Here is a 57,671-nt window from a genome sequence, read left to right on the forward strand (position 1 = left end):
GGAATTAACCTGGATCCTGCCAATTTAATCATGTACGGCAAAGCCAACCCGGCAGACGCCCTGGAAGTATTCGGGGTATACGTGATGGGGATTCACGGAAAGGATGGAAAATATCCTACGGACGGTCATATGCTCGGTGAAGAGGTTCCACTTGGAGAGGGAAAAGTGAATTACCCCGCCTTTGTGGCAAAGCTGAAAGAAATCGGATATGCCGGAGATATCACCATAGAACGGGAAATATCCGGCGAAGAACAAAAAAAGGATATTCTCATGGCTAAAAATCTTCTGGAACAACTGATAAATGAAGAATAGGTTTTCATGAAAAGAGCTGCCCGATGTCTGATTAAAATCAGCCGTGGGCAGCCCTTTTTTATGGGTTCCTGTACCTCTCTGAACACTTCAAAATTACTGGATAACAATTGCCTGGGACAAATGTCTTGGCTGATCCGCGTCAATGCCTTTTTTCTCAGCAATGTAATAACCGATAAACTGTCCGATAAATCCGATTAACGCAGTATTCTGCAAGTCATTATACCCATATGAAAGATCCAGGCAATAATCTGCCTCTTTCATATCCACAGAAGCAGTATTTCCGATTGCCGCCGTTACCGCACCATATCCCTTCATCTGGGCCAAAAGCTTTGCATCCTCTTCCACGGTTTCCGAATGGCTTAAGAAAAGAACCAGGGTATTCTCATCCGCCAGGCTCATGGGACCATGGCGGTACTCAAGGCTGTAATAGGCCTCTGAATTCGAGATTCCCATTTCCTTTATCTTGTTCATGCACTCATTGGCAACCCCGTAGTAAATGCCCTGCCCCAGGGTAATGAACAGGTTTAAATGTTCATTTTCACCGATGATTTTCTTTGCCAGGGCATCCATTTTCCCAAGGGCATCCCTTGCATTGTTCCCATAGCCTGCCATTGCAGCCACTTCATCCTTTTTCCCTCCCACATACATGGCCATGACCACTGATAAATAAACCATGCTGGTAAAGGAACGGGTCATGATTACGCTCTCCTCGGCAGTATCCGGAGACAGGATCATAAAATCATTATAGGCCGCACTGTCCTTATCACAGGTGATGGCCAGGGTTCTTACCCCTGGAAAGCTTCTCACCTTGTCAATCGCCATACGTACCTCAGTGGTATAGCTTTTCCTGGTAATGGGAAGAACCAGAACCCTTCTGTTTTTAACAAAGGTCTCCGGGAAGTAGTAAAGCTCGGAACAGCACATGGCCTTAGCCGGAATGGCATTATAAGTGGAAAAGGCATGGGCTGCAGCCTGGGCCAGATAAAAGCTGGTGCCGCAGCCGGTAAAGATCAGTTCGTCATATTCCTCTGCAAACGCCTGATCCAAGACTCTGTAAATATCCTCCAATGACTTATTGACCGCTTCAAAGGACTCGGGCTGTTTATATACCTCGCTGTAAGTTAACTGGCTGTTTTTCTTTTCCATGTCAAGACTCCTCTCATACTGTTCTTTTATTCTAAAGTGAATCAGGCTTTTCCTTCTGCCCCTGCCAGGCGGATGATGTCCTTAATATCCTCTGTCAGCCTGTTATTGGCATATTGGGAAAGCTTCCAGGAATGCCCCTGATGATCCATATTTTTTAAACCTTCCTCATAGTGGTTTACGTATTGATAGCGGATTTCCGTGCCGAAATTAATTTTCGCCACTCCCAGCTTAATGGCCTCTCTGATGGTATCTTCTTTCATTCCGGTGCATCCATGAAGAACCAGAGGGATATCCGTAAACTTCCTCACTGCCTCTAAAACCTCCAGATGGATGTCCGGTTCTCCCTTATAATATCCGTGGGCATTGCCGATGCCGATTGCCAGGGAATCGGGCCGGCACAGCTCTAAAAATGCCTTTACTTCTTCAGGATTCACAATATTCTTATTTTCCAACACTTCTCCCAGGTTATCAAGGCGTAAAAGCTCTCCGATTTCGGCTTCCACCGGCACTCCAAAACACTTAGCTACCTTTAATACCTCGTTGGTCATAACCGCATTTTCCTTTACAGGCTTTTCAGAGCCGTCGATCATCAAGGATGTAAAGCCCAGCTTCAGTGCCTCCATGCAGATATCAAAATCCCCGCCATGATCCAGATGAATGGATACCGGAACAGAAACCTTGCCCGCACACCACTTACAGACTTCTACAAACCAGTCGTGGCCGGAATAGGCCCCTGTGGATACGTAGTGGGCAAGTATGACAGGAGATCTCATTTCCTCCGCAGCCCGGCAGGCAGCCCAGATGATATCATAATTTCCTCCCTGGGTATTAAGAGCCGGGATGGCATACCCTGACTTTGCTGCCTTCATTAAATTCTCTTTGTTTGTTACAAGCATGGTTTTTTCTCCTTTTTTATCCTTTTACTGCACCCGCTACCAGGCCCTTGACCATATATTTCTGGAAGAAGAAAAATATCACCACCATTGGGATGGTGCCCACAATGGAAATGGTGTTGATCAGGGACCAGTCATAGGAAGGTTTTTTATACACTCGTATGTACATCGTCCGGATAAGCCTGTCGTTTCTCCTTCATAATAAAACCTTATGTACTTTCTCTTACAATCAGCTTTGTTTCAAACTTTGCATTCTCCGGATGCTTTCCGCCGATCATCTGGACCATCATATCAATGGCTGCCCTGCTTATGGCCTCCCGCTGCATTTCCAGTGTCGTTAGCCTGGGAAAACAAAACTGGCTTATGCTGGAATTATCAAATCCCACCACGCCCATATCCTGAGGCACCCTCTTTCCCCAGCCTACAGCTGTGTACATGGCAATACAGGCCACCATATCATTCCGCCCTACGATTCCGTCTGTTTCCTTATGATCCTTTAAATATTTTACAACTTCCTCTCCCAGCTCCTCTTCCGAATGACAGCCTGCAATGATCGTATCTTCACCGGCACTAAGTCCGTTCTCCCTCATCTCGTCAAGATATCCACCAAGACGCAGATCCGTTGGTCCGCTCATATTTCCTTTTTTGCTGATACGGTCAATGTAAATAATATGCTTCCTTCCACTGCCAATCAGATGTCTAACCGCCATTCTGGCTCCCGGATACAGACCGGAAGCAATGGTCGCCACATTCTCAGGACGCTTGTCATGGGTACTGTGCTCAAACATCAAAACCGGTATTCCTGCCTTGCTGAAGGACTCTACATACTCCATAGGAAAGCTGATGGAGCTGATGATGATGCCGTCATACTGGCGGCTGATGATCTGGGAAACAAATTCAGGCGTATTCCGGTTTGCGCACAGAGAAATGAGAAATCCGGCCTCATAGGCGTATTTATCCATCTCACTGACGATCCGGCTGAAATACTCGTTGGTGATCTGATCCGCAATAAATAGAAGCTGATTACTGCGTTTTCCCTTCAAAGCCCGTGCAACGTTATTGGGCCTGTAGTGAAGAGCAGCAATGGCCTCTTCTACCCTCTGCCTTTTTTCCTTTGCCACATAGCGGTTGTTATTCATCACATAGGATACGATCGTCTCGCTGACTCCTGCCGCTTTTGCCACATCCGACCTTGTTACCCGCTCGCCGTTCTGACCCATAATCCTGTCTCCTCACTATAAACTCGTGTGTATATTATGTATTTAACACATTTTTATTGTTATGTCAAACACTCTTTCCATTTTTTATGTTTCCTACAACATAGCTACTATCCCGGCGATTGCCATGAGCGCATATACGCACATGCTCATAGTCTTTCGGTCGATCCGCGCCACCAGTTTGCTGCCCCAGACACTTCCTGCCAATATTGCCACAATTCCAATGGCCATATAAGGAACCAGATCCGCTGTTAAGAATCCATTGGAGACCCTGGCGATGATGTTAAATACCACGGTAATAGAAAAAAATGCATTTAATGTCCCTAAATACTCCTCTTTCGTCTCCATGGCCGCCAGATAATAAAGGCTCATAGGCGGTCCGCTGATCCCAAAAAAGCCGCCGCATATGCCGGCCGCCAGCCCGCAGGCCGCTCCCATTGACATCGACGGCTTTACTCTGGCTTTCCCTGAAAAAAGGAAAAAGTAAACTGCCAGCCCTATGAGAAACATGCCAAAAATCCCTTTTCGCTTACCTGCATCAAAATAAGCGGACCAGTGAATGACAATGGTACTGGCCACCAGATAGATTCCTGCGGGAAGGAGAATGGGCTTTATCCTTACCGACTTCCGGTACCGCCAGAACATAGAAAAGGACAGTATCATGGTAATCACATCACTTAAGGCGGGAGCTGCATTCATGGACAGGATGAGGGGAAGAAAAATCATGATGATGATCGCCCCTCCAAAGCCTGTTACCGCCTGGACAATACCTCCAAGTAAGGATGAAAAGGCCACAACCAATATTCCTGTCATAAAGTCTCCTTTCCTGATTCAGTGAAACAAAAAGAGCTGAAACGAACCGTATCCGCAACAGCCCTGATGGTTTACATAAATTGATAAATATTATACAAATTGATTCCAATGATGGCTACCATCAAAAAAAGGAACAGCTTATCCACCACCTTCACGTCGATCCTTTTATTGATCACCCGGCCGCTCATCCCGCCTAAGATCCCTCCTATCACCATGAGCACCAATAGCCAGATGGAGAATTCCGGGACCGTTCCTGTTACCAGGGAATTCAAAGTTCCTGTGATCTGGGAAAACAGGATGATGTATAAGGAATTCTGGGCGGCTGCCTTCGTATCCATGGAAAAAAAGTAAAACAGCACCACCAGATTGATGGGACCTCCTCCAATTCCCAAAAATGAAGAAAGGATCCCTAGCACCAGTCCGATCAGCACGCAAATCAACGGTTGGGTCACATGATGAGTATGGATCTTGTCCTTTTTCATGGTATAGATCAGCGTTCCCAGAGTAATCACAAGGAGACAGGCCGCCTGAACAGCCCCCACCATGTCCTTGTCTGCAAACAGGGAAGAAACTGCCTGGAACATGGACTTTCCCACAACTCCGCCAATGGCCGCACCTATGGCAAGAGGTGTTCCCGTCTTCATATCCACCAGTGACTCTCCGCTCATTTTCCCATTGATTACAGAATAACAGGTCATTGCAAGCACAGTACAACCTGACAGAAAGCTTATGGCAGATACGCTTAACACCCCAAATGCATCCAATGTGGGCTTTATGATAACGCCTCCGCCGATTCCGCAGATAGCGCCTGCAATGGATGCGCCAAAACTGATCAATAGAAACAATCCATACAAATAACCGTTCATTTTATCAAAATCCTTCCTCGCCGGTATTAGCGGCATTCTCTTCCATGTACATATGTCTTAAGAACATTGCATGTTTCATCAAGTACCACCAGGTTCGCTTCTTTTCCCTCCTCAATGGAACCCATCCTGTCATAAACTCCTATCAGCCTTGCCGGATTTTCCGTTAGAAGCCGGAGGACTTCCCTAAGAGGCCTTCCCGTATATTCCAGGAGATTCTTTAAAGCGCCTTCCATGGTCAAAGTGCTTCCTGCCCGGCTTCCACCGCAAGCCAGTCTGGCATCTCCGTTTTCCACAACCACCTCATTCACTCCCAGCTTATAATTCCCATCCGGAAGCCCTGCCGCCATAATGGAATCCGTCACAGCTACCACCTGATCCAGTCCCTTGGTCTTGATAATCAGCCGGACCGTTCCGGGATGGAGATGACGTCCGTCACAGATGATTTCACAAAATACCTTGTCAGACTCCAGCACAGCTCCCCAGATCGCCGGAAAATGCTGGTGCAGAAGCTTCATGGCATTTCCCGTGTGGGTGGCTCCTCTGGCTCCCGCCTCAATAGCCGCACACGCCGTATCGTAATCTGCTCCGGAATGGCCGATGGCCACCTGGATTCCAAGCTTCTTTAATTCCGGGATCATGGGGATATTACCCTCTGTCTCAGGTGACAATGTGATATATTTGACATCACCCTCCGCCGCTTTCTGGTATTCCTTTACGAGCTCTAAATCCCCTTTCCGAAGCAGGTGCTCTGGCATGGCTCCCTTATATTCCGGTGACAGGAAAGGGCCTTCTAAGTGGATTCCTAAAAGTTCCGCTCCCTGATGCTCCCGGTTTTTCCATTTTTTATACTCTTCTATGCACCAAAGGGTCTGCTCCCTTGTATCCGTAAGCACCGAACCCAGCCAGGCAGTTGTCCCCTGAGCGGCAAAAAAGCGGCAGATTGTTTCATAATCCTCCGCTGTTGCCGTGTTCACATCGACCCCTGCGGCTCCGTGGGTATGTATATCTATAAATCCCGGAACCACCAGCTTTCCTTCCATATCATAAACAACGGCCACATCCCCGTTGTGAACTTCTGTTATTTCCCGTATTACTCCATCCTCTGCCAGCAAGTCTCCCAAAACAAAGCTGCCGTTTATATAAAACCGCCCGTTTCTGAATAACGTTTTCATCAAAATTCCCCTTTCTCATTCTTCGGACCGCCGCTTTTTTCATACGCTATGCTTTTATCATATCATAATTCGACAAAAGATTCCATTTTATTTAACCAAACGTTTGCTCCTCAAACAAGTGGGATAAATTTAATTCCCTGATAATGGAGACGATCTCCTTTGACCTGCTGCAGCCAAATTTTCTCAAAAGGCTTTTTATCTGGGTCTTGACGGTTATGACTTCCACACAGCGGATCCCTGCAATTTCCTTTATTTTTCTGTCCTCCAAAAGAAGTTTCACCAACTCCCTTTCCGCGGCAGTCAGCTGGGAAACATTATTAATGAAATACAGGAGGCTCCGCTCCGAACGCTGCAGCCTTTTGTATTCGTTCATAATGGTTTTCTGCACTCTTGCTTCCATCACCGGTTTTCCCATGTGGGCATTTTTAACATGTTCTATCAGATTTTCTATTGCTCCGCCTTTCACAACATAATCCACAGCCCCGGTTCCCATAGCAGTAATAATGATGTCCTCGGTCTCGTGAACGGTCAGATAGATGATCTTCTGGTCATGCTTTATATCCCGGATGCGCTCGGATGCCAGAATCCCGGCATTCATGGTTTCCATCTCAATATCCATTAAAATCACATCTGCATCCATTTCCAGGGCCATTTCCACGATTTCCTTTCCAGTGGAAGCGCAGCCTATTACCTTTATCTCTTCATCCCTCTCCAGCTGCTTTTTTAAATCATCACAAAGTATGGTAAAATCCTCTGCGATCAGCACCTTTATCATCTTATTCTCCCTTCCTTACTCATCCTGGTTTTTACATTTCGGTATTGCGACAAAAAAGGTTGTCCCTTCTCCCTCCGTACTTTCCAGCTTCAGCATTCCAAAGTGGTACTTTATGATCTGTCTCACATAATATAGCCCAAGTCCCCAGTTATTATTGGTATTCTTGCTGGTATAGAACGGATCAAATATTTTCTTCTGTACCTGTCTGGACATGCCCCTTCCATTATCCTGGATTTCAAAGGTCACATACAGCCGTTCATGATGTGCCTTTATGCTTAAATGCTTTTCCTGCTTACCGGATTCCAGAATGCTTTCATAGCCATTGATCGCCAGGTTATACAGGGCTTCGCTCAAATGCACGGCGTCCGCCAGGATCAATGTTCTGGCTTCTATCACCGTTTCCACCGCTGCATCCGGATATTTCTCATGAAAGCGGTCCAGAACCTTACGGACCACTTCTGATGTTTCCGTTGGCACCAGAGTCATGTAATTGGATTTAATGCTCCTATATAATTCTTCCATCCTGATTATCATATTCTGATTGATTGTTTCAAGCATACGGGAATATTCCAGGAGCTTCTCCTTATCAGGATCGGACTTTTCCAGTTCCTCTCTGATCCTTTCCTGGATGACCCGGTTGGACAACAACTGATTCTTCATGCCATGGACAAACACGGAAAGGCCTTTGCTTGCCATGTCCATCTTCTTTTGGATGATAACATCTCCCCTGGTCTCCTCATGCTCCATAACCGTATAGGATTTAAGGCTTAAAAATCCCAGAATTCCAAACAGCGTGGTAAACACCGACAGTACCATCCACCGGCTGACGGCTCCGCTTGCCGTTGTAGAATAAAGAAGCCCGCCATAGCGCATATACTCTGCGGAATACATCTGATATACCTGAATCGGATCCTGGCGGAAATAAAAACAGTACATGAATCCCATACAGATCAGAAACACCATAATATAACGAAACTGTCTTTTGCAGTAGGGGATGGTAATGCTTTTGTATTCATGAATCAGAAGCCACAGAGCCGCCGCCAGATAACAGGCGATCCACAAAATTGTGAAATTAATAACTAGGAACTGAAGCCATTTTCCCATTTTGGCAAGCCCTAAAAATAGGGAGGGATAGTAGAGAATCAGTGTCATACAGGGCAGCACCATAATCAGGATATGCCTGGATTTGCTCCGCAGGATCCAGGGAATCATGGAATAATCAAAGGCCAGCATAAGCAGAAATCCCGGAAACAGGGTTCTTCCCATAGCGATCATATACCCCAGCTTCCTTAATGGAAATATCATATAAGACAATTTTCTTTGAATTCTGAGATCAAAAAATAAGAAGAACTTCTGCCCTGTCTGCAGCCCGCCTGTCTTTGACAAGTAAATGATAATTCCGATAAACATGCAGACCAAGCTGACGCAAAGTCCCAACATCAGCTTGGTCTGTTTATCTCTTCTAAGGAAAAAAATCGCTATAGAGGAGGATAAAATAAAGAACAATACAACAAACAGCATAACTTTCCTCCTGAATCATTTGAAATCTCAGTACGCAGCAAATGGAGGTGTCCTGTTATTCCCGGATACCTCCATGTCAATCGGATATTACCGATTATTTGTGGTTTTCATCATATGCTTCCTGCATGATATCAAAGAGAACATAATTGTTTACATCTACCGGCTTCTCCAGGCGGCCTGCGTCTAAGAACACCTTCTGCTGGTTCTCATAATAGGATTTGATGGTTCCGTCCGCCAGGGCTTTTCCTACAAATTCTCCGGTCAGCCAGTTTCCTTCCTCGGTGGTTGCCAGCATGGTGGCTTCATCAACCTCACACTGCTTTGCTACCAGCTTTGCGATCTCATCGATATGCTCCGCCCGGTAATCCCCGGCTTTTTGAAGAGCTCTGGCAAAGCGCACCAAAACATCATGGTTGGAATCGGCATATTTCTGAGTAGTAATAAAGCTGGAAGGAAATGTGACCTGGTCTAAATAATCCTGATTATTGGCTAACATAATTCCGTTGTCTCCAAGGGCTTTCATGATGGTTCCGGTGCCCGGTGACCAGGTGGCACATGCATCCACATTGCCGCTGATTACGGCAGATACGGTGCCGTTGGCATCCATTTCCACCAGTTCAACATCATCTGTCGTCATTCCCTTAGACTTAAGAGCCAGGTTCAGAATGATTTCCGCAGATGTTCCGCTGGTAACGGCCACCTTCTTGCCCTTTAAGTCTTCAATGGTATTGATCCCTTTCGCCTTATTGCCGATGACGGCATCGGCCAGGCTGGTGCAGTCAATCTGGAAGATCACTGCTTCCCCCGATGCGCAAAGAGCGTGGGCCCCGTGTCCGATCTGGGAAATATCAATATCACCGGAAGCCATGGCTGCAATTTCGGCAGGCCCTCCCTGAAATTCCACCATCTCCACTTCCAGACCCATTTCCTTAAAATAGCCTTTTTCCCTTGCCGTAACGGCCAGAGAAGCGCTTCCCATATTGGGCATATAGGCGATACGGAGCTTTTTGATCTCCTGAGCTTTTGTTTCCTCTGCCTTGGTTTCTTCTGCTTTTGTTTCCTCTGCTTTCGTCTCCTCTGTTTTTGTCTGCGCTGCCGTAGTTGCAGGCGTCTTTGCTCCGCCAGTGCATGCGGTTAAAGCCGCTGCCGTCATTACCATCCCCATAAGTAACGAAATTCTTTTTTTCATTCCTTTCTCCTCCTATTTCCTGATCTCTAAATATTCCTGATACACCTGGGACCATATATAATTTTTTAATTCTAAAAACTCCTGTGTCATCTTTGTTTCCTGGGTTCTGGGATATGGGATTCCGATCTCCACAATCTCCTTAATCCGCCCAGGCCTGGCGCTCATAATGATAACCTTTTGAGCCAGTATAATGGCCTCGTCCACATCATGTGTGATAAAAAAACAGGTTTTACGCTCTTTCTGCCAGGTGGCTAAAAGCTCTGACTGAAGCTGGGTCCTGGTCTGGGCATCCAGTGCTCCAAAAGGCTCATCCATGAGAAGCACCTGGGGATTCACCGCATAGGCTCTGGCTATGGCGACCCTCTGCTTCATTCCGCCTGACAGTTCCTTGGGATAGGCTCCCGCAAAAGGTTCTAAATCCACCATTTTTAAATATTTCATGGCTTCTTCCCTGGCCTGCTCCCCTTTAACCCCTTTAAGCTTTAAGCCGAATTCCACATTTTTAAGTACCGTGAGCCATGGAAACAAGGCATACTGCTGGAACACTACCCCCCGCTCCGGTCCCGGGCCCTCCACCCCTTTGCCATCCACGTACACGCTTCCTGATGTTGGCTCCAAAAGTCCGGCGATAATATTGAGCAGAGTTGACTTTCCGCAGCCCGATGGGCCTACCACACAGATAAACTCATTCTCTTTTATGTCAAGGCTGACTCCGTTTAAGGCTGTCATCTCTCCCTTGCGTGTATTATATGTTTTCACCACATGATCGATTTTTACTTTTACTGCTGCATTGTCTCCTGCCATCCGGTCAACTTCCTTTCCAAGTATCGTACTATCTGTTCAAAGGTAAGGCCAATCACGCCGATAATCAGGATTCCCATAAGTACGGTCGCCATATCGTAATAGCCCTGTGCCTTTTGGATCATCATTCCAAGCCCCTTAGACGCTCCTGTCAGCTCTGCCGCCACCAGGGTGGTTAAAGAAGCAGAAAGCCCAAGCCTGGCCCCCACCAGGATAAAGGGCGTGGAAGCCGGTATGACTACCTGAAAGAATATATCCCGGTCAGTAGCCCCAAGTACTTTTGCCGCCTTAATCAAGGTCACATCCACATTGCAGACGCCCTGGTAAATGGTGACCACCAGTACAAGGAAAGAAGCGATAAATATCACGATGATCTTTGCCTTTTCCCCCACTCCTGCTCCCGCAATGACAAGGGGAATATAGGCCAGCGGAGGAATATTTCTCACGAACTGGATCCAGGGCGCCACCAGGTTCCGAAACGGCGTGTACCAGCCCATAAGAAATGCAATGGGAACCGATGCGATGAAGCCGCAGAGAAAACCTGCGATTACCCGGAACAGGCTGATATAAATATGGGGCCACAAGGTTCCGTCCTGAAGCTTTCCCGCCAGTTTGGATATTACTTCCCACGGCTTTGCAAAGATGACTCCGCCTGCATCCGTAGACGCTATGAAGATCCATAGCAGAAATGCTGCCAGGATGGACAGCAGCATCCATAGCTTTGCAGGAATGCGGTTTAACATACTTTTCTTTTTTTTACTGCTCATGCTTACCATTTCCCTCTCTGTCTTTCCTTAATGTTTTATCATCTGTAGTTTACACCCAAAAAAGAGGTCTGGGGAGGGGGATTTTTTATCATACCTTTTTTCCCAGAGCGGCAAACATGCTCCTCTTATATTCCTCCACTCCTTCCTGGTCAAAGGGGTTTATGTTCATCATGGTTCCTGAAATCCCGCATGCCATCATAAAATAATAAAACAGTTCTCCAAAGGTTTCCTCTGAAATATCTTTTGTCAGAATACGGAGGCAGGGCACCCCTCCCCTCCAATGGGCGTTCAGGGTAGCCTCCTCAGCCGCCTTGTTCATCTGGTGAAAATCCATGCCATCCAGATAGTCAAATCCGTCCCCAAATTCCGGATCAGGCTCAATCACCGCCTCTGCGCCGGGATTATCTGCTGAGACAAAGGTCTCTATCAGGCTGCGTCTTCCCTCCTGCATATACTGGCCGATGGAATGTAAGTCCTCCGAATAAATTGCTGAGGAAGGAAAGATTCCCCTTTTTTCCTTTCCTTCACTCTCTCCAAAAAGCTGCACCCACCATTTTGTTAAATAAGAATACCGCGGTTCAAAGGACACCAGCATCTCAATATCATATCCCTTTCCATATAACAGGTTTCTGGCCGCCCCGTAAAGTACCGCCGGATTGGAAGATGGATTGGCCCGGCAGTTCTCTGCGGCCCTCTTCATCCCGGCAAGATACTTGTCCGGATCAAGCCCTGCCGCCGCAATGGGAAGCAGACAGACCGGAGAAAATGCAGAGTACCGCCCTCCCACCGTTGAGGGAAAGGAAAGAAACAGGTAACCGTTTTCTTTTGCTATCTCCTCCAGCCGGGAACCTTTTGAACCAGTCACAATGATCCGCTTTGCCATCTCCTCTCTGTCATACCTCTTCTTCATCCACTGGCGCAGGATGCGGAAATGGCTTCCCGGTTCCAGAGTCTCAAAATTCTTGGCAATGACATTGATATAGACGTTCCGTCCCTCCAGCCGCTTCAGCATTTTGCTGACAGAATAAGAGGACAGCGTATTTCCCATATAAAGGATATCCGGCCCCTCCCCGTCTGCCAGGGCCGTGGTCATAGCCCTGGCAGCCTGGTTGGACCCCCCTACTCCCACAAGGACAAAAAGGTCTCCCTCTTTTTTGATCTCCTCTGCTTTTGCCTTTATTGCCTCCAGCTCTTCCTCCGGTATGGACGGGGAAACCCAGCCCAGAACTTTATCATGGTCCTCCATGGTGAGCAGCCTGCTCAAAGCCAATCCTGCCTTTTCCCGGCTGACCTTAAAATATTCTTCCTCAAAATATGTTTCTGCTTTTTTCAAATCAATCGTAACATTCATGTCTTCCCTCCATTTCAAAAAGGCCGATCCAGATCTATCTCTGAACCGGCTTTTCTTTACAGCCATTTATCAATTTTCTTGTAACGCTCTGCCATCTCATCAAGGGTCACACACTCAACCAGCGGGGCCCTACCATAGGAACCGAACTTTACGATCAGGGTCCCTACCACTTCCTTTGCTCCCCGCTCCACGCAGTCCACAATGGCAGCTACATCTTCATCGGGGATGGTGCCGTACATCACCGTATTCATGATTGGAGGTAAAAATACCCTGGGATCAAAAGCTTCCTTCATTGTCTCCAGCCGCTCATAGATGGCGCCGATTGACCCGCTGCTCCTCTTTTCCGGATACTTTTCAAAGAATTCCTTCATGTTCCTGGTAACAGCAAGACGGATATCCGTATCCACGTTAATCTTATTGATCCCTGCTCCAATGGCTGCCGTAAGCTGTTCCATGGATATGCCTTCGGTGTTGGACAGCTTTCCTCCAAGGCCATTGATCTCATCTACTATGTATTTCGGCACGGTGGAGGAGCCATGGGAAACCAGAGCGCCGAAAATCCCCAGATGATTCATGCATTCCCTGATGGCAATAACAATCTCCTTACGCAGCTTTACATCCTTTCCCTTAGATGCCCCGTGCATGGTGCCATAGGAAACTGCAAGGGCGTCAACACCTGTTTTCTGGAAGAATTCCACTGCATCCAATGGATTGGTATAAGTAGAAGAATCAGAAAATACGTGATCCTCCACGCCGGCAAGCACTCCCAGTTCCCCTTCTACACTGACTCCTCTGCCATGGGCATACTTCACTACTTCCCTGGTAAGTTCAATGTTCTCTTTAAAAGGCAGAGAAGAACCGTCAATCATTACGGAAGTATAACCTCCTTCAATCGCAGCCACACAGGAATCAAAGTCTCTGCCGTGATCTAAATGGAGGACAATAGGGATTTCAGAATCCAGGCCATATTTTTTTACTGCATTTCCTATATTTTTTGCCCCGGCCTTTTTATCCTCCAGAGTTGCATTGAGAAAATCAATGCGTCCTCCCATGAATCCATTTGCCAGATCCGCCCCCTGTAAAATGGCAGGGGAACGGAACATTTCATGTACTTCGATTACTGCTTTGGCCTGGGCGACCGCATTCACGTTAAAGCCGCCCTGACCAAAGCCATATTTTATGGAGGCCTCCATAAGAGGTCTCAATGGTATTAAGCTCATCTGTTTCTCCTGTCTTCAAAGATGATCAGTCAGTTAAGGCTGCTACGAATTCCGTAAACGTAAGGGTGATATCCGGATGGTCTTGTAAAAGACTTACAGGAAATTCCGGGGTTGGCTCACCGTATCCGGCCCTCCGTACCACGGCTCTGTGCCAGTTTCGAAAGCAGCCCAAACGGATTTTTCCCGCATGTGCAATCTCATGGATGCCGACTGTGACGCAGTAAGAAGGCATATCCTCCAACGCCCCGTTAAAATCACCGATGGCATTGGCCGCCCTGGTTTCCGGACTTATTTTTAAGACCCTTGTCTTCTGGGCCAGAAATTCCTCTTCACTTAAGGTCCCATCCGCCTCGTTAAACGCCACATGGCCGTTAATGCCGATGCCTCCAAAGACCATGTCCACACCTCCAAGCCTTTCAATAAGCTCCGGAATATAAGAGAGGTTATCAGGGTCCGGGAAAATTCTCTGTTCTTGCGGCATGATAAGCTCCGGCATGATTCTGGAATAAACGTTTCTGTCCATAAATCCCCGAAAGCTTAAGGGGTGATCTGCTAAGATCCACCTTTTTTCTTCATCCAGATATTCGTCCATATTTATAAACCAAACATTCTTTAAGCTTATATTTTCCTCATTCACCATTTCCACAAAATAAGGATACTGGCCAACCGGTCCTACCGGGCAGATGAATACGGTCTTTTCTCCCCTGGCATTATGGCTTTTTATCTCTTCCCCCATCTGCTCAGCCATCTGCCGGAACACCTCACTATTATCCTTCATACAAAACAATCTCATTTTTGGATTCTTTAAAAGGGCTTCCTTTTCATATCCGTAATATTCATGCCTCATGTGAATTCCTCCCTTATTTATGATGATGGGCCATACATCCGCAGTCTTCATGCCCTTTTCCGCCAGGAGTTTCCTCCTTCATCATCAGATGGACGGCACTCAGCTTGAAGGTCTGGGGCAGCACCAGGATGTTAGGATTTGCTCCCACAAATTTCTTCTTTGCATCTTCCAGGGCCTCTTCCACCGTAGCTCTGGTCTTTAATCCCATGCCCCTGGCATAACCAGGCTCCTGGGCTCCGCATAAGTAAATGGCGGAGGTATTCATCTCAGCAACATGGGCGCAGCTGATCATGGAGAACCCGTGGAAGGGATGAAAAGCGTTACAGTAACGGTATTTCCTGATATACTCTTCATCGGTGGCAAAATACTCTCCGTAACGGTTCATATCCGGCAGAGTATTCATCTGATCATGCTGGAACATCTCATACATTTCTTTTAAATACGGCCAAAGCTCATCATGGAAATATCCGTTGCAGGTGGAGGTGAAGATGATGACGCAGTTATCGCTCATGATCCTCTTATGGCGGATCACTTGGGCGGAAATGGCCTGCATCAGCATGATGGGGTTGGTCCCCATCCCATCCCCGTAATGGAAAAACTGGGGCATGCCAAAAATCATTACATCGTATTTCTTTTCTGCCCATGGCACGTACGTTCGTTTATCAGCCGTAATCCAGGAGTGGGGCTGCATCACAGCCGCATACCCGCTGTTAATCTCGATCTGGCGGGACTTTGTATCCAGAACCGCATCACAGCAGAAAAATTTCTTTCCCATGCATTTTTCCATATGCTGCCCGATCTCGTCAAACTTTGTCCTCATAAGGGATTTTCCGCTTACAGGAGTGAAGTCCGCCCGGTGCATGACCTCCGGCACGTGATGGGAGGCAATGGAGCGCCAGTGGGTGATTCCTGTCGAACAGTGCTTATAGCCGCCTGAATAACCGCCGTATGGGTTTCCCTGGGTGTGCCCGATGAGGATCGCCACATCACTGTCGTACACGTATTTGTTCATCAGAACCGGATCGCCCCGGTCCGTTGTCCCAAGATCCACCAGATGATCGTAATCCTCGCTGTCATGGTTGATGATCTGATGGGTGTACCAGAACTCATGGAACAGCTCGCTCCCAAGCACAGCCCTGATCTCCTTTTCCGTATTCTTCCTGTGGAGACCGTTGGAGCATATCAAAAGGATGTCCTTCTTTTCCACGCCCGCATCATATAGTTCTTTTAAAATCAGTCTTATGGAAATTTTCCTGTGAGAGGTGGACTGTTCTCCTCCCTTTACCCGGTCGGGAAATACAATGGTTACTTTAGAGCCCTTGTGAGCCAGTTTTGAAAGCGGCTCCATGCCCATGGGGTTTCGTAAGGATTCAAGGGTCTTCTCCTCCAGCTGATCCTCCGGAATATAAGGCGGATCCGGAACAGTCTCCCCCGGAATAAATATATCCGCAGTATCCGGCAATGTGACGTTTACAGTTCCCTGTCCATACTCTAATGCTACATTCATCTTACACTTCTCCTTTTCGCCAATTCTGTATACGAATGATTCATACCCTATTTTCCTAAATAGGCTCCTATAATCTCTAAATATTCCTCAGGATAAAAGCCGATTTCCCCCTGGAATCTGGTCAGGGCGATCAGTCCTCCGTCAATGACTGGAATGGAAGCCAGCATCTGTGCATTATCAGCCTTTAATCCACCACCGTAGACTACCGGAAGTCCTCCAGTCACTTCTTTAATATACGAGCCGGTCTTAGCTATGTACTCCTTATCCGGCGGAGTTTTCCCCGGTCCAATGGCCCATACCGGTTCATAGGCGATGACCACTCTCGAAGTGTCCACACCAAATAATCCGGTCTCAAGCTGCTCCTTTAATACCTCCTGCCAGCGGGGCTGCTCCTCTGCAGTTTCCCCAACGCAGTAAAGCACGGACAGTCCTGCCTTAAGAGCCTGTCCAACCTCCTGATTCAGCAGGCGGTTGACCGCATGGGGATCGGTCACTCCAGCTTCCGAAAGAATCCCGGCCTTGTCCCTTCTTTCCTCGCAATGGCCGATGATCGTGGTGGTACAGCCAATGGCTTTTGCCGCGTTTGCTGTGCGGTTTGTTGTAAAAGCTCCAAAATTTCCGCCGGCTGCGGTATCCTCACGGTAGACACCCTGGCATCCGATGTTCACCGGGCTGTTTTCCCCTAAGGCACCTGCCGCCGGGATCAAATGGGCTTCAGGAAAATACATGGAAAACTCCACATCATCATTCTCATATCTTTTTAAGGCTTCCTGGGTGTTTGATACAATATAGCTTCCCCACTCCCGGATAGGAGCTATGGAATTCACGCCGCCCTTTTCCCGTGGAATATCAAACCGCTTTAAATTTAAAAAAATATGCTTCATTTTCATTATCCTCCCTTTTTTATTTGTATTTCACCAATTTTATATATTTTCATGAAAATCTATGAAATCCCTTAGTTCCGGGCCGATCAGAGGACGGCACCATTTTATAAACTCATCGGTCACGTCGTTTCCCCGCCAATTAATAAAGCTTTCCGGAATGGCTCTTTCATGGAGCATGACCTTTTCAATGGGGATCCGTTCCATATGGATGCAGTATTCTCCATCCAACCTGTCCTCCCGGATAAAGCCGATCATCACTCCGCCCTGGCCTTCCATGGCAGCTTTTAAGGCTTCCCGCCCTGCAAGAACCGCTTCTTCCCGGTCAACCGGGGACTGCCATGCAATGGAAGAACGTCCGCAGATTCCAGGTTTTTCGCTTCTGGCCTTAATATCCAGCTTCTGAATCACCAGATTGGCAAGATAGGCGCTTACATCTCCGTAATAGGTTGCCCGCCCGGTCTTGTAGATAGGGGGAACCACTGGCTTTCCATCTTCCCCCTTTAAGCCTTCGCTAGCAACCACAACCACTCCGCCCTTTTCTTCATAAAGCTTCTTCACATCCGCTAAAAATTCCTCTTCCTTAAACGGACGCTCAGGCAGATAAATCAGATGGGGCGCATCTCCCGGCTTTTTGCGGGCAAGGGCTGAGGCCGCAGTGACCCAGCCTGCATTTCTTCCCATGGCCTCAATCACACATACGTGGATGGGCAGAGACTTTACATCCATTCCCACCTCCGCAGTGGTAGCCGCTATGTATCTGGCAGCGCTGCCAAATCCCGGGGTATGATCGGTAATTGCAATATCATTGTCAATGGTCTTGGGGATCCCAACCACCGTAACTCCTGATTTTTTACAGGCTTCATGAATCTTTCCGCAGGTATCCATGGTTCCATTGCCCCCATTAAGAAGCACATACCTGATATGATATTTCTCAAATATGGCGGGCATGGCCTCATAATCCGCCTTCTCCAGCGCGTACCTGGAGGAACCAATGGCCGTGGCAGGGGTTTCCAAAAGCAGCCTAAGCCTTTCCTCCGGAAACTCCATGAGATCCAGAAAATTCTCTTTTAAAATCCCTTCGCTGCCTCCCAAGGCGGCATATACTTTATCAACCTTTTTGCTTTCCTTGGCCTCTTTGATCACGCCGTAAAGAGATGAATTGATTACCGCAGTAGGGCCGCCTCCATGTACCACCAGAACATTGCCATTCATATATTTGGTCCACTCTCCTTATTAAAAGTCATTTCACTGTGTCATAATTTAATCCGCCGGTCTCCCGTTCCTATGTTATCAGCGTACCATATTCTTTCCTGGATTTGTGTAAATTTTACCCAAACGTTTGGGTTTTATGGTATACTGTTTTTATTCATCATGGTTTATAATAACATTCAAGAAAATATCTTTTTCCGGAGGTAACCTATGACATTAAAGGAAATAGCGGAAGAAGCCGGCGTGTCCATTTCCACCGTATCCAGAGTCGTGAACAATAACACTCCCGGAGCCGCCAGCAAAGAAGTCCAGGATCGGATATGGGAAATCGTCCGCCGGACCGGATACACCCCCAATCCCACAGCCCGCACCTTAAAGCTTGGAGAAAAAAAAGCGGCATCAGCCTCCTCCCGTTCCATTGCCTGTCTGTTTGCCCGGACCACGGATACGGTAACTGACTTGTTTTTCTCTTCCCTTGCCCGGAGCATTGAGCAGGAGGCCTTTAAACGAAACTATGTACTAAAGTATTCCTTTTCTTCCTTTGATATCAGCCATCCTGGCACCTTCCGGCTGATTACCGACAACCACGTAGACGGCGTGGTCATATTAGGACGCTGTGATAAACAGCTTCTTAGCCTTTTAAAAAAGTATTTCAACTGCCTGGCCTATACGGGTTTAAACAATCTAGAGGCAAAATATGACCAGATCATTTGTGACGGGCATCAGGCCGCCCTTGCTGCCACCAGCTATTTAACCGGCCTGGGGCACCAGAAAATCGCATACATCGGAGAAACCAAAGCTGAAAACCGCTACACCGGATACTGCGCCGGATTAAAGGCAGGCAGGCTTCCCCTGCGAAAGGAATATATTGCCAACGTGGCCCTCTCCTCTGAGGGAGGATATCAGGGAGCAAAGCGCCTTTTAGAAGCAGGCTGTGACGCTACCGCTTATTTCTGCAGCAACGATATCACGGCCATCGGAGCCATGAAAGCCTTTCACGAATCAGGACTTCATATTCCCGGGGATATCTCGGTCATCAGTATCGATGATATCGATACTGCCCAGTACTTAACTCCCATGCTCACCACGGTTCATATTCCTGTGGAAGAGATGGGGCAGATGACGGCGAAAATCCTGATTGACCGCATTGAGGGAGGCCACCGTCTCCCATTTAAAATCGACTTACCATTTTACATTGCCATCCGTGACAGCTGCGCCGCCCCCAAACGGGTAAACAAACAAAAGGGGACTGCTGCTCCATAGATGATTTCTCATCTATTTTGCAACAGTCCCTTAATTCCTGTATATCCCTTATCTTCCATTCAAATACTCCATTACCCCCATGTGGATCGTCCAGGCCAGCCGGTCCTGGTAATCGGGGGAATTTAAAAGAGCAGATTCTTTCCAATTGGTTAAAAAACCGCATTCCACGATTACGATCGGGGTCCGCACATGTAAAAGCAGATAGTAGTTATCGTTGGGCTTTGCCAGTCTGGTATTCTTCTCTCCCAGCACATAATCAAACCGGCTCTGTAAAATCTCTGCCAGTTCTTTTCCCTTATCGGACTTTTTATAGTAAAATACCTGTCCTCCGAAAACGTTCTCCTGATGATAGCTGTTCTGATGGATGCTGACGGTAAGTGCCGGGCTTACATCATTGATGATCTCACAGCGTTTGCTCATGTCCGCCATCTTTTTTCTGCTGTCCCTTTCGGAATACAATCCGTTGTCATTTTCTCTGGTCAGAACCACTTTCACATCAGAAGCTTCCAGGTATTTCTTTAACCGGTTCGCAATCTGCAAATTTATATCCTTTTCCAGGGTTCCGTCAATGCCGATCTTTCCCGGATCATTTCCTCCATGTCCCGCATCAATGACGACCACAGGTTTTTCTTTACCGGCTTTTGCATTGACCCCTGCCGCCATCTTTCCTGCTTGACTTGATATCACATATACCAGCACCAGCAAAACCAACGCCATGAGGGGTTCCCACTTCTTTAATTTCACATTTTCTACCTGATTCATCTTCTTAATGAATTATATCTTTCAGTGAAATAAAAAAGAACTGCTCCCTGCTACTTTCCTGTCATTCTGAACTCAATACATTATAGTCCTTTGTCCCATCCGCAGTGATCCATTCCAGATATTGAGCTAAGATGCTTGGATACCCTTCTTCCTCCCACATCTTGTAACCGGCCTTAGCTTTAGCTTTATCCCTGATGTCCGTAACCTTTCCTGCATAGCAGGCGGCGTTAAGCTCTGCATAAACCTTTGCCATCTGATCCTTCTGTGATTTGGTCAGTCCATTCAGTGTATCAAGCCTCTTAAATTCATCCTGAGCCTGATTGTAAAACACCTTGCTTAAAAATTTCTTTCCAAACTCATCAAAATTCAAGAGATTTTTGTCAGTGCTTTCCGTCTTTTTAGCCCAATCCTTCATATCCAGGGACTTTGTATGGTAACGGAAGCTTCCGTCGTCACCATAATATAAGATTCCATACTGGCAGGGCGGCGTGGATAAGGAGCTGGTCACGATCTCATAGATCCCGGAATCGCTGCGTGATCTCATATAGTGCTGCACATGAAGATGTCCGCTTAAAAACAAGGGAACATCCCAGCTTTCCAGCTGGTCAATGAGCTGTTCACTGTGTTCAATGGTGCAGTCCTGTAAGTATACTTCACTTTCATCAAGAAGGTTATGGTGGCCTACAGGGATCACATTCATCCCCAGATTCCAGGCCTCCTCCATCTGTTCCTCAATCCAGTCATATGTATCATCCTGTATCATGCCCCCAACCAGATTCTTCGGTTTGTACTGGCATGTATCAAGCATTAAGGCCCTGGTATAATCATTTACCTGATATACATAGCTTAAGGAAGCAGGATCGCGGCTGACTGCCTCATTATATCCAAAATCCTGGTATATCTCTTCAAATTCATCGGGAGTTATATTTTCCGCTCCCAAAAAAGTATCTCCCACAAACTGAGCTGCCTGGGAGTTATTGATATCATGGTTTCCCGGAATAACAATCACGGGAATTCCGGCTTCTTCAATCTCTCCAAGCTTTGCGGCCAGCTCTTCATGGCTTTCCTTTTCTCCCTCATAGGTCAAGTCCCCGCTTAAAATCACCAGGTCGGGCTGCTCCTTCTTCACCTCTTCCACAAAAGCATCCGTAATCTCCCAAATGTATTGCATCACCTTACCGTCACCATGGTCCACACTGTATTGAAAACCCTTCTGAAAATCCGTCAAATCCTTAGCTAAGTAATGGATATCCGTAGCGACAATGATCTTGCAGCCGTTTAGCGCTTCATCCGGAGGCTGTGAAGCCGGGTCCTCCGAAGTCTGGGGGATTTCTTCTGTAGTGGGCGGTTCTGTCTTTGCTGTCTCTGTCTCCGGTGGTGAAGTGCTCTCTGCACTGGTACTTTCCGGCACTGTTCCTTTCAAAGAACACCCTGCCATCATGCACATCGCGGCCAGCAATGCTGCCAATACGATCCTGTTTCTCATAACCTGACCTTCCTGTCTATTCCACGTCATTTGTTTATTTTTTATCAAGCCGGATTTCATCCCACAAGTCTGACGGTTCAAATCCCAGCTTCCAGCAGGCCACACCTGCCAGGCCATACTGCTTTATTAAATCCATCTTTAAGCCTATGGAGCGCTCTTCTTCCAGCCACAGCTTTTTAAGCCCTTCTTCTGTCTGCAGTTCTCCGTAATACTGGCCCAGTTCCCCCTGCCAGTATAATTCCACTTGATTTTCGCTGGCCCATTCCTTTGCACGGGCAATGCCCATGGCGGAAGAGGCAACCTTTCCATCTGGTCCCTCGGTCCACACCCTTGTATAAAGGGGAATCCCATTGATCACTTTTTCCTTAGGAACCTGGGCCAGGGTATCCTTGATACCGTTCTCCACATAATTAATGGATGCCACGGAACCGGCGTCCCCGCCTGCATAATGTTCATCATATCCCATTATAATCACGTAGTCAGCCACGATCCCCTGCTCTTTCCGGTTATAAAAGTGATTGCCGGGAGCCGGAACATAATTATCCACGGATAAGACGATTCCCTTCTTGCGGCAAGGGATGGAAAGCTCCCGTATAAACTGAATATAATGGACCCCTGCTTCTTCCTTGATCCCCTCAAAGTCCAGGTTAATCCCGTCAAGACCGTACCTGTCCACCTCCGACATAAGGGCTTCAATCAACTTCCGCCTGGTGGAGGTCTTTGACATCAGGACCTCCGTATTCACATCAGAGCTGAAATTATTGATGAGGGCCCAGACCTTCAGTCCCTTGTCATGGGCTTTCTTTACATAATCCTCCTGGGCCAGGGACCGGAAGTTTCCTTCATTATCCGTAAGCTCATACCAGGTTGGGGAAATGACATTGACTCCTTTTGTATTGGCGATCAGATTGTCAAAAGTACCATTTCCTTCAAGGTTAGTCATCTGATGCCAGGCAAGACAAACCGGTTCATTCATGGAAACACTGGTGTAAACCGGCTTTACAAAAGTACTTACAGGAACTTCGCTGGTCACATCACCCAGCTGCTTGCGTTCCACATAGCCTACAAATCCGTCTTCCGTCCGCACCTTATCCCACCTTTTCATGGATTCCAGGACAGTAACCTGGCTTCCGGGAGAAACCCACGTTACAATGGGGCTTTTCACTCCACCCTTTACCCTCACATTGCCCTTCTCGGAAACCAGTGCCTTTTGCTGGGCATCCCAGCTGTTATTTATAAAAACCCGTTTATTCTGAACGCTGTCATAGGCCGTTACGCGGATATCCGTATAATTAGCCACAAGACCGATGGATAAATAAACTCCCTTCTCATCCACCCATATCAGGGGCTTCCCTGAATCCCCGACCGTGGAATGATCCGCATAGACAATGGAGTCCGGCAGGGCATACACAAGAAGATTTTCATTGCTGTCCCAGTAAAACCGCTCATTCAGCATATCATTCACCAGCTCAATAGGGAGATAGGTTTGTCCCTGCAGGTAAAGGCCCTTTGCCTCCTGCAGATCCTCATTGAGATAAAGGGCCACTTCATCTCCCTTTACTCCCAGCAGTTCGGCTATATCTGCCTGTTCCTTTGACGGAATATACCGTTCCAGTAACTGCACCCCGAAAAATCCGGCGGTCACTAACATAATTAATCCTAGCGCCGCAAGAACCGGCACTGATTTCTTCTTCATCTGCATTCCTCCTGATAATGGATCATATCATCTTTTGCTTGCACTATCTTTTAGATTAGATCATGAACATACGGTTCATGATCGGCATCCGGCATTCGCCGTTCGCGCCGATGAGCAAGCTCATCTTCGCTCATTATATCACAATTCTTATTTTTTGGAATTTACATTTTCATTACATTACAAATCCCCTGTTCCCGCCCTGACGCACTAAAACTGCCTTCTTAAGGCTGAAGATGGCATCCCATGCGTCCCTTTTGGTACTTACTAAAATTCACCGATTGTAAACCCGGTCAAATCTTATTTCCCGCAGCTTTCCGGTCTTTCCGTCAGGAATATAATCGGCCATATAAAAACTATTGTCCTCTCTTATTTCAAAGATTTTATTCCAGTCATCCTCCGGCAGTTCTTCCCCATCTATAAGAATGGCAATTCCCTGATCACGGTATTTTTTAAGCCCTGCCAGATACTGACCTCTATCTGTTTGCCGGTTCCTTTCCCTGGCATCTTCTGTTCTCATCCACATATCCCCTTATATTTCTCTTTTGTATTGCATAGGCCCGGGGGGAGGACCACAAGGATTTTGCCGTGACACAATTCCTCCCCCAGTGTCTAAAAAAACTGCTGATAAAAGCCTATGGTATCACCAGTGACAGCAAACACGTCTACTGAAACCGGAATTCGGGCGATGGGTATATTAAGCCTCTTTTCTCCATTCCTTCTGGCTTCCTCGCTGCCGAACGACACGAGCGTCTTCCAGCTTTTTTCCGCTTTTTTCCCCTTTCTCTCAAATTCCAGAAACGCTTCCAGCTGCCACTCGCTTAAACTCCCGAGAACAAATTGCCTGTCGCATCTTAAAAATTCTTCCAGATTCCCTTCCTTTACGGTTCCGTAATCCACAATCACTGCCTGATAGCCGGATTTTTTACACAATAACAGCGTATCAATCCCCGCTCTTTCATAATAATCCGCTTCCAGTACTTTAAAACATCCGGCCTGTGCTTTTTCCTTTGCGCACAGCTTTCTTAAATTCCGGAAATCCCCATGGCTGTTCCATTCCAAAACCGCGCACCGCTTTCTAAGAACTCCTCCAAGGTATCCTGCTGTCATAACCGTAAAATGGGTCACTCCCACTCCTCTACCGGTTCCAATGATCCCAATGGTCTCCTGGCTGACCGGCTTTTTACCGGAATGTATAAGCTTCCATACCGTTTTTACCTTTCCATTCATAAAGCGTCTACCCTTTCCAAGGGATATGGCCTTTGCCTGGAATCATCCGGGAAATCCGCTCCCTGATCCGCCCTCCAAATCCACTTCCTCCTCTTTTCTTCCTGCCTTTTATTTCTAAAACTGCTTTTAGAAGAGTGTTGTAAAAATCTTCTGTTTCCGCATTCATCTCAAAAGGGTCCGGATAATAAGGGGCCTTTAAGCACCGGGAAGGAACTGCCCCTTCAGGCAGCCTGATCCCGGTTCCTCTGGTTACGTGATTATATACGATCCCATAGGAAATATGGCCTTTCATCACATATTCCGCGGAGAAAAAGGCACTAATTCTGCTCCAGCTGCTGCCATCGCATACCAGTATCACCGCATCGGGGCTTCCCATCAGCGCCTCTTCAACATTTTTTCCATAATCCAGAACGCGGTTCTTATAAGGCGGTTCTTTTAACTTCACTCCCGGGCCATAAAAGGGTCTCCAAATAAAGCCCTGATACCTCAGTAAGCCAAACTGATCCCTCTTTGCGGCTGCATAGTCACCAAGTCCGGAGCCCATGCCGGAGTCATTCTTTTCTTCAAATAAATTGGGGTATCCATGATTTCTAAGATAAACAGACAGGCCGATTCCAATATGAGTCGTTCCGGCCCCTGATTTGCTCCCTGCAAGAGCAATTGTAAGAGATGATGATTGTAGACGGTCTTTTGCAGCCGTTCCCATGTTTTTAAGCTGTCCGAGCCTCGTCCCCAGCTCCTGTGCGGATGAAAACCGTTCTTCTTTTTCCTTTTTTATACACCCTTTCATGACGGCAGCCAGATCGGCATCCATTGATGAAGCCGGTTTATAGGGCAGTTTTGGAAATTCTCCTGTAAATAGATAATGGATGATAGCACCAATGGCATATATATCTGTTCTTTCATCCAGTACTCCATCCTTTGAATACTGCTCCGGCGCCGCACATCCTACGGTTCCGTACCGCTCTCCTGGCATATTTGCATCATCCACGGACGAGGCAAGTCCAAAGTCAATCAATTTAACGGTGTCATGGCACAATAACAGGTTCTTCGGCTGTAAATCCAAATGTAATATGGGGTTTGGTCCTGCGAGATGCAGGTAACTGATGATGCTGGTCAACTGGATTCCATATGATATGGCCAGTTCCCGCGATAGATGGCCCTGCTTTTTCACAAGGTCATATAAAGATTCTCCTTCCAGATACTCTTCGATTAAATAACTATAAAATTCGTCTTCCTCTACGTCAAAAATAATGGGAATTCCAGGATGGCGCAACTCCTTAAGAACAAGTGCTTCACGCCTTAGATGTTCATATTTCAGAAAGCTTTTAGGTACCCGCTTGATCGCCCGGTACTCTTCAAGCCCAAGATGAACCGCCAGAAAAACTGTTCCTGCCCGTCCGGTTCCCAAGATGCCGTATAGCTGATATTTGCCAAACAGAACGGCACTTACTAAAACCACCTCCTTTTGTCTGTCCAATATCATCTCTTGGGGTATATTCTAATATATTCCATTTGTTTTTTCAACTATTTTTTATGGAATCCTCAAAATTGTCTATAAATCACATTTGTTTTTAACTATAGCTGCCGTTAAAACCTAGTTTTACATAGAAATGAACGATAATCAGAACAAGCGGCACGTTTGTCATAACCATGCCGCATGTACTTGTTTCATCATAATAATATTTATTGATTTTGTCTTACTAAACATCTTTTCTTTCCATGTGGGCAATGTATAAATCTCCCCATTTTTCTAAGCTGTCCAATACCGGCTTAAATTGACTGCCCAGTTCGCTCAAGGAGTATTCCACTTTGGGCGGGATGGTATTGTAAACGGTTCGGGTGATTAAGCCATGTTCTTCCAAATTACGTAACTGTTTTGTAAGTGTTGCCTGGGTGATGGGAGCCAATTCACGCTCCAGCTCCTTAAACCGCAGTGTCTGCTCACTTAAATGGTGAAGAATCAGCAACGCCCATTTTCCGCTCAATACCTTTTGAGAGGTAAAATAGGGGCAGATACCAAACAAGTCTTTTTTTTCACTTTCATTTTTCATGATAAATCCTCCATTACTATCCAATTAGATACTTACTATACTAAAAAATCGTACTTGTACTTTGATCTGTGCGTACTATAATTGTAGCATAAAGCAAGGCAAAATACAATTTGCCAATAAGAGAATGGAGGATCAGTCATGATTGATTATGCAGCTGTTTTAAAGGAGAATCCCAACGGTGTCCTGGCGACACAAGATGGAAGCAAGGTGAAAACCCGGGTGTTCCAGTACCTGTTTACAGACGGCAATCAGGTATATTTTTGTACCAGCAACGAAAAGCCGGTCTACGACCAGATCAAAGCCAGCCCCTATGTTTCTTTCTGTACCTACCCCGCCAACTTTACGCCGGTGGTATCTGTCAACGGTAAGGCTGTCTTTGTCAACGATATTTCCTTAAAAACCCGTGCGCTGGACGAGAATCCCGGCATAAAGGGCCTGTACAGAACACCCGATAATCCTGTTTTTGAGCTTTTCTACATTGATGTTGAAGAGGTGGAAACTTTCAGTTTTACGGAGGGACCCAGAACCTATACCATTTAACCAAGCAGTAATGAACCACCTTTTATACATGGTAAAATTCCTTTCACCAATAGTGTTTTTCTGCTATAATCGAATCAAGCACAGAGATAATACACGAATTTGTGAGGTGGTGCAAATATGGTCAAGGATTATATGATAGCCCGAATGAATATAGACTCCATAAAGAAATATGGTGCATTGGACTTGATTTGGCAAGTTTTTCTGGAATTTGAAGCCCCGGATTATTCAGATGAAGGCATTCAGGAGTTTAAGAAATTTATTGATTTGAATTCTATTGGACAAAAGATCTCTGATAATGAAATGCGTTTTTGGGGATGCTTCTCCGGTGAGGATATTGTGGGAGTGGCTGCAACCAGACAACCGTGCCATATTTCACTTTTGTTTGTGGATAAAAAGCATCACCGACAAGGAATCGGGCGAGAATTGTTCAACACCATAACATCTTTCTACAAGGCAGCTGGTCTTTATCGGGAAATGACGGTTAATTCATCACCTTATGCAGTTGAGGTATACCATAAATTGGGATTTGCGGATACAGACACCGAACAACTTGTAAATGGAATACGGTTCATCCCAATGAAATATTTATTCACCTGATTCTTCCAGGCTACGGCAGACATAATAGATGTATCATATTATTTAACATTCTAAGCCCTGTGTAAATTTTTATTCTTTGTAAAACACCTCCGTTATAGCCGAATCATAAAAGGTATGGTTTTTACTTTGGAAATAAAACAAAAATAAGAACAAACCTAAAACTCTCCATAATATGTGGGTTTTGGGATTTGTTCTTTTAATATTAATATGACAAATATTGTGTATAATTGTTTCCTTCCAAATCACCAATCGAATATACCGAAGAAGCAACATAAAAAATATAAAAATATCATTATACCAAAAATGAAACCGGGAAATTCCAATAATCAAATAGGATTCCCGGTTATTAACATACAAACCTTAAAATTATATAAATTTTTTCACATAGTAATTGCTTTTTCGCTATATTATATAGTATAGTTATGTTGAGGAAGTATGTAAATATTCATTCACCATTTTAAAAAGAACAGGAAGTGATCCTATGAAGATAGAACGTATTAACGAAAATCAAATTCGCTGTACGCTTACCAGCTTTGATTTAAGCGTCAGAAACTTAAATTTAGGCGAGCTTGCCTATGGCAGTGAAAAAGCCCGCAACCTGTTCCGCGAGATGATTCAGAAAGCCTCTAACGAAGTGGGATTCGAAGCAGAAGACATTCCTCTCATGGTAGAAGCAATTCCATTGTCCAACGAAAGTGTGATGTTAGTAATCACAAAAATTGAAGATCCGGAAGAATTAGATACAAGATTTGCCAAATTTTCACCGTCATCCGACGAAGACTTGGATTCCATGCCTGGAGACTTAGCAAGCGAACTTTTAGAAGGCGCCGATGGATTGTTAAACCTGTTAGGGATTGACAAGAAAGAAGAACCGGAAGAAGAAGAGTCAAAAGAGCAATCAAGTGCTTCCTCTATACGAATCTATTGTTTTCAGAGCCTGGATCAGATTTCTGATGCTGCAAGGACCATCGGACAGGTTTACGATGGCGAGAATACATTATATAAAAAACCTGATACCAGACAGTATTATCTGGTGATCAGGAACACCCCTGACAAATCTTTAGATTTCAGCCGTGTATGCAACCTGCTTGCAGAATATGGTTCCAAGATTCATCAGGACTACGCCTCCGAAGCGTACTACAGGGAACATTACGAGGTGCTGATTGAAGGCCACGCCCTTCAGTCTCTGGCAAAACTTTAATCCGTTCCTTTGTTCATAGTACTTCATCACAAACCAAAATGAGGTTCGGCCCAGATTAAGGGCCGAACCTCATTTTTAAAATCCCAAAGCTTCTTCCAGAAAAAATGCAAAAATCAACTCAAAAGTGGCATCAGTTTCCTTGGACGGGATCAAAATCCAGTCATGAATCATCTTAGCCCCTTTTTTATAAATGATTTTTGTTCCCTGCAATTTTCCTGCTTTTTCCGCCAAAAGCTCGCAATCCGGCGTAAGAATCTCTTCTGTTCCGGAAAATACCAGAATCTGCCCCAGATGATCCCAGTCCCCATAAAGAGGAGAGACAAAGGGATGATCCGGTTCCAAAGAACCGCAGTAGCGGGCACCGGCTTCTTTTAACTCTTCCACGGGAAGGATGGGATCTGTTTTTTTCACGATCTTTATCTTCGGATTATTAAGAGCAATATCCAGCCATGGGGAAACCACGGCGGTTCTTACCGGCATAGGAAGGTTCCCTATGTCCCGCAGCTCCTGTAAAAACGAAAGAGCCAGACCTCCGCCGGAAAAATCCCCGAACAGGAAAAATTCATCTTCCGGATACTCCAGCCTAAGCCAGCTGTAGACCCGGACTAAATACCGGTGGACATCTAAGGCCGTATACTCCGGCGCCAAAGGGCAGTAAGGTATGGTAACCTTCACCTGCTTTTCTATGGCAAAACGCTCTGCCATTTCCCTGTATCGCTCTGACGGCTCCAGGGTATAGGCGCCTCCAGGCAGCATAAGGATATGGGCAGCCTTTGCATAGCTTCCGTTTATGGTGACTCCGGGAAAACCATCCATGTTCCAGGCTTTTACACGCACCCTTTTTGTAAACCGTTCCTGGGCCAGCGCCGGCCTGCCTCTGGACGGCTCTTCCAGCTCAAGCGCCATTTTCTTATCCGCTTTTTTAAGTCCTGCAAAAATCCTTGCCATCTCCGTTTTCATACTCATGGCTTCCATCTCTCCTTTCCCTGTATTCCATGTGTTACGATTCTTTACATAATCTGTTTAATTTTTTAAGTTCATACAGAACAAACTGGCTTACGATGATCATTGAGGTAATATCCGCCACAGGCCCTGCATACAGAATTCCTTCCAGCCCAAAGGAAAGGGGAAGGATAAGGATCAGCGGGATCAATAACAAAAGCTGACGCAGCATAGATAAAACGGAAGCCTTTAAAGGTTGTCCCGTTGACTGGAAATAGCTGGTGGTCACAACCTGGAAACCGGCCGAAAAGATTCCCAGCATATACACCTTCAGGCAGCGGATGGCAAACTGGGTGAACTGCACATCCTCCGTCCCAAACAGACTTAAAATCTGCCTTGGGAACAGCTGGCAGGCCAGCCAGCCTGTAAAGGCAACTATGGTTGCTGCCGTAGCCGCTGAAAGAAAGGTCTTTCTCACACGCTTTGGCTGATTCGCCCCCTTATTAAACCCAAGAATGGGCTGTGAGCCGATGCCGATCCCAATACAGATGGAAATAAGGATCATTCCGATCTTATTTACAACACCCATGGCGCTTAAAGCCACATCGCCGCCAATGGCCGTCTTGTTTCCATAATACACCAGGGAATTGTTCATGACAACCTGCAAAATGGTAGACGCCGCCTGGGTGATGCCGCTTGAGATCCCAAGAGGCAGGGCCAGCATGCAGATATTCCTATCAATGCGTAAACTGTTTTTATGAAGGCGCATATGCTTTCCTCTGTATACAAAATACAGCACCAGCACAACTGCGGAAATGATCTGGGAAGTAATGGTGGCAATGGCCGCTCCGGTCACGCCCCAATGAAATACGAAAATATAAATTGGATCCAGAATAGTATTTAAAGCAGCGCCGATTAAAATGGCATACATGGATAAGGCAGGACTCCCGTCTGTCCTGGCCATATTGCTCAGCACCACAGAGAGCATGTTAAAGGGTGTGCCCAGTAATATGATAGAAGTGTACTGTCTTGCATACTCCATGGTATTGGCGGTCGCCCCAAAAATCCTTAACATAGGTGTCATAAGCGGGAATCCCACAGCCATAACTGCTATGCTGGCTGCCAGGGTCAACAGGAAAACGGTTCCAAGAGTCTTGTCCGCCTCTTCCTCATTTTTTTCCCCCAGCTTAATGGCTGCATAGGCGCTTCCCCCCGCTCCCAGGAGAGTCGATATGGCTAAAACGATGGTGACAATCGGAAATGCAATGGTGGTCGCCGCATTTCCCAGATACCCAACGCCCTGACCGATAAAGATCTGGTCAACAATGTTGTAAATCGAGTTTACCAGCATGGCGACAATTGCTGGAAGTGCAAACTGCAGCAGCAAATGCCCGACTGGCTTATATCCCAGGGGATTTTCCCCCTGTTTTATCCTGTTTTGTTCCATAAAATGTTCTATTCCTTTCCTTTCTGTTCCACGATGTGATCGAGAGCGTTGCAAGCCATGCGGATGAGCATTTGCTCCGCTGCATCACGTTCCTCTTTGGTAAACCCTTTTAATATAATATCCGCCCATTCATTAACACTCTCCAAGGTCTTCTCCACAACAGCAGCTGCCTTGTCCGTAACGTAAATCCTCCGGATGCGTTTATCCTCCTGTGCCATTTCCGTCACAACATATCCCTCTTCTTCCAGTTTCTTTACCGCACGGGTGGCGGTGGCCTTATCGTAATGGCCAAAAGAAGCCAGCTCGTGCAGGCTCATGCCCGGTTTTTTAAAAATCTGCAATAAAAAAAACTGTTGTCCACAGCCTATCTGATAAGAAGATAATTGATTTGCAAAATACATATTGTTCAGTCTCTGGATAATCGAGAAATATTTCCCGATTTCCTTGTGCTCGTACATGTTTTCCACCTCCAAGCCTTAAGGACGGCATTTCATCTTTTTTAAAGATGATAATCAGCATAACATAAAGTGGTTGCATTCGCAACTTTTTTTTATCGATGCAATAAAAAGCGATACCGATTTTGCAAAACCGGTACCGCTTATCATATAATTTTTTATTTTGTTTTAAAAATCTCACAGGTTTTCTTACAAGCGGCCTCAGTAGCCGCGCATCCGCCAAGGGAAGTTTCCCTTAATTCAAATGGGATCGAACGTCCCACCATCATCATGGTGTCCACCGTCTGATCAAATGGTATGAACTGCTCTACTCCTGATAATGCCATTTCTGCACATACCAGTGCATTGGAAGCTCCCAGAACATTACGGCTCTGGCAGGGGTACTCCACCAGACCGGCTACCGGATCACAGACCAGCCCTAAGAGATTCACGATTGCTGAGGAAGCCGCATCCATGCACTGCTTTGGCGTTCCGCCCATGATTTCCGTTGCTGCCGCTGCAGCCATTGCGGAAGCAGCGCCAACCTCAGCCTGACAGCCGGCTTGTGCTCCGGCCACGGTAGCATTCCGCATAATCAGATAGCCCACCGCACTTGCTGTAAAAAGGCCATCAATGATCTGTTCGTGATCTAAGGAAAATTCTTCTTCCAAAGCAAGCAGCAGTCCAGGCAGCACTCCGGAACTTCCGGCTGTAGGCGCGGCCACTATAAGGCCCATGGAAGCATTTACTTCCAGAACGGCCAGAGAATAGGTTATCGCCTTGGACAGCATGCTTCCGCATATGGATTTTCCCGATCTCCTTCTGTTCCGTACCTTTGCAGCTTCTCCCCCGATCAATCCGCCGATGGAAGCCACAGGCTCATCCAATGGCTTGTGACAGGCTTCCTTCATAATCCGGTAAGCTTCCTTCATCCGGCTTATGGTCTCCTCCGGATCGGCACCGAACTCACTGGCTTCACGTTCCCGCATCACTTCTGAAATCCGGCAGTGATTTTCCTCACATAATTTCAACAATTCACTTCCTGATATAAAGTCCATAAAAGCCTCCTAAACCTGAATAAGCATAACATCTTCCACTTTCGGATGTTCCCGCAGCTTTTCCAGCAATTCCTGCGGGATTTCCTCATCAGATTCCACAACAGAGTAAGCCGTCGCCCCTTTCTGTTCCCGGAACAGGCGCATGAAAGCAATATTTACATTGCGCTCACTTAAACTGGTGGCAATATAGGCCACCATGCCGGGATAGTCCAGGTGGCGTATAACCAGTGTGGAATATTCCCCAGTAAAGTCTACATCAATGCCGTTGATCCTGATAATTTTAACTTTACCGCCTCCTAAGGAGACACCGCGGACCGATATCGTTCCGCCCTTTTCTCCAGACACATGGATCTCTACTGTGTTTGGATGAACTTCTGTTTCTTTTTCATCCACTCGGAAGGAATACTTTATCCCGCATTCATCAGCCAGTTGGAAGGAATTTTTAATTCTTAAATCATAAGTTTCAAACCCCAGGATGCCGCCAAGAAGCGCACGGTCGGTTCCATGGCCTTTGTAGGTCTTTGCAAAAGAACCATACAAAACAAACTCCACTTCGCTAATGGGCTCGTTGAACATTTTTTTAACCAGAAGAGCAATTGCCACAGCACCCGCAGTGTGGGAACTGGATGGCCCTACCATATTAGGGCCGATTACCTCGAAAATACTGATAGATGGCATAAACAGCCTTCTCCTTTCGCAATCACCTTAGCCTTTGTTATCTTTCTTAATATATTTGTGGTAGTACATATCAACCAGCGCACTGATCGCATTATCTCCGGATACGTTACATGCAGTTCCGAAGCTGTCCTGTGCTATGTACATTGCCTGAAGAAGGCTGGCAATATCTCCTACTGCAGGGATTCCAACGATCGGGAAGAATGGAGTCGCCGTAAAAATAGAACCACCCGGAGCTCCCGGAGATGCAACTAAGGCTACTCCCAGCACACAGATAAATGGGAACAGGGTAAGGAATCCATGAGGCATGCCGTAAATGAGCAGGGTAGCGGTCACACAGCAGGTAATTGTAATCATGGAACCTGCCATATGAATGTTAGCGCACAGCGGAATTACGAAATTACGGATTTCTTCTGAAATACCATTGCTTTCCGCACATTTTATATTAACCGGAATGGTAGCCGCAGAAGACTGGGTACCAATCGCAGTTAAATAGCCTGGTAACTGGTTCTTTAACATGGTAAACGGATTTCTTTTTGTCAATATACCTGCTAAGGTAAAAGCTGCAAGCAGATAGATTAAATGAAGCAGTATCACGATCACGAATACCTTCCAAAGCACTGACATAATCGCAAAGGTAGTTCCCTGATACGTCATCTTGGCAAAGGTTCCGCAGATATACAAAGGAAGAATTGGAATGATCACCCGGTTCAGTACCTTTGTAATGATCTCAGAAAACTCTTTGAACACATTATACAGGGCATCTCCGATCTCTTTGCCACGCATGGTGCTGATGCATACTCCCAGTACAAAGGCCAGTACAACAGCAGCTGTTGTTTCAAGTAACGGTGTGATTTCCAGGGAAAAATATCCGCTGATCGCCTTGTCACTTGCAGAAGCAACTTTTGCAACGACCTCTTCATTCACAAAAGAGGGGAAAAACGTACTGGCTACAGCATAAGATGCACTACCTGCCAGCAGCGTGGAAGCATAGGAAATCGCTGCGGTAAATGCCAGCAGCTTTCCGGCTCCCTGAGATAAGTCCGCAATTCCCATAGTAACAAAAGCCACTACCATAAGCGGGATGATAAACATTAAAAACTGTTTAAATAAATCTGATACTGTAATCAATATCGAAGTTACAAAACTGGGACAGTACATACCAATTAGAATACCAATGATAATTGCAATGATCAGCCTTGGTACCAGTCCCAGCTTCTTTCTCTTTTTACTTTCCTCCATATCAATACCTTCCTTTCATACGAATAAAATAAATTTTATTGTATTCATTTATCTGATGTAATTTATTTTATCATAGATACTTCTTAATTGCAATATTATTATGTTTTTCTAACAATTAAACAAAAAAATCTGCAGGTTCTTTGTCATTTTTCACAAAAACCTGCAGGACTTTTCATTATCAACCGATTTCACTGTATTAATGTTTATTCGTTCTTTTTTTCTGTAGTTACTCCCACATTCCGAATATGCATATATACGGTGTTTTTAGATATTCCAAGATAGTCAGCTACTTTTACAACCGCATCTTTCATGGTAAAAACCCCCTGTTGATGCAGGGAATTTATGATTTCCTTATTTTTAAGAGACGGAAGTATCCCGTCATCTGCCAATACCGTTTTCCGAACCTCCTGGACTTTGCTGAAAATTAATTCATCCATATTTTTAGCAAAAGTTTCTGTTTTAACCAGGGAATGAGTAGATATTGCGGGGATATAGCTGGTCAGGATCTCAGAAAAACCTGTATTCAAATAAAAATTGATACATAAAAGACCGATAATCCGTTTTTCCTCTCCCCGCACCACAATGGTGGAGGATTTTAATGGTTCTCCTTTTTTGTTCTTGGTAAAATAGGAGATGTAACTTTTTTCGCCATCCTTTTCAATTTCTTCCAGCATCTGAAGGGCCAGGTCCGTAATCGGCATTCCTTCCGTACGTCCTGTATGGTGTCCATTGATGATCTTAATGACGGAATGTTCCGTATCCTCCAGACTATGAAGCACCATCTCATAGCCTCCCCCCAGATAATCTGCAAGCCCTTCCATCATGATCTTATAGGAATCCAGTATAATTCGGTCAATCAGTGTTAAGTGTACATTATGATCCTTCATTGTATTCATCCCCTACATTCATTTTTTAAGGAATAATGCATTATTTTTAGGAATTATAGCATGCTATAAAATATTTTTCAATAAAAAGATAGATTACTTAACAGTAATGTAATTTATTACATTAATTAAGTCCAGGCAATGCCTGCCTGGACTTTTTTTCTTATTCTGGTTTTTTCTTAATAAAGATGAGGAAAGAAGCAAAGTCCCCTGACTCTTTAAAGAGACGGCTTCTGTCAATGGGAATACCCGCGTACATAAGCTCGCTTCCATAATATTCACCGGTCTCTCCCGGCAGGGAAACTTGATACACCATATCCTCGCAAAGGCCCTGGAGTTTCAGCCGCAGCCAGCCTGCATTGGCCGGATTCAAAACCTGGTAATAGGCGGCGACTGCCTGTTCTAAATCTTCAGACACCACCATCCATGCCGTGTCATTTCCTTCAAATGGACTTTTCAGCCTATAAAACGTTCCCTGGTGTATAAGCTTACGGTACTTCTTATAGCATGCGATCTGCTGCTTTACCAGCTCTATTTCCCCGGGAGTAAGATGGTTTAAATCCAGTTCATATCCAAACGCTCCGAAAATCGCTGCATTTCCCCTGGAATCCAAAGGAGTTATCCTGTGAACCTGATGGTTAGGAACCGCGGAGACATGGGCTCCGATGCTGGATATGGGATAAACCATGGTAGTCCCGTACTGGATCTTTAACCGGTCCATGGCATCCGTATTGTCACTGCACCATGCCTGGGGAGCAAAGTAAAGCATTCCAGGGTCAAACCTGGCCCCTCCGCTGGCACAGGATTCAAACAGGATCTCCGGGAATTCCCTGGTGAGCCGGGTATATAAGTCATAGACTCCCAGTATAAATTTATGCATTACCATTCCCTGCCCGTCAGGGGCGGTTCCTCTGGAATAGCATTCCGTCAGATACCGGTTCATATCCCACTTGATATAGGAGATTTTTGCATTGGCAATGATATCCTTCAGCATACCGTAAACAGCATCAACAATTTCCTTTCTTGAAAAATCAAGGACATGCTGATTCCTGCTGGGTGTATCATAGCGGCCGGGTACGGATAGGATCCAATCTGGATGAGCCTCATAAAAATGGCTGTCTTTATTGACCATTTCCGGCTCGATCCACAAACCGAATTTTAAACCCAGGGCCTCCACCTTCTCCGACAATCCGGAAATCCCTTCCGGAAGCTTTTCCTTGTTCACATACCAGTCTCCTAAACCCCTGTGGTCGTCATTGCGTTCACCAAACCAGCCGTCGTCAAGAACAAACAGCTCAACGCCCGTTTCTTTTGCCTTTTTGGCAATGTCGAGAATCTTCTCTTCATTGAAATCCATGTAGGTTGCTTCCCAGTTGTTCAAAAGCACCGGCCTTTCCCTGTCTCTCCAATATCCTCTCGCAAGCCGGGTCCTGTATAAGCGGTGGAAAATCTGGCTCATAAAGGAAAGCCCCTGTTCCGAATATACCATCACAAGCTCCGGAGTCTGGAAGGATTCCCCTGTTTTCAAAGGCCATTCAAAAGTATCCGGATGGATCCCTAAGAGCACCCGGGTGGTATCATGGGTGCAGACCTCCACCTGGCCTAAGAAGCTTCCGCTGTACACAAGGCTGAAACCATATACCTGGCCGCTTTTTTCCGTAGTCTCTTTTCTAGCCAGGGCCAGGAATGGGTTATGCTCCGCGCTGCTGATCCCTCTCATGCTGTAGATGGACTGAATACCCTGTTCCACAGGACGCCTTTTCAAATACCTCTCCCTGGACCATGCCCCGGAAAGCTGAATCATCTCATAATCGCAATCCGGCAGGTCAACAGCTCCGCTCATTGCCGTCATGAGGATGATCTCCTCCTTGCCGTGGTGATCAAACCGGGCATGCCTTGTAAGAACCGGCATCTCTTCATAGATGGTATAGGAAAGGATCAGATCCGTATCCATCACATCATCATGAAGGGTGATCTCCAGGGTGGAAGCCTCCTTTTCTCCCTCTACATAGGTGGCTGGAAGAGGCTCTATGGAGCGTTTTCCCTCAAAAATACAGTGGGACACATAGGTAAAGTTTGTGATCCTGCTGCCATTCTTCTGTCTGACGGTGCAGGCACCGTACCGGTAATCTCCAGTTCCATATGCCGGATATTCCTGCCTGGTATACTGAAGACATAAGCTGACCGGCTCCGGACAGCTTATGGCAGCATGAGCACGCTCTCCTGTCTCAAGGAGATAGGCGTAAGACTCCCTGTCCGTGATGTGTTTCCCATAGTACAGATTTCCCAGCTGTCCATTCGCCATGATCTGAATAATATAACTCACGGACTGGTTGTACAGGTGAAATTCTTTCGCTTGTTCATGATAAATGATAGGCATAATTAGACTCCTTTTATAATTTTCCTCCTGATGTAGCAATTCCTTCTATAAACTGCTTCTGGAATATAAGATATATGATAATCATGGGGATACAGGCCAGCAAGGATGCCGCCATAAGCTCCGGATAGTTTGTTTCAAACTGTCCTTGCAGCTTTGCAAGAGCGGCAGACAAGGGCATGGTATTCTGCTCCGTATTGACCACCAAAGGCCACATCAGCTCTTTAAATCCAAACAGCGCGGTAAAGATACCAAGAGCCACCATGGAGGATTTTGTAAGGGGGGCCATCACATAGAGAAAGGTCTGGCCGATATTGCAGCCGTCAAGCCTGGCCGCTTCCTCTAAGGAAGAGGGAAGCCCCATGTAGGCCTGCCTTAACAGGAAGGTTCCAAAGGCCGTCACAAGCCCCGGGAAAAGCAGACCAAAGGAAGTATTTAGCATTCCCAGCTTACTCACCATTAAGTACTGTGGAATGATAAAGATCTGGGATGGCACCATCATCTGAAACAGAACCAGAGAAAAGGCCAGATTTTTTCCCTTAAAGTTAAGGCGTCCAAAGGCATATCCCGCCATGGTTGCAGTAAGAACCGCACAAATGACACGTTCCACAATGAGCACGAGCGTGTTCCAGTACAGCCGTAAAAAATTCATCTTGCTCACCACCGAAAGAAATGCTTCCTTCCTCCATACAGTTGGAAAGATGATGAATGGATTCATCTGGGTGGCCTCTGATGTGCTTTTAAAGGCTGTTAAGAACATCCATAAAAAGGGCACCAGCATAATGGCGGACCCTACGACAAGGATGAAGTAAACGATACCTGATCTGATTTTTCTATTCTTATCCATAGTTCTCCTTTCCTAGCTATAGTTCACCCATTTTTTCTGGCAAAACATCTGGATCACCGTTATTAAAAGAATCACCAAAAGAAGCAGCATGACAATGGAAGAGCCGTATCCCTTGTTTCCTTCAATAAAGGAATATTTATAGAAAAGATATACCAGGGACTGGGTCTTTCCCAGCGCCGGATTGTTTCTTCCCATCATCATATAGATACTGTCAAACACCTGCATGGCCCCTATGACTCTTGTCACGGTCACAAAAAACATGGTAGGCGATATTAAGGGCAATGTAATCGTAAAAAACTGGCTGATACCATCCGCCCCGTCAATCTGCGCCGCTTCATAGTAGTCCCGGGGTATTTCCTGAAGACCTGCAAAAAACAGCACCATATTATAACCAATCACGGACCAGATTCCTACAACGGCAACTGAGATGAAAGCAATATTGGGATTGGAGATCCAGTTCACTCCGGAAAAGCCCATTCCCCGCAGGATATGGTTAAGCAGTCCGAACTCCGAATTATAAAGCCATCTCCAGACCATGGCCACCGCGGCAGGAGCTGCTACCATGGGCAGGAAATAAATGGTCCGCCATATAGAGCGCCCACGGATCTTTCCATTTAAAAAGACCGCTATCACAAGGGCGATGGCAATGGAAAAGGGGACCTCCACCAATGCATATTTACATGTATTCCACAAAGCCTGCCATACGGTCCCATCACTGAAAAGCTTCCGGTAATTGTCAAGGCCAATAAATATATTGCCTTTTCCAAAAGCTCCTGTCTTGAAAAAGCTTTGATAAATGGTCTGGAAAATGGGGATGATGTTTAAAATGATTAAACCCGCCATGGTGGGCAGCAAAAACATCCACCCCCATAAAAATTCACTTCTCTCCCGCCTTGATACCTTTGATTTTTTGTTCATGCAGACCCTCCGTAATTCTTTGTCAAGCGGATATTCGCAATCCGCTTCACTACTTAATTCGGTTAAAAAGGGGAGGCGCTTTACAAGCCTGCCTCCCCAGCCCCTCCTATTCTTGTGCCAGCATGGCATTCATTTCCTGAGCAATGTCCTTGCAGACATCATCCACACTCTTGGCTCCGGTCCATGCATCAATCAATTTTTCATGGCTCATATTGTTCCAGGCAACCGTTGATTTGGAGTATGGCCTGATGACCAGGTCACTCATCATATCTAAGTATGCCTGAAGGTTAAAGCCTGAATATGCCTTTATCCAGTTATCCGTTGTTCCTTCATAAGCGGAAATAACGATTCCAAGGTCAGACTGCTTCTGCTGAGCTTCCTTTGATCCCATGTATTCGATCAGCTTCCATGATTCCTCAGGCATGCCGGTATTGGCGGAAGCCGCCCAGCCCAGTCCATTATAAATGGAGATCCTCTTTCCGGAAGCCGCATCCTTTGGAAGGACTGCAATGTCACAGTTTGCCTTTACGTAATCATTATTGCAAAGCTCCGGAAGCATCCAGGAGCCAGCTGTAATCATGGCTACCTTGCCGGCTTCAAACAAAGCTTCCTCTGTATTCTCTGCCATCACTTCATACGGCGGCGTATATCCCTCTTTCATCAGGTCCGTGATAAACGTTAAGGCCTTAATGGTTCCCGGCTGGTCAAATCCGGAAGATTTCTTATCATCGCTGATTACATAGCCGCCCATATCATAAACGATATTGTTCCAGCCTGCCTGGTCATTGGTGGGCCTTAAGGCAAATCCAAACTGGCTACCGTCCGCTTTGGTCAGCTTTTTTGCTGCTGCTGCAAAATCATCCCAGGTCCAATCCTTGTTGGGATAGGGGATTCCAGCCTCATCAAACATGGTTTTGTTGTACCAGAGCGCGATGGTATCGATATCCTTTGGCACCGCATACTGTTTTGTACCTTCCCAATTATAGATCTGTACAATGTCCTTAGGGAATTTATCCATTTCCAGCGTCTTGCTTTCCTTGATCCGGTCTGTTAAGTCCAAAAGCATCTCATATTCGGAATACCTTGCAATCTCATTGGAATGCATCCAGAAAACATCGGGTAGAGATCCGCCGGTTGCTCCTGCCTCCAGCATGGTCCAGTACTGTTCCCATGGGGTTACCTGAATCTGTGTTTTAATTCCCGTTTCCTTTGTAAAATCCTTCATAATCTCCGTAAGTCCCGGCTCCTGGTTCTTGTCCCAGATTGCAACCGTCAGGGTCCCCTGAGCAACGGTATTTCCAGATTCTCCGGAGCTTTCCGCTGCCTGTGTTGTTTCTCCTGAGCTTGCAGGAGCAGTTTCCTTCCCGGTCTTGCTTCCACAGCCCACCAGTGCTGCTGCCATAACCGCTGCCATTGCTGCTGTTAACCACCATTTACGCTTCATTTTGCTACCTCCCTTTAATTGGTCAGTTTATATAGTTAAAACTGAGTTTACAACCTTTTTTTGTATACTTTTATCTGTTCAAATTTGATTATAAACCATTTTTCATCTATATTACATAGACTAATGTGATAGGTACATGGTGTTTTGTTATATTTACCGAACCTCTTCCCTCATCTTCTTCCGATATTGGAGAGGGGACTCTCCCTCCGTCTGAAGAAAACTTTTACAGAATACCGAGGCATCGTGAAAGCCGCAGGATAAACCGGTTTCCGTTATGCTGAGGCCCGTATCCTCCAGCAGACGCTTTGCCTCCATGATCCGGTAGGCTGTTAAATACTGCTTTGGCGAAATCCCCTTATATTTCATAAAAAGTCTGTACAGGTAGGTCCGGTCGATGCCCACATACTTTGCCACATCCCCGATCTGAATGGGATAGCTGTAATTATGGCGTATATACGTTTCCGCCCTGGACAGATAGCTCTGCTCATACTCTCCCACTTCCCTGCCGAGCTTAGGAAGCCGGGAAAACAGCAGATAAAGATGCCCCGTCATCTCATCCATATTATGTCCTCCGCTCTGAAAAGCGGTCACCAGCCGTTCCATATCGGTCCGCCATTCATCACCATGATCAAAATGGTAAACATAACCGCTTTCCACCTGCCTGTATTCACTTAAAAGCCGTTCTGCCTCAGTACCTGCAAAAGCCGCCCATGCATATTCCCAGGGCTCGTCCTTATCCGCCTGATAATAAGTGACCTCCTGGGGCTTGATTAAAAATGCGTCTCCCTCCTTTAAGGCATATTCTTCGCCTCCTGTCCGGTAGATTCCCTTTCCCCGGAGTATTACGTGCATCAGGTAATGCTTCCGGATCGCAGGTCCGAAAAAATGTCCTGATGAGCACTGTTCATATCCGCAGTAATAGATCGTCAGTCCCCTTAACCATTGATTCATGCTTATCCCTCCATACAACAAAACGACAATTTTATGAAACAAACGTCCTATCTTTTTTTCTACTGCAATTATACAATATCCTCATCAGACAGACAAGAAAAACAAGGAGGAAGGAACATGGTAAAAATAACTTTTATGGGGGCAGGAAGCACGATATTTGCAAGAAATGTCTTAGGTGACTGCATGTGCACTCCGGTACTCCAGGACGCTGTAATCGCTCTTTACGACATTGACCCGGTCCGCCTTTCGGATTCGGAGCTCATTTTAAATGCAATCAACAAAAATGTAAATCAGGGACGGGCTGATATAAAGACTTATCTGGGAGAGGAAAACCGGAAAGAAGCCCTGTCCGGCGCCACCTTTGTCGTGAACGCCATTCAGGTGGGCGGATACGATCCCTGTACCATGATTGATTTTGAAATCCCTAAAAAGTACGGCTTAAGGCAGACCATCGCGGATACCCTTGGGATCGGCGGCATCATGCGGGGCTTAAGGACCATTCCCGTTATGGAGGATTTTTCCAGAGACATGGAAGATGTTTGTCCGGATGCTTACTTCTTAAATTATACCAATCCCATGGCTATCCTAACTGGATACATGCAGCGCTACACGTCCATTAAAACCATTGGTTTATGCCACAGTGTCCAGGTATGCTCAGAAACCTTATTAAAGGGACTTGATATGGAAGATAAGCTGGAAGGGCGAACAGAACTAATTGCAGGAATTAACCATATGGCCTGGCTCTTAAAGCTCCATGACAGAGATGGAAACGACCTTTACCCCATGATCCGTCAGAAGGCCCTTGAGAAAAACCAGACAGAAAAACATAAGGATATGGTCCGCTTTGAATACATCAACCATTTAGACTATTATTGTACGGAATCCAGCGAACACAATGCGGAATACAATCCATTGTTCATAAAATCCAGATACCCGGAAATGATCGAAGATTTCCTGATCCCCTTAGATGAGTATCCGAGGCGCTGCATCAAGCAGATCAACGAGTGGGAGGAAGAAAAGAACTCTATACTTAACAACGGACAGATCACCCATGCCCGTTCCCATGAATACGCCTCCTATATCATGGAAGCAATTCTGACCAATAAGCCTTACAAGATCGGCGCAAGTGTCTTGAACCAGGGGCTGATCGATAACCTTCCTGCCGATGCCTGCGTAGAAGTTCCATGTCTGGTAGACGGAAGCGGAATTACTCCCTGCCATGTGGGCCGTATTCCCACCCAGCTGGCAGCCATGAACATGACAAACATAAATCCCCAGCTTCTCACCATAGAGGCAGCCCGTAACAGAGATATAAGAACCATTTACCAGGCAGCCATGCTGGATCCTCACACCGCTGCCGAACTGAACATAAAAGATATCCGCTCCATGGTGGATGAACTCATTGCAGCTCATGGTGACTACATGAAAATGTACCATTAAACGAATCTCCCAGGAATAATCATTTGCATGTTGCACTTAATGCCTGTATACTTGACCCTATCAAACATCCTAATAAAAGCGGATCGTCTGACAGGGTCTTTCACCATTTTGAGGGGGTATATCTTTGAGTGAAAAACAAACGACATATAAAAATGTAGCCGGGTTCCGCTGCTTAAGGAACATCAAACGGCAGACCAACGATCTGTATCTGGTCCACTGCGGAATCCAGCAGTGTCCGCCTGGATACACCTATGATCATAAAATTCCAAATGAATATCACCTTCACTTTGTGCTGGGCGGTGCAGGCTCCCTGGAAATCGATGGAAAACGGCATGATTTAAAAACCGATGACATTTTCCTCATTCCTAAGGGCTATCCCGTTCTTTACAACGCGGACTGCAAAAACCCCTGGGAATACATGTGGATCACCTTTGACGGAGAAATGGCGGAGGCTTATTTAAGCTATGTGGGCTTATCCGCACAGCTCCCAGCCATCCATTCCCAGATTCCCAATCAGCTTTATCTTCCCATGATACACAAAATACTGGATACCAGCGAACTGACTTTTGCCAATGAAATCAAGCGGGTGGGATACTTATACGAGATACTGTCCACCCTCATCGAAATGCAGAATACCATAAGAACTATTAAAAAGAACCAGTACGACTATTCCATTGATACTTATGTGGATTATGCCCTTCAGTATATCAAGCTGAACTACGACCGCATCAAGGTCCAGGACATCGCAGACTACATCGGGATCAACCGCTCCTATTTAACCTCAATATTCAAAAAACAGCTTCACGTTTCACCTCAGGAGTACTTAATGAGGTTCCGGCTTAACATTGCCGCCCATCAGCTTGCCACCACATCCTTATCCATTCAGGAAATCGCCACAGGCATCGGATATCATAACCCTTTAACCTTTTCCAAGATATTCAAGCAGGAATTCGGCGTCAGCCCAAAGCATTACAGGGAAGAAAAACGACAGCCATAAGAAACCCGCTTCGCGAAATTCTTATGGCTGTCGCGGCAGTCGCCAAATGAACATGCAAGCATGTTCGCCCGGCTCGTTGCCCGCACAAAAAACAGGAGGCTAGTCCTTAAGGACAGCCTCCTGTAACATATTCTATCTTTCTGATAACACTTCATTAATCTGGGAAACCAGAACATCACAGTCTATTCCATGAACCTGGCAGGCTTCCTCCAGGGACTCACCCTGAGATGCCGGACAGCCGAGGCAATGCATGCCTGCGCGCATTAACATAGGTGCAACGTTCTCGTCCATTTCAAGCAGTGCGCCTATTAACATATCCTTCTGGATCTGCATCTTGTGTTCCTCCTTAAAAAATTGTACTTACTGTCTTTATAATATAATACTTTTCCTCCTGATTAGCAAGGACTAAATTCCTTTTTTTCCTCCAGACTCTCTTCTGATAAATTTTTCTCAATAAGTACTCTTGACATTGTATACAGTATTCATATATAATGTATTCATACAAAGATTGTATGAATTATAATCTTTGCCGGCACTCATTTATAATTTACACTTATACAGTTGATTTTACGGAGGAACAATACTATGAGAACAGAATGGAGAGCTTTCACGGGCGGTGTTTGGGAACGGGAGATCAACGTCAGGGACTTTATACAGAAAAATTACACTCCTTATGACGGCGATGATTCCTTCCTTGCCGGACCGACTACAGCAACAAACGCTCTTTGGGGGCAGGTTATGGATTTATCCAAACAGGAACGGGAGGCAGGCGGCGTACTGGATATGGATACAAAGAACATTTCCACCATCACCTCTCACGGACCGGGATATTTAGATAAAGACAAAGAAACAATCGTAGGCTTTCAGACTGATAAGCCTTTCAAGCGTTCCTTACAGCCTTACGGCGGCATCCGTATGGCAGAAAAAGCCTGTGCGGATAATGGTTATACCATTGATCCTGAAGTTAAGAAATTTTTTACGATTCACAGAAGGACACACAATGCCGGTGTTTTTGACGCTTATACCCAGGAAATGCGTGACTGCCGTTCCAACCACATCATCACAGGCCTTCCGGATGCCTATGGCCGCGGCCGCATCATCGGAGATTACCGCCGGGTGGCCCTTTACGGCATTGACCGCCTGATTGCGGATAAGGAAGAGCAGAAGGATACAACACGTACCACAATGTACTCTGACGTGATCCGGGAAAGAGAAGAGCTTTCCGAGCAGATTCGCGCCCTTAAAGAATTAAAAGAGCTGGGGAAAATCTATGGCTTTGATATTTCCAAACCGGCCGCCAATGTAGAAGAGGCGATCCAGTGGCTGTATTTTGCCTACCTTGCCGCTGTCAAGGAGCAGAACGGAGCAGCCATGTCTTTAGGCCGCACCTCCACCTTTATTGATGTTTATGCACAAAGAGATTTAGAAGAAGGAACCTTTACCGAGGAAGAGGTCCAGGAGTTTGTGGACCATTTCATCATGAAACTTCGTCTGGTCAAATTCGCCCGTACTCCGGAATACAATGAGCTGTTCTCCGGCGATCCTACCTGGGTAACAGAATCCATCGGAGGAGTCGGCATCGACGGGCGCCATCTGGTGACCAGGTCTTCCTTCCGCTACCTCCACACCCTTCATAATCTGGGAACAGCTCCTGAGCCGAACTTAACCGTGCTCTGGTCCACAAAGCTCCCGGAAAACTTTAAGCGCTTCTGCGCAAAGACCTCCATTGAATCCTCTTCCATTCAGTATGAGAACGATGATCTGATGAGAGTGACACATGGAGATGATTATGCCATCGCCTGCTGTGTATCTTCCATGAGAGTTGGTAAGGAAATGCAGTTCTTCGGCGCACGTGCCAATCTTGCAAAATGCCTGTTATATGCCATTAACGGCGGCATTGATGAAGTTACCAAAAAACAGGTCGGCCCCAAATACCGTCCCATCACTTCCGAGTACCTGGAATATGAGGAGGTTATGGCTGCCTATAAGGATATGATGAACTGGCTTGCAAGGGTTTATGTAAATACCTTGAACATCATCCACTATATGCATGACAAATACAGCTATGAGCGCATTCAGATGGCTCTTCACGATAAAAAGGTGACCCGTTGGTTCGCAACCGGTATTGCCGGGCTTTCCGTAGTGGCTGACTCTTTATCCGCCATCAAATATGCCAAGGTAAAGACCGTCCGGGATGAAAACGGAATCGTGGTTGACTATATCGTAGAGGGAGACTTCCCAAAATACGGCAATAACGATGACCGGGTAGACATGATTGCAAATGACCTGGTTCACACCTTCATGAACTATATAAAAGGAAACCATACCTACCGGGGCGGCCTTGCAACAACCTCTATCTTGACAATCACATCCAATGTAGTATATGGTAAAAATACAGGAGCGACTCCTGACGGACGTAAGAAGGGAGAAGCCTTTGCACCTGGGGCCAATCCAATGCACCTAAGAGATACCCACGGCGCCGTCGCTTCCCTTGCATCGGTTGCAAAGCTTCCGTTCAGAGATGCCCAGGATGGTATCTCCAATACCTTCTCTATCGTACCGGGAGCCCTTGGTAAAGAAGATCAGATTTTTACAGGAGATTTAGAGGTAGACTTAGAGCTGGCTCTTAGCGAAGACCAGAAGTAAGGAGTGGTTATTATGACAGATCCAAAGGAGAAACAGATCGACGATATCGTCTCTATGCTTGACCAGTTCATGGCCGAAAACGGCGGGCACATGAACATCCGCGTATCAGAAGACGGTACTGTAAGTGCCGATAAAACAATGGCAAAATCAGTTACAACCATGAACTCCACGGATTGTGCAGACGGAAATTCCGCCTGCAGAGTACCCACTTTGTTCGAGGCCATGGACGCAGATGATGAAGACCCGGAAAGCAACCGGCTGTTTATGGAAGACACTTATTAAATACAAAAGGAGGATCATAAAATGGCAAATATCAGCGAATCTCAAATCAATAACCTTGTTAATTTATTAGATGGCTATGTGGAAGAAGGCGGACATCACTTAAATGTCAATGTCTTCACCCGTGATACCCTATTAGATGCTCAGAAGCATCCGGAAAGTTATCCGCAGCTTACCGTCCGGGTATCCGGTTATGCAGTGAACTTTATCAAGCTTACAAAGGAACAGCAGGATGAGGTAATTTCCCGTACGTTCCACAACAATATGTAATAAAAAGCAAAGAAGGCGATCTGTATGACAGGATATATACATTCCATTGAAAGTTTCGGTACCGTTGACGGGCCGGGCGTGCGTATGGTGATTTTTTTACAAGGCTGTCCCATGCGCTGCCAATATTGCCATAATCCGGACACCTGGAAAATGGCGGGCGGCACGCCAATGACGGTAGAAGAACTATTAAAGCAGTATGATTCGTCCCGGAATTTTTACCGGGGCGGAGGCATAACGGCCACCGGCGGGGAGCCCCTTATGCAGCTGGATTTTGTGACTGAGCTTTTTGAAGCAGCAGGAAAGAAAAGCATCCATACCTGCCTGGATACCTCTGGTGTCACATTTCATAGGAATGATCCGGATTATAGGAAGAAAATAGACCGACTTCTGGACTCTACCGATCTTGTCATGCTGGACATCAAGCACATTGTTGATACAAAGCACAAAACACTTACAGGGCATTCCAATGAAAACATTCTGGATTTTGCCCAGTACTTAAGTGACCGGGATATCCCGGTATGGATCCGTCACGTGGCTGTACCCCAGATCACGGATGAGACCCCTGATTTATACAGTTTGGGGCGTTTTATCGGAGGGCTTAAGAATGTGAAAGCCCTTGATGTCCTGCCTTATCATGACATGGGGAAGGTAAAATACGAGAGCATGGGAATGGATTATCCCTTAAAGGATGTCCCTCCCATGTCCAAAGAAGGTGCCGTTGCCGCCAAGAAGATCATTTTAAGCGGGATCAGGGATGTCCGTACAGGAGTCCCTGATCGGTATTGCTCCCAAAATTAAACAATAATTGTACCATTTACTACTTGAATATTTTTGATTAATGGTATAAAATATAGAAAAATCAATAGATTATAAGGAGGTAATTTATCATGGCACGTGTTATTAGTGACGCTTGCGTTAGTTGCGGAAGCTGTGAGGGTGAATGCCCAGTAAGCGCTATCAGCCAGGGTGATTCTCAGTTTGTTATTGATGCAGATGCATGTATCGATTGTGGCGCTTGTGAAGGCGTATGTCCAACAGGAGCTATTGCCGAAGCATAATTATGGATACATAAATGCCTCTTCCTTTCTGGAAGAGGCATTTTGTTATATCATCAAGTTCTTCATATTCGCATATTTATGAATCAGGCGGATATGCTTGCATATCCAGTTGATTCTAAAACAAGAGGTTGAAAGTGATTTTTCTTTCAATCTTTCATCAGGAAAGGACATTTCTAATATGAGAAAACCACTGATCGGCCTGACCCCCGCCCACGATACCGAAAGCGGAGATATTAAAGCGCGCCCTACCTATATGCGAGCGTTAAAGGCTGCGGGAGCAATCCCAGTCGTGATGCCCCTGGATGCTCCGGAAGAGGATTTAAAGCAGCTCTCACAGGATCTGGACGGATTTCTATTCACAGGCGGTCCCGATGTGCACCCCTTCCTCTTTGGGGAAGAAACACAGGCACACTGCGGCAATGTATCTGCAGCCAGGGACCAGATGGAGATATCCCTGCTTCCTATGATAATGGAGCTTAAGAAGCCGGTTCTTGGGATCTGCCGGGGAATACAGGTTTTAAATATCGCTCTCGGAGGAGACATATGGCAGGATATCCCCTCCCAGGTAACACGGGAATTTCCTCTGGCCCATTCCCAGCCGTTTCATTATGATATGCCGTGCCATACGGTTGCCATAAGCGAGGACAGTCTCCTTGCCCAGATATCAGGTAGCTCCTCTATAAAGGTCAACAGCATGCACCATCAGGCTGTCAGGAATCTTGCTCCCGGACTTATTGCTTCGGCCTACTCACCGGATCATTTGATCGAAGCTCTTGAAATGCCTGGCTATCCCTTTTTTATAGGGGTTCAATGGCATCCGGAATATTTGTGGGAAAAGAAGGGCGAGGCGTTCCGACTGTTTCAGACTTTTGTAAAGGCTTGTAAAGAATAATCTGTATGTGTAAAAAATCCGCAGTTCCCACTTTCATCGGCAGCTGCGGATTTCCTTGCCAGAGCCTGTTTAACTGCTCTATTATCTGAAAGTAGTGTGGTTTTATAACTTTTTTCCATTTCGACCGAATTTCTTTTTCCGGTTAAAAAATGGAATCTTGGAAGCGGCTGCTTCTGCACGCCCTCTGTTGTCCTTCTGATACGAACGCATAAGCTCGTCCAACTGCTTGAACCGCTCTTCTTCCTTTTCTTCTTTTAAATTCATTAAATATTCCATTTCCTTAATGACCTTGTCATTAACCATGCAGCTGACATCCTGGCTCAACTGCTCATTATTTACCTCTAAAGCCCGTCCAATAATATGGTTCATGATCTCCTGAAACTGCTCCATTTTTTCCTGGGCAATGGAAATCTGCGCCGTGTTATGTACCTCCAGGCCTGGTCCGTCCTCCGTACCAGATATTGCACTGTCTTTTAACTCCTGAGCCACCTGTCCCTCCAATAATTCATCTGGTATGACAGGGTCCCTGCCCTCCTCAATTACCTTATCAAGCGCTGTCTTAATGGCCTTTAACTGATACCCCTTGTCCTTTAAGTCTTTAATCTGCTTGAATAAACGGATGTGTGCTTCAGTGTAATACCGGTGTCCCATCTCATTTCTGGGAATCTTCAACTCCAACTCGTCCTCCCAGTATCTAAGGACATGGGACTCCACATCGACCTTCCTCGATGCATCCGATATTAAGTAATGTATCTCAGCCATAGCTATATCCTCTCCTTTGGTTCGTTTAGTTTTCATAACCTTACTATTTATATCATATGCGGACTTCGGATAGATTATGAATGGGAATTAGAAGTTTTTTATAGGGATTTGAGAAAATTTTGATAGAAGGGAGATAAATGACTAGGCTGCGGGGGCCATCTGGGAGAAGGGATTCGAGCTTCGAATCCCTTCTCCCAGATGTGGGCATTCGCCCCATAGAAACAGAGAGTCCCTGGCTCGGAAAAGCAAATAAATTTGTTTTTCCGAGCCAGGGACTCTCTGTTTCTATCCCGCTCATTGCCTGGCCATGTTTGCAAACTTCGTATATTCCGGTCTCCAGACCAGGTTGACCGTTCCAATAGGACCGTTTCTCTGTTTTGCAATAATAACTTCCGCAATATTAGGCATATCTGTATCTTTATTATAATAATCATCACGGTATAAGAACATAACCACGTCGGCATCCTGCTCGATGGCTCCGGACTCTCGGAGGTCGGAAAGCATGGGGCGGTGGTCTGGTCTTGTTTCGCAGGCCCGGCTTAGCTGGGATAAGGCGATCACGGGAGCATTCATCTCTCTTGCTAAGGCTTTTAAGGATCTGGAAATTTCTGAGATCTCCTGCTGGCGGTTTTCGCCGCCTTTTCCGCTTCCGCTCATCAACTGAAGGTAGTCGATGATGATCACGTTAAGACCGTATTCCAGCTTCATCTTACGGCATTTGGAACGCAGTTCTCCGATGGAGATTCCTGGGGTATCGTCAATGATCAGCTTGGAATTGCCGATGACTCCGATTCCCTCCACTACGGCATCCCAGTCGGAATCGGATAAGGTTCCGGTTCTAAGCTTCTGGGAATCTACATTGGATTCCATGGCGAGCATACGGTTTACCAGCTGTTCCTTAGACATCTCAAGGCTGAATACCATGCTGGGCAGGCCTTTTTTTACAGCAATATGGTCTACCAGGTTCAGTACAAAGGCCGTCTTACCCATGGAAGGGCGGGCAGCAATCAGAACGAAATCGGAAGGCTGCAGACCAGAGGTCTTGTAATCCAAGTCAATAAAGCCCGTTGGGATTCCGGTTACGGTTCCCTGGTTTTTGGAAGCCTCTTCGATTTTCTCAAGAACGTTCATGGCAACCTGGCGGATGGGTACGAAATCCCCGGAGCTACGGTTCTGGAGCAGATCAAATATGGTCTTTTCCGTGACAGCCATAATGGTCTCCAGCGGTTCTTTACCTGCATAACAAGTATTGGCTATTTCTTCATTTGCCTTAATAAGCCGCCTTAGAACCGCCTTATCACGGACAATATTGGCATAGGACTTTATATTGGCGGATGTAGGGACCGTAGTGATGATGTCCCTTACAAATTCCAGGCTTGAAACTTCGGGAGGAACATCCTTTACTTTTAAACGGTTTTGAAGAGTCACTAAATCCACCGGCAAATTCTCATTAAAAAGCTCCAGCATGGCCTCAAACATGATGCCATACTGGTGCTGGTAAAAATCTCCTGCCGTTACAATCTCAGAAGCCGTGATGATTGCATCCCGGTCCATCAGCATGGAACCGATGACGGATTGCTCTGCCTCGATGCTGTGAGGGAGTACCCGTTTGATCAGGGCATCATCCATGTTCATGCCTCCTAGCTTTCCACTACCTTAACAGTCAGTTTTGCAGTTACTTCTTTATGAAGCTTGATCGCAACCTCATGGGAACCAAAGGTTTTGAGCGGTTCGGGAAGGACCAGCTTCTTTTTATCAATATCATATCCCAGCTGGTTCTTAATAGCAGCGGAAATTTCCTTTCCTGATACGGAACCAAAAGCTCTTCCGCCCTCTCCTGCCCGTATGGATAAGGTGACGGTTGCTTCCGAAAGCTTGGCTCCAAGCTCCTTTGCAGCATCCAGCTGTTCCGCTGCGACCCTGGCCTCATTGGCCTTCTGAAGCTTTAAGTCATTTAAATTCTTAGCTGTTGCCTCGATTCCCAGCTTTTTAGGGAGAATGAAATTTCTTGCATATCCATCGTTAACATTAACGATCTGTCCCTTTTTACCTAATGCCTTTACGTCTTCTAATAATACAACTTCCATTATGATATGTCTCCCTTCTCTAACATCTCTTTAATAACCGCTTTTACGCGGGTTTTCGCTTCTTCAATGCTGATGCCTCCAAGCTGCGCGCCTGCAATGGTACGGTGTCCGCCGCCGCCCAGCTTTTCCATCATGACCTGTACATTAACTTCATCAATGGAACGGGCGCTTATATACACCGCATGATTATAATCAGTCATTACAATGGAGGCCTTGATCCCGGCTATGTCGAGCAGTTCATTGGCTGCCTGAGCTCCTACAACCGTAGGGCTTCCGATTCCTACCGAGGAACAAACGCTGATAGCAAAGCTGCCCTCGAAAATCTCCGCCTCCCGGACAGCCTCCGCCTTTGCCTTATAATCTACCAGGTCATCGCGGAACATCTTCCGCACACGGACCACATCCGCACCGTTTCTTCTTAAGAAGGCTGCTGCTTCAAAGGTCCTGACACCCGTCTGGTTAGTAAAATTATTCGTATCTATGACGATCCCTGCATACAGGGCGTCTGCTTCCGCCGATTTGATTTTAATTCCATCTGCAATGTATTGCAGCACTTCCGCTACCATTTCGCAGGAAGAGGAAGCATACGGCTCTACATAAGAAAGGACCGCATTGTCAATGATCTCACTGCTCTGTCTGTGATGATCCAGGACCACAATGGTCTTTACAAGGCGCAGAAGCTCCGGCGCATCGGTAATGCTGGGACGGTTTACGTCAACCACTACCAAAAGGGTATTGGCATCCACCATTTCCGCTGCCTTGGCCCCGGTTAAGAATAAATCTTCCGGATAATCGGAATTCCCCACAAAACGGTCCAGGATAGGGCGAACTGAGGTAGTCACTTCATTAATAATGATATGGGCCTTCTTATCCATGGCCGTGGCAATGCGGTAAATTCCAACTGCCGCGCCAAAGGCATCGATATCTGTTAACCGGTGCCCCATGATCAGCAGCCGGTCTTTTGTTTCCATCAGTTCTCTGAGGGCATGGGCCTTTACACGGGCCTTTACACGAGTGGTCTTCTCTACCTGCTGAGCCTTGCCTCCGAAATACTGGATCCGTTCGCCATCCTTAATCACTGCCTGATCGCCGCCCCGTCCAAGGGCCATATCAATAGCGATTCTTGCGAATTCGTAATTACGGTAATAGCTGTCTCCGTTCATACCGAGACCAATACTTAGGGTCACTGCCATCTCATTGCCGATATTAACGGTTTTTACTTCCTCCAGAATGGAAAAACGGTTCTCCTTAAGCTCGGTGATATAGGATTGCTTAATGGCGATAAAGTACTTATCCTTTTCCAGCTTTTTAACGATTCCATTCATATTGGTAATGTACTTGGTGATCTTCCGGTCAATGAGGGCAGTAAGCAGAGATCGGCGTACTTCTTCCACACTCTCCAGCGCCTCATCATAATTATCCAGATAAATAAGACCGGCAACCATTTTCTGATCATCCACCATCTGCTTATAGGTGAGAATTTCCGTTTCATCAAAAAGATAGACTGCCACAAGCATCTGTCCGGCAGCCTCCACTCCAATGGATGAAATAATGACTTCCGAGGAATCTTTCATATAGACAGCCTTTAAACGGATCTGGTATTTCCGTCCATTGCGCACAGCATGGAGAACGGCTGTACCTTCGGCAAGTTTTAACACTTCCTTTGTTATCTCCGGAAAAATGGTCATGATGTTCTTTCTCGTGACCTTTAGAGGCTTTTCTTCCCCTAACACCTCTGAAAATGCTGTATTTCCCCAGAGAATCCTTCCGCTTTCATCCGCCATTCCATACGGAAGTTCCAGATCGGTAAGGAGCTGCTTCTGCATCCAGGAATATTCTGCAGAAAATTCCACAAGTCCGCTCATCAGAAGTCTCCTTCTGTAAGTATAAAGCCAGACTGCTATTCCTACATACAGGAGTGTGAAAACCGCCATGATAATGCCCGCCTTTGTACTGGCTGCCCCGATCACCGTATTGGCGGCAATCAGCAGTGCGCTCAGATAAAGCGGCCACTGCATATACACCCTCAGCTGTCCCTTTATTTTGAACTTTTCTTTCATATCTTTCTCCTTATGGAAAAAAGGGTTCTCTTTTTCACTGTCCTAACATTATATCATAGTCATCTTGGTTCGTCTATTAAAATACAAAAACTCAGGAAATACAAGGTTTCCAGTAGATTTGAAACAATTTTTAAAGGGTCTTTGCGTTACACGAAACGCAAAAACCCCCTATGGCCATATAACCGGTATAACCACTGCCATTTGATACAACCAGTAACCTGGTGACTTCCTTTCCCGGCTAAAGACAGACTTATTTTTCACTGCATAGGCCAAATTCACTGACAGCCTTTTTTTCGGATTTATACGACTTTGCTTTTATCCATTATATAATGATCAATCATTTTAATAATCTGCGTTTTTGTATAAGGCTTTATAATAAAGCCAAAGGCCCGGATCTTCCACGCTTCCAGCGAAAAGCCGGGAATGCCAGAAAGCAGAACCACTTCCGGCGGGTCCGGCAGTTCATACAGCTTAGCTGCAAGGGTAATTCCGCTGATGTCCGGCATGACCACATCCGAAAACACCATATCAACCGGATTCTCTCTCACATATTGCATGGCTGCAATGGCTTCATTGAAGCTTCCGCACAGTTCAATTCCGTCTATTTCCTTTAAAATACGAGTCAGTTTAACTAACAATTCCTCTGAGTTATCTACTGCTACAACCCTGATGTCCATAATTCCTCCCTGGTTTATTCTAACTTTTTCATTGAATGTAATAATACTATTATACATAGAATTGAATATTCTTTCAACGGGGGGCAACAACAAAACCCCTGAGTCCTATTACTTTTTTCAATGCATGATACAATTCATGTACTTTTCTGATTTTTGAGAATGAATTTTCCATTCATATTTTGTCTTTTCCTTAACAATTTCATTTATAACCCATTTCTGGTTATTCCATTCCATTTCTGATCAATATTCTGTTTTGTTTTTACCGAATTTGATCCTTGGGCCATTAAAACACAGGAATGAACTTCTACACATGAACGTAAAACTTACATTATTATGCACTGTGTTTATCTTAGTAACCCTTAATTCGATTCTGAACAAAGGTGCTTGCCCTGCCCTCATTTATAAGGTGCTGTGCAGAGGAAGAAATAATTATATCATAGCACTGAATATTAAATTCTTAGATATTCAGCGCTATATTTTCATATATGGATTTGCTATAATAGATCTAAGTTGATAAACAGGAATTTATAGAGCATAGATCTAACTAAAAAGGAGAGGACAAAAGCGATGGTACGAGAAATATTGAAACTTGGAAATCCACAATTATACGATATGAGTGAAGAAATTACGGAAGCAGATCTTGATTCTTTATCGGAGTGGGTACAAGATTTACATGACACTCTTATGGATTATAGGGAGAGATATGGAGCAGGCCGTGCAGTTGCCGCACCGCAGATAGGAATTAAGAAGCGATTGCTGTACATGTTTATTGACAAACCCTATGTTTTTATAAATCCAGTGATGTCTTTTCCAGATAATGAAAAATATACATTGCTAGATGATTGCATGTCTTTTCCAGGTCTGATAGTTAAAGTAGAACGTAACAAGCGAGCAGAGATTTCTTATTTCGATAAGGATTTCAATCCACAAAAAATGTATTTAGAAGGTGACCTTTCGGAATTATTACAGCATGAGTATGATCATTTAGATGGAATATTAGCTACAATGCGTGCAGTTGATAATAAGTCGCTTTATTTGGAGCAAATGAAGCGGGATTTATGATGCTATACTTGTACATGAGTTAAAATCTCCTCATGCAACATTCCAATTTAATGATCTTCATATAAACAACCGTACCGCCTCAATACTCAGAGGTACATAGATTAATAAAGCCCTTTGTGGTAGATTCCGTGATACAGCTTTCATTATCCAGTCCCCTTAAATCCTGGATATGATGCCCTTGTTGTCACACAACATCATATCCACTTTTAGAGAGGTAACTTTTCCGCCAATTGTGCAGAGTATGATAGCTATATCAAAACCTTATATAATAGGAAACATATATTTCAATAGAAAGAAACTCCTCCCATAGCAAATCTCCCACTTTTGACCCTGGATAAGCATCAGCAATACTTTCATCCATTGAAGCCATAAGATTCTCCAAATGTTTATACTTTACTTGCCCCGGTTTTCCGATATACACACGGGAACTCTCATTACTAATCATCAGCCCGGCTAAAATCTTCTGAACTATAGGTATTTGCGCCATGTACAGATTCAGGAAGGGATTAAGGTTAGCATAAATCTATAACAAAGTAAGAAAATATTTCACATACTATTTGACCGCAGCAACTCCCCTCTCTCCAGTACGGATCCTTATGGCATCCTGTATTTCAGATATAAATATCTTTCCATCCCCGAATTCTCCGGTATAAGCCTTTTCCACGATACATGCGACAACAGCCTCCGCCTGTTCATCGGAAACCACCGTCTCGATTTTGATTTTTGTGAGAAAGTTGTAATCCACTTCAACACCCCGGACAAACTCCGTCCAGCCCTTCTGGTTCCCGCAGCCCATGACTTGCATGACGCTCAAGCCGTTTAAGTTCAGTTTATCTATGATTTCCTTAATCTCCTCCAGTTTTTCTGGGCGGATATATGCTTCAATTTTTTTCATGTGATGGTCCC

58 protein-coding genes (1 of these 58 only partly in view) are annotated in these 57,671 nt (G+C 45.8%); 14 read left to right on the plus strand and 44 right to left on the minus strand.

From position 1 onward, the window contains the following. Positions 1 to 312 carry the 3' portion of a sugar phosphate isomerase/epimerase family protein gene (locus AC27IJ_RS25380; RefSeq protein ID WP_487151356.1) on the plus strand. The gene continues 528 nt to the left of window position 1, outside the view, so only the last 312 of its 840 coding nucleotides appear in the window; its start codon lies beyond the left edge, outside the window; it ends in the stop codon at positions 310 to 312. Positions 313 to 405: 93 nt separating this feature from the next. Here AC27IJ_RS25380 and AC27IJ_RS25385 read toward each other — a convergent pair whose 3' ends face one another. From AC27IJ_RS25385 to AC27IJ_RS25470, 18 genes are all read right to left on the minus strand, one after another. Next, positions 406 to 1,458, minus strand: a complete 1,053-nt coding sequence (locus tag AC27IJ_RS25385; RefSeq protein ID WP_487151358.1) for an SIS domain-containing protein — start codon at positions 1,456 to 1,458, stop codon at positions 406 to 408. Between the two features lie 41 nt (positions 1,459 to 1,499). Continuing rightward, complete coding sequence (locus tag AC27IJ_RS25390) at positions 1,500 to 2,354, minus strand: class II fructose-bisphosphate aldolase (RefSeq protein ID WP_487151360.1); 855 nt, start codon at positions 2,352 to 2,354, stop codon at positions 1,500 to 1,502. Between the two features lie 16 nt (positions 2,355 to 2,370). After that, positions 2,371 to 2,508: a hypothetical protein gene (locus tag AC27IJ_RS25395; protein WP_312443919.1), complete on the minus strand. Its 138-nt coding sequence runs from the start codon at positions 2,506 to 2,508 to the stop codon at positions 2,371 to 2,373. 52 nt (positions 2,509 to 2,560) lie between these two features. Continuing rightward, entirely contained in the window at positions 2,561 to 3,571 is a 1,011-nt protein-coding gene (locus AC27IJ_RS25400) for a LacI family DNA-binding transcriptional regulator (RefSeq protein ID WP_312503070.1), read from the minus strand. A 93-nt stretch (positions 3,572 to 3,664) separates the two neighbouring features. Then, the gene (locus AC27IJ_RS25405) at positions 3,665 to 4,381 is read right to left on the minus strand and encodes a sulfite exporter TauE/SafE family protein (RefSeq protein ID WP_487151362.1); all 717 of its coding nucleotides are present in this window, start codon (positions 4,379 to 4,381) and stop codon (positions 3,665 to 3,667) included. Between the two features lie 71 nt (positions 4,382 to 4,452). Continuing rightward, positions 4,453 to 5,247, minus strand: a complete 795-nt coding sequence (locus AC27IJ_RS25410; RefSeq protein WP_312443916.1) for a sulfite exporter TauE/SafE family protein — start codon at positions 5,245 to 5,247, stop codon at positions 4,453 to 4,455. A gap of 26 nt (positions 5,248 to 5,273) precedes the next feature. After that, positions 5,274 to 6,419, minus strand: a complete 1,146-nt coding sequence (nagA, locus tag AC27IJ_RS25415) for an N-acetylglucosamine-6-phosphate deacetylase (RefSeq protein WP_487151364.1) — start codon at positions 6,417 to 6,419, stop codon at positions 5,274 to 5,276. A gap of 91 nt (positions 6,420 to 6,510) precedes the next feature. Next, positions 6,511 to 7,194 (minus strand): response regulator, encoded by a 684-nt coding sequence (locus AC27IJ_RS25420; protein ID WP_312443913.1) that lies wholly within the window; start codon positions 7,192 to 7,194, stop codon positions 6,511 to 6,513. A 15-nt stretch (positions 7,195 to 7,209) separates the two neighbouring features. After that, a complete protein-coding gene (locus AC27IJ_RS25425) occupies positions 7,210 to 8,715 on the minus strand; it encodes a sensor histidine kinase (protein WP_312443912.1) in 1,506 nt (501 codons plus the stop codon). Positions 8,716 to 8,809: 94 nt separating this feature from the next. Further along, the gene (locus AC27IJ_RS25430; RefSeq protein ID WP_487151367.1) at positions 8,810 to 9,904 is read right to left on the minus strand and encodes an ABC transporter substrate-binding protein; all 1,095 of its coding nucleotides are present in this window, start codon (positions 9,902 to 9,904) and stop codon (positions 8,810 to 8,812) included. 12 nt (positions 9,905 to 9,916) lie between these two features. Then, a complete protein-coding gene (locus AC27IJ_RS25435) occupies positions 9,917 to 10,708 on the minus strand; it encodes an ABC transporter ATP-binding protein (protein ID WP_312443910.1) in 792 nt (263 codons plus the stop codon). Continuing rightward, complete coding sequence (locus AC27IJ_RS25440; protein WP_312443908.1) at positions 10,684 to 11,472, minus strand: ABC transporter permease; 789 nt, start codon at positions 11,470 to 11,472, stop codon at positions 10,684 to 10,686. Before AC27IJ_RS25440 ends, AC27IJ_RS25435 begins: the two co-directional genes overlap by 25 nt. A gap of 88 nt (positions 11,473 to 11,560) precedes the next feature. Then, positions 11,561 to 12,823, minus strand: a complete 1,263-nt coding sequence (locus tag AC27IJ_RS25445) for a glucose-6-phosphate isomerase (protein WP_487151370.1) — start codon at positions 12,821 to 12,823, stop codon at positions 11,561 to 11,563. Positions 12,824 to 12,879: 56 nt separating this feature from the next. Continuing rightward, positions 12,880 to 14,043: a class II fructose-bisphosphate aldolase gene (locus AC27IJ_RS25450; RefSeq protein ID WP_487151372.1), complete on the minus strand. Its 1,164-nt coding sequence runs from the start codon at positions 14,041 to 14,043 to the stop codon at positions 12,880 to 12,882. Positions 14,044 to 14,068: 25 nt separating this feature from the next. Beyond that, complete coding sequence (locus AC27IJ_RS25455) at positions 14,069 to 14,890, minus strand: sugar phosphate isomerase family (protein WP_487151374.1); 822 nt, start codon at positions 14,888 to 14,890, stop codon at positions 14,069 to 14,071. A gap of 13 nt (positions 14,891 to 14,903) precedes the next feature. Next, complete coding sequence (locus AC27IJ_RS25460) at positions 14,904 to 16,397, minus strand: lactate racemase domain-containing protein (protein ID WP_487151376.1); 1,494 nt, start codon at positions 16,395 to 16,397, stop codon at positions 14,904 to 14,906. A gap of 47 nt (positions 16,398 to 16,444) precedes the next feature. Further along, the gene (locus AC27IJ_RS25465) at positions 16,445 to 17,281 is read right to left on the minus strand and encodes a triose-phosphate isomerase family protein (protein ID WP_487151378.1); all 837 of its coding nucleotides are present in this window, start codon (positions 17,279 to 17,281) and stop codon (positions 16,445 to 16,447) included. Positions 17,282 to 17,320: 39 nt separating this feature from the next. Then, complete coding sequence (locus tag AC27IJ_RS25470) at positions 17,321 to 18,493, minus strand: diphosphate--fructose-6-phosphate 1-phosphotransferase (RefSeq protein ID WP_313152045.1); 1,173 nt, start codon at positions 18,491 to 18,493, stop codon at positions 17,321 to 17,323. Positions 18,494 to 18,700: 207 nt separating this feature from the next. Between AC27IJ_RS25470 and AC27IJ_RS25475 the strand changes: the two genes are divergently transcribed. Beyond that, complete coding sequence (locus AC27IJ_RS25475) at positions 18,701 to 19,753, plus strand: LacI family DNA-binding transcriptional regulator (RefSeq protein WP_487151380.1); 1,053 nt, start codon at positions 18,701 to 18,703, stop codon at positions 19,751 to 19,753. Positions 19,754 to 19,801: 48 nt separating this feature from the next. Here the strand turns inward: AC27IJ_RS25475 and AC27IJ_RS25480 are convergent, their stop codons facing one another. The 7 genes from AC27IJ_RS25480 to AC27IJ_RS25510 all read right to left on the minus strand — a co-directional run bounded on the left by AC27IJ_RS25480 (position 19,802) and on the right by AC27IJ_RS25510 (position 26,978). After that, complete coding sequence (locus AC27IJ_RS25480; protein ID WP_442913720.1) at positions 19,802 to 20,470, minus strand: N-acetylmuramoyl-L-alanine amidase; 669 nt, start codon at positions 20,468 to 20,470, stop codon at positions 19,802 to 19,804. A 106-nt stretch (positions 20,471 to 20,576) separates the two neighbouring features. Then, positions 20,577 to 22,001 (minus strand): metallophosphoesterase, encoded by a 1,425-nt coding sequence (locus AC27IJ_RS25485; protein WP_313256861.1) that lies wholly within the window; start codon positions 21,999 to 22,001, stop codon positions 20,577 to 20,579. A 34-nt stretch (positions 22,002 to 22,035) separates the two neighbouring features. Next, positions 22,036 to 23,703: a glycosyl hydrolase family 18 protein gene (locus AC27IJ_RS25490; protein WP_442913719.1), complete on the minus strand. Its 1,668-nt coding sequence runs from the start codon at positions 23,701 to 23,703 to the stop codon at positions 22,036 to 22,038. Positions 23,704 to 23,968: 265 nt separating this feature from the next. After that, positions 23,969 to 24,214, minus strand: a complete 246-nt coding sequence (locus tag AC27IJ_RS25495) for a hypothetical protein (protein ID WP_312443893.1) — start codon at positions 24,212 to 24,214, stop codon at positions 23,969 to 23,971. Positions 24,215 to 24,306: 92 nt separating this feature from the next. Next, a complete protein-coding gene (locus tag AC27IJ_RS25500) occupies positions 24,307 to 24,924 on the minus strand; it encodes a hypothetical protein (protein ID WP_312503056.1) in 618 nt (205 codons plus the stop codon). A gap of 7 nt (positions 24,925 to 24,931) precedes the next feature. Beyond that, positions 24,932 to 26,404, minus strand: a complete 1,473-nt coding sequence (locus AC27IJ_RS25505; protein ID WP_487151384.1) for a serine/threonine protein kinase — start codon at positions 26,402 to 26,404, stop codon at positions 24,932 to 24,934. 223 nt (positions 26,405 to 26,627) lie between these two features. Then, entirely contained in the window at positions 26,628 to 26,978 is a 351-nt protein-coding gene (locus AC27IJ_RS25510) for a winged helix-turn-helix transcriptional regulator (RefSeq protein WP_312443888.1), read from the minus strand. A gap of 138 nt (positions 26,979 to 27,116) precedes the next feature. Here AC27IJ_RS25510 and AC27IJ_RS25515 point away from each other — a divergent pair, with 138 nt between their 5' ends. The 3 genes from AC27IJ_RS25515 (at position 27,117) to AC27IJ_RS25525 (ending at position 29,316) form a co-directional block, all read left to right on the plus strand. Then, a complete protein-coding gene (locus AC27IJ_RS25515) occupies positions 27,117 to 27,518 on the plus strand; it encodes a pyridoxamine 5'-phosphate oxidase family protein (protein ID WP_487151387.1) in 402 nt (133 codons plus the stop codon). Positions 27,519 to 27,635: 117 nt separating this feature from the next. Beyond that, entirely contained in the window at positions 27,636 to 28,115 is a 480-nt protein-coding gene (locus AC27IJ_RS25520) for a GNAT family N-acetyltransferase (protein ID WP_312443885.1), read from the plus strand. Between the two features lie 481 nt (positions 28,116 to 28,596). Then, positions 28,597 to 29,316 carry an adaptor protein MecA gene (locus AC27IJ_RS25525; protein ID WP_312443884.1) on the plus strand — a complete coding sequence of 240 codons (720 nt, stop codon included), beginning with the start codon at positions 28,597 to 28,599 and terminating at the stop codon, positions 29,314 to 29,316. Positions 29,317 to 29,391: 75 nt separating this feature from the next. Here the strand turns inward: AC27IJ_RS25525 and AC27IJ_RS25530 are convergent, their stop codons facing one another. The 12 genes from AC27IJ_RS25530 to AC27IJ_RS25585 all read right to left on the minus strand — a co-directional run bounded on the left by AC27IJ_RS25530 (position 29,392) and on the right by AC27IJ_RS25585 (position 42,535). Then, positions 29,392 to 30,282 (minus strand): alpha/beta hydrolase fold domain-containing protein, encoded by an 891-nt coding sequence (locus AC27IJ_RS25530; RefSeq protein WP_487151389.1) that lies wholly within the window; start codon positions 30,280 to 30,282, stop codon positions 29,392 to 29,394. Between the two features lie 34 nt (positions 30,283 to 30,316). Beyond that, complete coding sequence (locus AC27IJ_RS25535; RefSeq protein ID WP_487151391.1) at positions 30,317 to 31,705, minus strand: MATE family efflux transporter; 1,389 nt, start codon at positions 31,703 to 31,705, stop codon at positions 30,317 to 30,319. A gap of 8 nt (positions 31,706 to 31,713) precedes the next feature. Beyond that, positions 31,714 to 32,163 (minus strand): MarR family winged helix-turn-helix transcriptional regulator, encoded by a 450-nt coding sequence (locus tag AC27IJ_RS25540; RefSeq protein ID WP_312443880.1) that lies wholly within the window; start codon positions 32,161 to 32,163, stop codon positions 31,714 to 31,716. A gap of 155 nt (positions 32,164 to 32,318) precedes the next feature. Further along, complete coding sequence (sdaAA, locus tag AC27IJ_RS25545; RefSeq protein ID WP_312443878.1) at positions 32,319 to 33,197, minus strand: L-serine ammonia-lyase, iron-sulfur-dependent, subunit alpha; 879 nt, start codon at positions 33,195 to 33,197, stop codon at positions 32,319 to 32,321. A 9-nt stretch (positions 33,198 to 33,206) separates the two neighbouring features. Further along, entirely contained in the window at positions 33,207 to 33,875 is a 669-nt protein-coding gene (gene sdaAB, locus AC27IJ_RS25550) for an L-serine ammonia-lyase, iron-sulfur-dependent subunit beta (RefSeq protein WP_312443876.1), read from the minus strand. A gap of 27 nt (positions 33,876 to 33,902) precedes the next feature. Next, the gene (locus AC27IJ_RS25555; protein ID WP_312443874.1) at positions 33,903 to 35,114 is read right to left on the minus strand and encodes a dicarboxylate/amino acid:cation symporter; all 1,212 of its coding nucleotides are present in this window, start codon (positions 35,112 to 35,114) and stop codon (positions 33,903 to 33,905) included. Between the two features lie 203 nt (positions 35,115 to 35,317). After that, positions 35,318 to 36,001, minus strand: coding sequence for a helix-turn-helix transcriptional regulator (locus tag AC27IJ_RS25560; protein ID WP_312443872.1), 684 nt, complete (start codon positions 35,999 to 36,001; stop codon positions 35,318 to 35,320). Between the two features lie 160 nt (positions 36,002 to 36,161). Continuing rightward, positions 36,162 to 38,378 (minus strand): alpha-galactosidase, encoded by a 2,217-nt coding sequence (locus AC27IJ_RS25565; protein WP_487151395.1) that lies wholly within the window; start codon positions 38,376 to 38,378, stop codon positions 36,162 to 36,164. Between the two features lie 13 nt (positions 38,379 to 38,391). Further along, on the minus strand, positions 38,392 to 39,222 hold the full coding sequence (locus AC27IJ_RS25570; protein WP_312443869.1) for a carbohydrate ABC transporter permease: 831 nt from the start codon (positions 39,220 to 39,222) through the stop codon (positions 38,392 to 38,394). Positions 39,223 to 39,234: 12 nt separating this feature from the next. After that, a complete protein-coding gene (locus AC27IJ_RS25575) occupies positions 39,235 to 40,140 on the minus strand; it encodes a carbohydrate ABC transporter permease (RefSeq protein ID WP_312443867.1) in 906 nt (301 codons plus the stop codon). Positions 40,141 to 40,246: 106 nt separating this feature from the next. Next, positions 40,247 to 41,584 (minus strand): ABC transporter substrate-binding protein, encoded by a 1,338-nt coding sequence (locus tag AC27IJ_RS25580; RefSeq protein ID WP_487151398.1) that lies wholly within the window; start codon positions 41,582 to 41,584, stop codon positions 40,247 to 40,249. A gap of 153 nt (positions 41,585 to 41,737) precedes the next feature. Next, a complete protein-coding gene (locus tag AC27IJ_RS25585) occupies positions 41,738 to 42,535 on the minus strand; it encodes an AraC family transcriptional regulator (protein WP_487151400.1) in 798 nt (265 codons plus the stop codon). Between the two features lie 117 nt (positions 42,536 to 42,652). Between AC27IJ_RS25585 and melA the strand changes: the two genes are divergently transcribed. Together melA and AC27IJ_RS25595 are read left to right on the plus strand one after the other, a co-directional pair. After that, positions 42,653 to 43,975, plus strand: coding sequence for an alpha-glucosidase/alpha-galactosidase (gene melA, locus AC27IJ_RS25590; RefSeq protein WP_312503046.1), 1,323 nt, complete (start codon positions 42,653 to 42,655; stop codon positions 43,973 to 43,975). A gap of 124 nt (positions 43,976 to 44,099) precedes the next feature. Then, on the plus strand, positions 44,100 to 44,972 hold the full coding sequence (locus tag AC27IJ_RS25595; RefSeq protein ID WP_312443859.1) for an AraC family transcriptional regulator: 873 nt from the start codon (positions 44,100 to 44,102) through the stop codon (positions 44,970 to 44,972). A 132-nt stretch (positions 44,973 to 45,104) separates the two neighbouring features. Here the strand turns inward: AC27IJ_RS25595 and AC27IJ_RS25600 are convergent, their stop codons facing one another. Beyond that, the gene (locus tag AC27IJ_RS25600; protein ID WP_312443857.1) at positions 45,105 to 45,305 is read right to left on the minus strand and encodes a DUF1858 domain-containing protein; all 201 of its coding nucleotides are present in this window, start codon (positions 45,303 to 45,305) and stop codon (positions 45,105 to 45,107) included. Between the two features lie 252 nt (positions 45,306 to 45,557). Here AC27IJ_RS25600 and pflB point away from each other — a divergent pair, with 252 nt between their 5' ends. The 6 genes from pflB to AC27IJ_RS25630 all read left to right on the plus strand — a co-directional run bounded on the left by pflB (position 45,558) and on the right by AC27IJ_RS25630 (position 50,117). Beyond that, a complete protein-coding gene (gene pflB / locus AC27IJ_RS25605; protein ID WP_312503045.1) occupies positions 45,558 to 47,618 on the plus strand; it encodes a formate C-acetyltransferase in 2,061 nt (686 codons plus the stop codon). A gap of 12 nt (positions 47,619 to 47,630) precedes the next feature. Next, a complete protein-coding gene (locus tag AC27IJ_RS25610; protein WP_312443854.1) occupies positions 47,631 to 47,900 on the plus strand; it encodes a hypothetical protein in 270 nt (89 codons plus the stop codon). A gap of 21 nt (positions 47,901 to 47,921) precedes the next feature. Then, positions 47,922 to 48,167, plus strand: coding sequence for an autonomous glycyl radical cofactor GrcA3 (gene grcA3 / locus AC27IJ_RS25615; protein WP_025231033.1), 246 nt, complete (start codon positions 47,922 to 47,924; stop codon positions 48,165 to 48,167). Between the two features lie 24 nt (positions 48,168 to 48,191). Continuing rightward, positions 48,192 to 48,965 (plus strand): pyruvate formate-lyase-activating protein, encoded by a 774-nt coding sequence (gene pflA / locus AC27IJ_RS25620; RefSeq protein WP_487151404.1) that lies wholly within the window; start codon positions 48,192 to 48,194, stop codon positions 48,963 to 48,965. A gap of 89 nt (positions 48,966 to 49,054) precedes the next feature. After that, on the plus strand, positions 49,055 to 49,225 hold the full coding sequence (locus AC27IJ_RS25625) for a DUF362 domain-containing protein (RefSeq protein WP_312443851.1): 171 nt from the start codon (positions 49,055 to 49,057) through the stop codon (positions 49,223 to 49,225). Positions 49,226 to 49,403: 178 nt separating this feature from the next. Next, the gene (locus tag AC27IJ_RS25630; protein ID WP_312443850.1) at positions 49,404 to 50,117 is read left to right on the plus strand and encodes a gamma-glutamyl-gamma-aminobutyrate hydrolase family protein; all 714 of its coding nucleotides are present in this window, start codon (positions 49,404 to 49,406) and stop codon (positions 50,115 to 50,117) included. Positions 50,118 to 50,219: 102 nt separating this feature from the next. Here the strand turns inward: AC27IJ_RS25630 and AC27IJ_RS25635 are convergent, their stop codons facing one another. The 5 genes from AC27IJ_RS25635 to AC27IJ_RS25655 all read right to left on the minus strand — a co-directional run bounded on the left by AC27IJ_RS25635 (position 50,220) and on the right by AC27IJ_RS25655 (position 55,703). Further along, positions 50,220 to 50,879: a helix-turn-helix domain-containing protein gene (locus tag AC27IJ_RS25635; protein ID WP_312443848.1), complete on the minus strand. Its 660-nt coding sequence runs from the start codon at positions 50,877 to 50,879 to the stop codon at positions 50,220 to 50,222. 294 nt (positions 50,880 to 51,173) lie between these two features. Then, positions 51,174 to 52,508, minus strand: a complete 1,335-nt coding sequence (gene dnaB / locus AC27IJ_RS25640; RefSeq protein ID WP_312443846.1) for a replicative DNA helicase — start codon at positions 52,506 to 52,508, stop codon at positions 51,174 to 51,176. A gap of 11 nt (positions 52,509 to 52,519) precedes the next feature. Continuing rightward, positions 52,520 to 52,966 (minus strand): 50S ribosomal protein L9, encoded by a 447-nt coding sequence (gene rplI, locus AC27IJ_RS25645; protein WP_312443844.1) that lies wholly within the window; start codon positions 52,964 to 52,966, stop codon positions 52,520 to 52,522. Continuing rightward, positions 52,966 to 55,026, minus strand: coding sequence for a DHH family phosphoesterase (locus tag AC27IJ_RS25650; protein WP_312443842.1), 2,061 nt, complete (start codon positions 55,024 to 55,026; stop codon positions 52,966 to 52,968). Before AC27IJ_RS25650 ends, rplI begins: the two co-directional genes overlap by 1 nt. A 299-nt stretch (positions 55,027 to 55,325) precedes the next feature. Continuing rightward, positions 55,326 to 55,703 (minus strand): LytR/AlgR family response regulator transcription factor, encoded by a 378-nt coding sequence (locus tag AC27IJ_RS25655; RefSeq protein WP_312443840.1) that lies wholly within the window; start codon positions 55,701 to 55,703, stop codon positions 55,326 to 55,328. A gap of 567 nt (positions 55,704 to 56,270) precedes the next feature. On the opposite strand from AC27IJ_RS25655, the gene AC27IJ_RS25660 reads away from it, so the two are divergent. After that, on the plus strand, positions 56,271 to 56,765 hold the full coding sequence (locus AC27IJ_RS25660) for a peptide deformylase (protein WP_312443838.1): 495 nt from the start codon (positions 56,271 to 56,273) through the stop codon (positions 56,763 to 56,765). A 553-nt stretch (positions 56,766 to 57,318) separates the two neighbouring features. Here AC27IJ_RS25660 and AC27IJ_RS25665 read toward each other — a convergent pair. Further along, on the minus strand, positions 57,319 to 57,660 hold the full coding sequence (locus AC27IJ_RS25665) for a P-II family nitrogen regulator (protein WP_487151410.1): 342 nt from the start codon (positions 57,658 to 57,660) through the stop codon (positions 57,319 to 57,321). Between the last annotated feature and the right edge of the window lie 11 nt (positions 57,661 to 57,671).

This window comes from Lacrimispora sp. YZC11 (assembly GCF_057543815.1).

Coding starts and splice junctions, on each gene's coding strand:
- AC27IJ_RS25435 (WP_312443910.1), bottom strand. CDS start 10,708: ATGGCAGGAGACAATGCAGCAGTAAAAGTAAAAATCGATCATGTGGTG.
- AC27IJ_RS25560 (WP_312443872.1), bottom strand. CDS start 36,001: ATGAAGGATCATAATGTACACTTAACACTGATTGACCGAATTATACTG.
- AC27IJ_RS25565 (WP_487151395.1), bottom strand. CDS start 38,378: ATGCCTATCATTTATCATGAACAAGCGAAAGAATTTCACCTGTACAAC.
- AC27IJ_RS25480 (WP_442913720.1), bottom strand. CDS start 20,470: ATGGCGTTGGTTTTGCTGGTGCTGGTATATGTGATATCAAGTCAAGCA.
- AC27IJ_RS25460 (WP_487151376.1), bottom strand. CDS start 16,397: ATGAATGTAGCATTAGAGTATGGACAGGGAACTGTAAACGTCACATTG.
- rplI (WP_312443844.1), bottom strand. CDS start 52,966: ATGGAAGTTGTATTATTAGAAGACGTAAAGGCATTAGGTAAAAAGGGA.
- AC27IJ_RS25630 (WP_312443850.1), top strand. CDS start 49,404: ATGAGAAAACCACTGATCGGCCTGACCCCCGCCCACGATACCGAAAGC.
- AC27IJ_RS25600 (WP_312443857.1), bottom strand. CDS start 45,305: ATGCAGATCCAGAAGGATATGTTAATAGGCGCACTGCTTGAAATGGAC.
- AC27IJ_RS25390 (WP_487151360.1), bottom strand. CDS start 2,354: ATGCTTGTAACAAACAAAGAGAATTTAATGAAGGCAGCAAAGTCAGGG.
- AC27IJ_RS25660 (WP_312443838.1), top strand. CDS start 56,271: ATGGTACGAGAAATATTGAAACTTGGAAATCCACAATTATACGATATG.
- AC27IJ_RS25500 (WP_312503056.1), bottom strand. CDS start 24,924: ATGAATGGAAAGGTAAAAACGGTATGGAAGCTTATACATTCCGGTAAA.
- AC27IJ_RS25405 (WP_487151362.1), bottom strand. CDS start 4,381: ATGACAGGAATATTGGTTGTGGCCTTTTCATCCTTACTTGGAGGTATT.
- AC27IJ_RS25420 (WP_312443913.1), bottom strand. CDS start 7,194: ATGATAAAGGTGCTGATCGCAGAGGATTTTACCATACTTTGTGATGAT.
- AC27IJ_RS25520 (WP_312443885.1), top strand. CDS start 27,636: ATGGTCAAGGATTATATGATAGCCCGAATGAATATAGACTCCATAAAG.
- AC27IJ_RS25540 (WP_312443880.1), bottom strand. CDS start 32,163: ATGTACGAGCACAAGGAAATCGGGAAATATTTCTCGATTATCCAGAGA.
- AC27IJ_RS25425 (WP_312443912.1), bottom strand. CDS start 8,715: ATGCTGTTTGTTGTATTGTTCTTTATTTTATCCTCCTCTATAGCGATT.
- AC27IJ_RS25450 (WP_487151372.1), bottom strand. CDS start 14,043: ATGAGCTTAATACCATTGAGACCTCTTATGGAGGCCTCCATAAAATAT.
- sdaAA (WP_312443878.1), bottom strand. CDS start 33,197: ATGGACTTTATATCAGGAAGTGAATTGTTGAAATTATGTGAGGAAAAT.
- AC27IJ_RS25400 (WP_312503070.1), bottom strand. CDS start 3,571: ATGGGTCAGAACGGCGAGCGGGTAACAAGGTCGGATGTGGCAAAAGCG.
- AC27IJ_RS25585 (WP_487151400.1), bottom strand. CDS start 42,535: ATGAATCAATGGTTAAGGGGACTGACGATCTATTACTGCGGATATGAA.
- sdaAB (WP_312443876.1), bottom strand. CDS start 33,875: ATGCCATCTATCAGTATTTTCGAGGTAATCGGCCCTAATATGGTAGGG.
- AC27IJ_RS25580 (WP_487151398.1), bottom strand. CDS start 41,584: ATGAAGCGTAAATGGTGGTTAACAGCAGCAATGGCAGCGGTTATGGCA.
- AC27IJ_RS25625 (WP_312443851.1), top strand. CDS start 49,055: ATGGCACGTGTTATTAGTGACGCTTGCGTTAGTTGCGGAAGCTGTGAG.
- AC27IJ_RS25665 (WP_487151410.1), bottom strand. CDS start 57,660: ATGAAAAAAATTGAAGCATATATCCGCCCAGAAAAACTGGAGGAGATT.
- AC27IJ_RS25650 (WP_312443842.1), bottom strand. CDS start 55,026: ATGAAAGAAAAGTTCAAAATAAAGGGACAGCTGAGGGTGTATATGCAG.
- AC27IJ_RS25510 (WP_312443888.1), bottom strand. CDS start 26,978: ATGAAAAATGAAAGTGAAAAAAAAGACTTGTTTGGTATCTGCCCCTAT.
- AC27IJ_RS25525 (WP_312443884.1), top strand. CDS start 28,597: ATGAAGATAGAACGTATTAACGAAAATCAAATTCGCTGTACGCTTACC.
- AC27IJ_RS25610 (WP_312443854.1), top strand. CDS start 47,631: ATGACAGATCCAAAGGAGAAACAGATCGACGATATCGTCTCTATGCTT.
- AC27IJ_RS25410 (WP_312443916.1), bottom strand. CDS start 5,247: ATGAACGGTTATTTGTATGGATTGTTTCTATTGATCAGTTTTGGCGCA.
- AC27IJ_RS25385 (WP_487151358.1), bottom strand. CDS start 1,458: ATGGAAAAGAAAAACAGCCAGTTAACTTACAGCGAGGTATATAAACAG.
- AC27IJ_RS25655 (WP_312443840.1), bottom strand. CDS start 55,703: ATGGACATCAGGGTTGTAGCAGTAGATAACTCAGAGGAATTGTTAGTT.
- grcA3 (WP_025231033.1), top strand. CDS start 47,922: ATGGCAAATATCAGCGAATCTCAAATCAATAACCTTGTTAATTTATTA.
- AC27IJ_RS25635 (WP_312443848.1), bottom strand. CDS start 50,879: ATGGCTGAGATACATTACTTAATATCGGATGCATCGAGGAAGGTCGAT.
- AC27IJ_RS25535 (WP_487151391.1), bottom strand. CDS start 31,705: ATGGAACAAAACAGGATAAAACAGGGGGAAAATCCCCTGGGATATAAG.
- AC27IJ_RS25455 (WP_487151374.1), bottom strand. CDS start 14,890: ATGAGGCATGAATATTACGGATATGAAAAGGAAGCCCTTTTAAAGAAT.
- AC27IJ_RS25495 (WP_312443893.1), bottom strand. CDS start 24,214: ATGAGAACAGAAGATGCCAGGGAAAGGAACCGGCAAACAGATAGAGGT.
- AC27IJ_RS25575 (WP_312443867.1), bottom strand. CDS start 40,140: ATGAACAAAAAATCAAAGGTATCAAGGCGGGAGAGAAGTGAATTTTTA.
- AC27IJ_RS25490 (WP_442913719.1), bottom strand. CDS start 23,703: ATGCAGATGAAGAAGAAATCAGTGCCGGTTCTTGCGGCGCTAGGATTA.
- AC27IJ_RS25515 (WP_487151387.1), top strand. CDS start 27,117: ATGATTGATTATGCAGCTGTTTTAAAGGAGAATCCCAACGGTGTCCTG.
- melA (WP_312503046.1), top strand. CDS start 42,653: ATGGTAAAAATAACTTTTATGGGGGCAGGAAGCACGATATTTGCAAGA.
- dnaB (WP_312443846.1), bottom strand. CDS start 52,508: ATGGATGATGCCCTGATCAAACGGGTACTCCCTCACAGCATCGAGGCA.
- AC27IJ_RS25465 (WP_487151378.1), bottom strand. CDS start 17,281: ATGAAGCATATTTTTTTAAATTTAAAGCGGTTTGATATTCCACGGGAA.
- AC27IJ_RS25555 (WP_312443874.1), bottom strand. CDS start 35,114: ATGGAGGAAAGTAAAAAGAGAAAGAAGCTGGGACTGGTACCAAGGCTG.
- pflA (WP_487151404.1), top strand. CDS start 48,192: ATGACAGGATATATACATTCCATTGAAAGTTTCGGTACCGTTGACGGG.
- AC27IJ_RS25475 (WP_487151380.1), top strand. CDS start 18,701: ATGACATTAAAGGAAATAGCGGAAGAAGCCGGCGTGTCCATTTCCACC.
- AC27IJ_RS25445 (WP_487151370.1), bottom strand. CDS start 12,823: ATGAATGTTACGATTGATTTGAAAAAAGCAGAAACATATTTTGAGGAA.
- AC27IJ_RS25485 (WP_313256861.1), bottom strand. CDS start 22,001: ATGAGAAACAGGATCGTATTGGCAGCATTGCTGGCCGCGATGTGCATG.
- pflB (WP_312503045.1), top strand. CDS start 45,558: ATGAGAACAGAATGGAGAGCTTTCACGGGCGGTGTTTGGGAACGGGAG.
- AC27IJ_RS25530 (WP_487151389.1), bottom strand. CDS start 30,282: ATGAGTATGAAAACGGAGATGGCAAGGATTTTTGCAGGACTTAAAAAA.
- AC27IJ_RS25470 (WP_313152045.1), bottom strand. CDS start 18,493: ATGAATGGCAATGTTCTGGTGGTACATGGAGGCGGCCCTACTGCGGTA.
- nagA (WP_487151364.1), bottom strand. CDS start 6,419: ATGAAAACGTTATTCAGAAACGGGCGGTTTTATATAAACGGCAGCTTT.
- AC27IJ_RS25570 (WP_312443869.1), bottom strand. CDS start 39,222: ATGGATAAGAATAGAAAAATCAGATCAGGTATCGTTTACTTCATCCTT.
- AC27IJ_RS25440 (WP_312443908.1), bottom strand. CDS start 11,472: ATGAGCAGTAAAAAAAAGAAAAGTATGTTAAACCGCATTCCTGCAAAG.
- AC27IJ_RS25430 (WP_487151367.1), bottom strand. CDS start 9,904: ATGAAAAAAAGAATTTCGTTACTTATGGGGATGGTAATGACGGCAGCG.